The 53,871-nt window shown below is 65.6% G+C and carries 49 protein-coding genes; 3 read left to right on the top strand and 46 right to left on the bottom strand.

Annotated elements, in window-relative coordinates; genetic code table 11:
• Positions 1-130 precede the first annotated feature (130 nt).
• Positions 131-1,717, bottom strand: coding sequence for a malate synthase A (aceB, locus tag AC3WVS_RS19710; RefSeq protein WP_492319989.1), 1,587 nt, complete (start codon positions 1,715-1,717; stop codon positions 131-133).
• A gap of 50 nt (positions 1,718-1,767) precedes the next feature.
• Complete coding sequence (locus AC3WVS_RS19705) at positions 1,768-2,469, bottom strand: haloacid dehalogenase type II (protein ID WP_035821522.1); 702 nt, start codon at positions 2,467-2,469, stop codon at positions 1,768-1,770.
• Between the two features lie 281 nt (positions 2,470-2,750).
• On the opposite strand from AC3WVS_RS19705, the gene AC3WVS_RS19700 reads away from it, so the two are divergent.
• Positions 2,751-3,701, top strand: a complete 951-nt coding sequence (locus AC3WVS_RS19700; protein WP_492319988.1) for a LysR family transcriptional regulator — start codon at positions 2,751-2,753, stop codon at positions 3,699-3,701.
• 176 nt (positions 3,702-3,877) lie between these two features.
• The gene (locus AC3WVS_RS19695) at positions 3,878-4,312 is read left to right on the top strand and encodes a universal stress protein (protein WP_010810522.1); all 435 of its coding nucleotides are present in this window, start codon (positions 3,878-3,880) and stop codon (positions 4,310-4,312) included.
• 80 nt (positions 4,313-4,392) lie between these two features.
• Here AC3WVS_RS19695 and loiP read toward each other — a convergent pair whose 3' ends face one another.
• The 44 genes from loiP to AC3WVS_RS19475 all read right to left on the bottom strand — a co-directional run bounded on the left by loiP (position 4,393) and on the right by AC3WVS_RS19475 (position 52,817).
• On the bottom strand, positions 4,393-5,154 hold the full coding sequence (gene loiP, locus AC3WVS_RS19690; protein ID WP_492319987.1) for a metalloprotease LoiP: 762 nt from the start codon (positions 5,152-5,154) through the stop codon (positions 4,393-4,395).
• Positions 5,155-5,353: 199 nt separating this feature from the next.
• Entirely contained in the window at positions 5,354-6,358 is a 1,005-nt protein-coding gene (gene icmH / locus AC3WVS_RS19685) for a type IVB secretion system protein IcmH/DotU (protein WP_492319986.1), read from the bottom strand.
• 45 nt (positions 6,359-6,403) lie between these two features.
• The gene (locus tag AC3WVS_RS19680; protein WP_492319985.1) at positions 6,404-8,647 is read right to left on the bottom strand and encodes a T6SS phospholipase effector Tle1-like catalytic domain-containing protein; all 2,244 of its coding nucleotides are present in this window, start codon (positions 8,645-8,647) and stop codon (positions 6,404-6,406) included.
• Positions 8,647-9,267, bottom strand: coding sequence for a DUF3304 domain-containing protein (locus AC3WVS_RS19675; RefSeq protein WP_492319984.1), 621 nt, complete (start codon positions 9,265-9,267; stop codon positions 8,647-8,649). Before AC3WVS_RS19675 ends, AC3WVS_RS19680 begins: the two co-directional genes overlap by 1 nt.
• A gap of 130 nt (positions 9,268-9,397) precedes the next feature.
• Positions 9,398-9,619 carry a hypothetical protein gene (locus tag AC3WVS_RS19670; protein WP_492319983.1) on the bottom strand — a complete coding sequence of 74 codons (222 nt, stop codon included), beginning with the start codon at positions 9,617-9,619 and terminating at the stop codon, positions 9,398-9,400.
• Positions 9,620-9,667: 48 nt separating this feature from the next.
• Entirely contained in the window at positions 9,668-9,916 is a 249-nt protein-coding gene (locus AC3WVS_RS19665; protein WP_492319994.1) for a DUF3304 domain-containing protein, read from the bottom strand.
• A gap of 95 nt (positions 9,917-10,011) precedes the next feature.
• A complete protein-coding gene (locus tag AC3WVS_RS19660) occupies positions 10,012-10,872 on the bottom strand; it encodes a DUF4123 domain-containing protein (RefSeq protein ID WP_492319982.1) in 861 nt (286 codons plus the stop codon).
• Positions 10,873-10,893: 21 nt separating this feature from the next.
• Positions 10,894-13,344, bottom strand: a complete 2,451-nt coding sequence (locus AC3WVS_RS19655) for a type VI secretion system Vgr family protein (protein WP_492319981.1) — start codon at positions 13,342-13,344, stop codon at positions 10,894-10,896.
• Between the two features lie 599 nt (positions 13,345-13,943).
• Positions 13,944-15,239: an isocitrate lyase gene (aceA, locus tag AC3WVS_RS19650; RefSeq protein WP_010810514.1), complete on the bottom strand. Its 1,296-nt coding sequence runs from the start codon at positions 15,237-15,239 to the stop codon at positions 13,944-13,946.
• A gap of 336 nt (positions 15,240-15,575) precedes the next feature.
• Positions 15,576-16,544, bottom strand: coding sequence for an alpha/beta fold hydrolase (locus tag AC3WVS_RS19645; protein ID WP_492319980.1), 969 nt, complete (start codon positions 16,542-16,544; stop codon positions 15,576-15,578).
• Positions 16,545-16,626: 82 nt separating this feature from the next.
• Positions 16,627-17,043 (bottom strand): gamma-glutamylcyclotransferase family protein, encoded by a 417-nt coding sequence (locus AC3WVS_RS19640; protein WP_492319979.1) that lies wholly within the window; start codon positions 17,041-17,043, stop codon positions 16,627-16,629.
• A gap of 2 nt (positions 17,044-17,045) precedes the next feature.
• Complete coding sequence (gene rraA, locus AC3WVS_RS19635) at positions 17,046-17,543, bottom strand: ribonuclease E activity regulator RraA (protein WP_011615564.1); 498 nt, start codon at positions 17,541-17,543, stop codon at positions 17,046-17,048.
• A gap of 48 nt (positions 17,544-17,591) precedes the next feature.
• Positions 17,592-19,331 (bottom strand): thiamine pyrophosphate-binding protein, encoded by a 1,740-nt coding sequence (locus AC3WVS_RS19630; RefSeq protein ID WP_492319978.1) that lies wholly within the window; start codon positions 19,329-19,331, stop codon positions 17,592-17,594.
• Between the two features lie 57 nt (positions 19,332-19,388).
• Positions 19,389-20,666: an MFS transporter gene (locus AC3WVS_RS19625; RefSeq protein ID WP_492319977.1), complete on the bottom strand. Its 1,278-nt coding sequence runs from the start codon at positions 20,664-20,666 to the stop codon at positions 19,389-19,391.
• A gap of 132 nt (positions 20,667-20,798) precedes the next feature.
• Entirely contained in the window at positions 20,799-21,623 is an 825-nt protein-coding gene (locus AC3WVS_RS19620) for a LytR/AlgR family response regulator transcription factor (protein ID WP_010810508.1), read from the bottom strand.
• Positions 21,624-21,725: 102 nt separating this feature from the next.
• Positions 21,726-22,901: a sensor histidine kinase gene (locus AC3WVS_RS19615; protein WP_492319976.1), complete on the bottom strand. Its 1,176-nt coding sequence runs from the start codon at positions 22,899-22,901 to the stop codon at positions 21,726-21,728.
• A 62-nt stretch (positions 22,902-22,963) separates the two neighbouring features.
• Entirely contained in the window at positions 22,964-23,332 is a 369-nt protein-coding gene (locus AC3WVS_RS19610; protein ID WP_010810506.1) for a DUF962 domain-containing protein, read from the bottom strand.
• A 268-nt stretch (positions 23,333-23,600) separates the two neighbouring features.
• Positions 23,601-24,545, bottom strand: a complete 945-nt coding sequence (locus AC3WVS_RS19605) for a CysB family HTH-type transcriptional regulator (protein ID WP_010810505.1) — start codon at positions 24,543-24,545, stop codon at positions 23,601-23,603.
• On the bottom strand, positions 24,542-25,651 hold the full coding sequence (locus tag AC3WVS_RS19600) for a sulfate/molybdate ABC transporter ATP-binding protein (RefSeq protein ID WP_492319975.1): 1,110 nt from the start codon (positions 25,649-25,651) through the stop codon (positions 24,542-24,544). The genes AC3WVS_RS19605 and AC3WVS_RS19600 overlap by 4 nt, the downstream gene beginning before the upstream one ends.
• Complete coding sequence (cysW, locus tag AC3WVS_RS19595; RefSeq protein WP_492319974.1) at positions 25,648-26,577, bottom strand: sulfate ABC transporter permease subunit CysW; 930 nt, start codon at positions 26,575-26,577, stop codon at positions 25,648-25,650. Before cysW ends, AC3WVS_RS19600 begins: the two co-directional genes overlap by 4 nt.
• Before the next feature lies 1 nt (position 26,578).
• Entirely contained in the window at positions 26,579-27,538 is a 960-nt protein-coding gene (gene cysT, locus AC3WVS_RS19590; RefSeq protein WP_058697938.1) for a sulfate ABC transporter permease subunit CysT, read from the bottom strand.
• Positions 27,539-27,697: 159 nt separating this feature from the next.
• A complete protein-coding gene (locus AC3WVS_RS19585; RefSeq protein ID WP_492319973.1) occupies positions 27,698-28,369 on the bottom strand; it encodes an RBBP9/YdeN family alpha/beta hydrolase in 672 nt (223 codons plus the stop codon).
• Entirely contained in the window at positions 28,366-29,217 is an 852-nt protein-coding gene (locus tag AC3WVS_RS19580) for an EAL domain-containing protein (RefSeq protein ID WP_492319972.1), read from the bottom strand. Before AC3WVS_RS19580 ends, AC3WVS_RS19585 begins: the two co-directional genes overlap by 4 nt.
• A gap of 187 nt (positions 29,218-29,404) precedes the next feature.
• The gene (locus AC3WVS_RS19575; protein WP_492319971.1) at positions 29,405-30,316 is read right to left on the bottom strand and encodes an ATP-binding cassette domain-containing protein; all 912 of its coding nucleotides are present in this window, start codon (positions 30,314-30,316) and stop codon (positions 29,405-29,407) included.
• 35 nt (positions 30,317-30,351) lie between these two features.
• Complete coding sequence (ssuC, locus tag AC3WVS_RS19570) at positions 30,352-31,155, bottom strand: aliphatic sulfonate ABC transporter permease SsuC (protein ID WP_492319970.1); 804 nt, start codon at positions 31,153-31,155, stop codon at positions 30,352-30,354.
• A 13-nt stretch (positions 31,156-31,168) separates the two neighbouring features.
• Complete coding sequence (ssuD, locus tag AC3WVS_RS19565) at positions 31,169-32,332, bottom strand: FMNH2-dependent alkanesulfonate monooxygenase (RefSeq protein WP_492319969.1); 1,164 nt, start codon at positions 32,330-32,332, stop codon at positions 31,169-31,171.
• 34 nt (positions 32,333-32,366) lie between these two features.
• Positions 32,367-33,395, bottom strand: a complete 1,029-nt coding sequence (locus AC3WVS_RS19560; RefSeq protein WP_492319968.1) for a sulfonate ABC transporter substrate-binding protein — start codon at positions 33,393-33,395, stop codon at positions 32,367-32,369.
• Between the two features lie 157 nt (positions 33,396-33,552).
• On the bottom strand, positions 33,553-34,176 hold the full coding sequence (ssuE, locus tag AC3WVS_RS19555) for an NADPH-dependent FMN reductase (RefSeq protein ID WP_492319967.1): 624 nt from the start codon (positions 34,174-34,176) through the stop codon (positions 33,553-33,555).
• 73 nt (positions 34,177-34,249) lie between these two features.
• Positions 34,250-35,254 (bottom strand): sulfate ABC transporter substrate-binding protein, encoded by a 1,005-nt coding sequence (locus AC3WVS_RS19550; protein ID WP_492319966.1) that lies wholly within the window; start codon positions 35,252-35,254, stop codon positions 34,250-34,252.
• A 405-nt stretch (positions 35,255-35,659) separates the two neighbouring features.
• Positions 35,660-35,965: a hypothetical protein gene (locus AC3WVS_RS19545; protein ID WP_492319965.1), complete on the bottom strand. Its 306-nt coding sequence runs from the start codon at positions 35,963-35,965 to the stop codon at positions 35,660-35,662.
• On the bottom strand, positions 35,950-36,696 hold the full coding sequence (locus AC3WVS_RS19540; RefSeq protein ID WP_492319964.1) for a T6SS phospholipase effector Tle1-like catalytic domain-containing protein: 747 nt from the start codon (positions 36,694-36,696) through the stop codon (positions 35,950-35,952). Before AC3WVS_RS19540 ends, AC3WVS_RS19545 begins: the two co-directional genes overlap by 16 nt.
• Before the next feature lie 484 nt (positions 36,697-37,180).
• Positions 37,181-37,777 carry a DUF3304 domain-containing protein gene (locus AC3WVS_RS19535; RefSeq protein ID WP_492319963.1) on the bottom strand — a complete coding sequence of 199 codons (597 nt, stop codon included), beginning with the start codon at positions 37,775-37,777 and terminating at the stop codon, positions 37,181-37,183.
• 263 nt (positions 37,778-38,040) lie between these two features.
• Positions 38,041-38,580 (bottom strand): ferritin-like domain-containing protein, encoded by a 540-nt coding sequence (locus AC3WVS_RS19530; protein WP_492319962.1) that lies wholly within the window; start codon positions 38,578-38,580, stop codon positions 38,041-38,043.
• Between the two features lie 279 nt (positions 38,581-38,859).
• Positions 38,860-41,448 carry an ATP-dependent chaperone ClpB gene (clpB, locus tag AC3WVS_RS19525; RefSeq protein ID WP_492319961.1) on the bottom strand — a complete coding sequence of 863 codons (2,589 nt, stop codon included), beginning with the start codon at positions 41,446-41,448 and terminating at the stop codon, positions 38,860-38,862.
• Positions 41,449-41,672: 224 nt separating this feature from the next.
• Entirely contained in the window at positions 41,673-42,554 is an 882-nt protein-coding gene (locus AC3WVS_RS19520) for a MaoC/PaaZ C-terminal domain-containing protein (RefSeq protein ID WP_492319960.1), read from the bottom strand.
• Positions 42,554-44,704 carry a D-(-)-3-hydroxybutyrate oligomer hydrolase gene (phaZ2, locus tag AC3WVS_RS19515; RefSeq protein WP_492319959.1) on the bottom strand — a complete coding sequence of 717 codons (2,151 nt, stop codon included), beginning with the start codon at positions 44,702-44,704 and terminating at the stop codon, positions 42,554-42,556. The genes AC3WVS_RS19520 and phaZ2 overlap by 1 nt, the downstream gene beginning before the upstream one ends.
• A gap of 122 nt (positions 44,705-44,826) precedes the next feature.
• Positions 44,827-46,371 (bottom strand): acyl-CoA synthetase, encoded by a 1,545-nt coding sequence (locus AC3WVS_RS19510; protein WP_492319958.1) that lies wholly within the window; start codon positions 46,369-46,371, stop codon positions 44,827-44,829.
• Between the two features lie 14 nt (positions 46,372-46,385).
• Positions 46,386-47,462 carry a branched-chain amino acid ABC transporter permease gene (locus AC3WVS_RS19505; RefSeq protein WP_492319957.1) on the bottom strand — a complete coding sequence of 359 codons (1,077 nt, stop codon included), beginning with the start codon at positions 47,460-47,462 and terminating at the stop codon, positions 46,386-46,388.
• An 11-nt stretch (positions 47,463-47,473) separates the two neighbouring features.
• The gene (locus AC3WVS_RS19500) at positions 47,474-48,499 is read right to left on the bottom strand and encodes a branched-chain amino acid ABC transporter permease (protein ID WP_492319956.1); all 1,026 of its coding nucleotides are present in this window, start codon (positions 48,497-48,499) and stop codon (positions 47,474-47,476) included.
• Between the two features lie 15 nt (positions 48,500-48,514).
• On the bottom strand, positions 48,515-49,255 hold the full coding sequence (locus AC3WVS_RS19495) for an ABC transporter ATP-binding protein (protein WP_492319955.1): 741 nt from the start codon (positions 49,253-49,255) through the stop codon (positions 48,515-48,517).
• Positions 49,248-50,009: an ABC transporter ATP-binding protein gene (locus AC3WVS_RS19490; protein ID WP_041227982.1), complete on the bottom strand. Its 762-nt coding sequence runs from the start codon at positions 50,007-50,009 to the stop codon at positions 49,248-49,250. Before AC3WVS_RS19490 ends, AC3WVS_RS19495 begins: the two co-directional genes overlap by 8 nt.
• A gap of 92 nt (positions 50,010-50,101) precedes the next feature.
• Positions 50,102-51,289: a substrate-binding domain-containing protein gene (locus tag AC3WVS_RS19485; RefSeq protein WP_492319954.1), complete on the bottom strand. Its 1,188-nt coding sequence runs from the start codon at positions 51,287-51,289 to the stop codon at positions 50,102-50,104.
• A 77-nt stretch (positions 51,290-51,366) separates the two neighbouring features.
• Positions 51,367-52,149, bottom strand: a complete 783-nt coding sequence (locus AC3WVS_RS19480) for an enoyl-CoA hydratase/isomerase family protein (protein WP_492319953.1) — start codon at positions 52,147-52,149, stop codon at positions 51,367-51,369.
• On the bottom strand, positions 52,146-52,817 hold the full coding sequence (locus AC3WVS_RS19475; RefSeq protein ID WP_492319952.1) for a TetR/AcrR family transcriptional regulator: 672 nt from the start codon (positions 52,815-52,817) through the stop codon (positions 52,146-52,148). The genes AC3WVS_RS19480 and AC3WVS_RS19475 overlap by 4 nt, the downstream gene beginning before the upstream one ends.
• Before the next feature lie 240 nt (positions 52,818-53,057).
• On the opposite strand from AC3WVS_RS19475, the gene AC3WVS_RS19470 reads away from it, so the two are divergent.
• On the top strand, positions 53,058-53,871 hold an 814-nt coding region (locus AC3WVS_RS19470), incomplete at its 3' end, for an alpha/beta fold hydrolase (RefSeq protein ID WP_492319951.1).

The following is a 53,871-nucleotide window of genomic DNA, read 5'->3' as shown; positions in this document are numbered from 1 at the left end:
TGGCTAACACTTCCCCTTGCCGGGTGTGTAGGGGACTTCCACCCCCAAGTAGGTGCGCCCTGCCGGGCGCACCAAAAGAAAAAACCGCAGCCAAAGCTGCGGTTTTTCATCCTACAAGCACCCTACCCGCTCAAACTTCCTCATACAGCGGCAGCGTCAGGAACTCAGCAAAATCCTCCGACGTAGCCATCTGCTCAAAAATCTCAGCAGCCCGGTCATACGTCTTGGTATCGCCACCCACCAGTTCCTTCACCTTGGCCAGCTCTTCCGGAATCAGCTTGCGCACCAGCTCGGCCGTCACCTTGGTGCCGTCTTCCAGCTTGCCCTTCGGCGAGCGGATCCACTGCCATACCTGCGAGCGCGAGATCTCGGCGGTAGCAGCATCTTCCATCAGGTTGTGGATCGGCACGCAGCCGTTACCGTCCAGCCAGGCGCCCAGGTAGTGAATGCCGACGTTGATGTTCATGCGCAGGCCATGCTCGGTGATCGGCGTTTCCGGCTTGAAGTCGAGCAGGTCGGCGCCCTTCACTTGCACGTCGGGGCGTTGCTTGCCGAACTGGTTCGGCTTGTCGCCCAGCACTGCCACGAACTCCTTCATGGCCGGCTCGACCAGGCCCGGGTGGGCCACCCAGCCGCCGTCGTAGCCGTCGGTGGCGTCGCGGCGCTTGTCGCTGATGATGCCTTCCATGGCGATGGCGTTCTTCTCCGGATCGTTCTTGATCGGGATCAGCGCGCTCATGCCGCCCATGGCGGGCGCGCCGCGGTGGTGGCAGGTCTTGAGCAGCAGCAGCGCGTAGGCACGCATGAACGGCGCGGTCATGGTGACCTTGGCGCGGTCGGCCAGGCAGAAATCCTTGTCGTTCTTGAACTTCTTGATGCACGAGAAGATGTAGTCCCAGCGGCCGGCGTTCAGGCCAGCGCTGTGCTCGCGCAGTTCATACAGGATTTCGTCCATCTCGAACGCCGCCAGGATCGTTTCGATCAGCACGGTGGCCTTGATGGTGCCTTGCGGCAGGCCGATTTCGTTCTGCGCCATCACGAAGATGTCGTTCCACAGGCGCGCTTCCAGATGGCTTTCCATCTTGGGCAGGTAGAAGAACGGGCCGGCGCCGCGGGCGATCTGCTCGCGGGCGTTGTGGAACAGGAACAGCGCGAAGTCGAAGATGCCGCCCGAGATGCGCTTGCCGTCGATGGTGACGTGCTTTTCATCCAGGTGCCAGCCGCGCGGACGCACTTGCAGGGTGGCGATCTTGTCGTTCAGCTTGTATTGCTTGCCCTTGGATTCCAGGGTCAGCGTGCGGCGCACGGCGGCCTTCAGGTTGACCTGGCCCTGCAGCTGGTTGTGCCAGTTGGGGGTGTTGGAATCCTCGAAGTCGGTCATGTAGCTGTCAGCGCCCGAGTTGAAGGCGTTGATGACCATCTTGGCCTCGACCGGGCCGGTGATTTCCACGCGGCGGCATTCCAGGGCCTGGGGGATCGGGGCAACTTTCCAGTCGCCTTCGCGGATGCTCTTGGTTTCCGGCAGGAAATCGGGGATCTCACCGGCGTCCAGGCGCTTGGCGCGTTCCACGCGCGCGGCCAGCAGTTCCTGACGGCGCGGTTCAAAGGCGCGGTGCAGCTTGTCTACCAGGGCCAGGGCTTCCGGCGTGAGGATATCTTCGTAGGCCGGCAGGATCTCGCCGGTAATCTTCATGCCCGCGGGCAGCGTGATAGCCATCAGTCTTCTCCTGTGATCGATAGCGGTAAGGCTTGGTTGAAGGGACCCTGCTACACCGCCACGCCACGGGCGCGGACGAATTCAAGCAGGTCGTTCATGTCGTGCCCGGTGCCGGAGGGGGCTACGTCGAGCCGCTCCGCCGGATGGCCGGCACGGTTGATCCAGAATGTGGTGTAGCCGAACCACGTGGCGCCGCAGGCGTCCCAGCCGTTGGACGAGACAAAGAGCATCTCTTCCGCGGGCAGGCTGAAGGCTTGCGGCCCCAGCGCGTAGGCGGCCGGCGCGGTCTTGTACTGGCGCACGGCGTCCACCGACAGCACGTGGTCGAACAGGCCATGCATGCCGGAGCTCTTGACCGAGATGTCCAGCATCTCGGCATTGCCGTTGGACAGGATGCCCAGCGGCAGCCCGGCGCGGCGCAGGCGCTTGAGCGCTCCCAGGTTCTCCGGGAACGCGGACAAACACGCGTATTCCTTGAGCAGCTGCGCTTCGGCGGCTTCGTCCAGTGTCAGGTTCAGGCGCTCGGCGGCGTAGCGCAGCGCGTCCACGGTGATCGCCCAGAACGGCTTGTAGCGCGAGCCATCGGGCGCGGCCATGGTGCGGATGCGCGTGTAGTCGATCTGCCGGTCCCGCCACAGCAGCGCCAGCGCCTCGCCGCGGCCCGGGAACAGTTGTTCCGCGCGCGCGGTGACGGAATACACGTCGAACAGCGTGCCATAGGCATCGAAGACGACTGCGCGGATCTTGTTCATGAGGGCCTGGGCAACCTGCAACGGTACGGGCGACTGGGTGGATGGACGAGCAGACCACAGCTGCGTGGCTCTGTACACCATTGAATGCATCGAATTGTAGGGAGACGCTGCAGTGCGGCAAAGTGGTCGCGGGTCACTTGATCTTTTACTTTTAGGCAACTAATCTTGGCTGACTAAAACAAAACTCCGCACCAAATCCTCCTCACTGCCGGCCATATGGACGCAACGCCACCGATTGCGTGACCGTGCCGGCACACCGCAGGCACATCAGGCAAACATTTGTGGACCATTTCAAACAACTGGAGACCTTTGTATCCGTCGCGTCGCGCGGCAGCCTTTCCGCAGCGGCGGCGGCTGAAGGCGTGGCGCCGGCCATCATCGGGCGGCGCATCGACGCGCTGGAGGAGCGCCTGGGCGTCAAGCTGCTGGTACGGACCACGCGCAAGATCAGCCTGACCTTTGAAGGCTCTGCCTTCCTGGAAGACTGCCAGCGCATCCTGAACGACCTGCACAACGCCGAGGCCAGTGTCTCTGCCGGCGGGGTCAAGGCCAGCGGGCACCTGCGCGTGACCGCGCCGGCGGGCTATGGCCGCAAGCACGTGGCGCCGCTGGTGCCGCTGTTTATTGAGTCGCACCCGGACGTTTCGATCACGCTGGACCTGTCTGACCGCGTGGTCGACCTGGTCAATGAAGGCTTCGACTGCGCCATCCGCCTGGGCGACCTGCCCGACTCCAGCCTGGTATCGATCCGGCTGGCGGAAACACGCCGCGTGGTGGTGGCCTCGCCCGAGTACCTGGCGCGCGCCGGGCGCCCTATGGCGCCGGAAGACCTGCAACGCCACAACTGCCTTGCCTTTGGCGCCAGCGCCAATGTGCAGCGTGGCTGGGTGTTCCAGGAGGAAGGCCGCGCGGTCACGGTCAAGGTCGGCGGCACCATGGAATGCAGCGACGGCGCGGTGCTGCATGAGTGGTGCCTGCAAGGCAACGGGCTGGCGTGGCGCTCCTGGTGGGAGGTCGGCAGCGAGATCGCCAGCGGGCGGCTGGTGACGGTGCTGGATGAGTTCCAGGCGCCGCCGATCGGCATCCATGCGGTGTTTCCGCAGCGCAAGCACCTGCCGCTGCGGGTGCGGCTGTTTATCGATCACCTGAAGAACACCTACGGCAACCCGTCCTACTGGCGCCGGGCCGAACGGGCCGCGGCCATGCCGGTTGCCGAGGTCCTGGCGGACTGAAGCATGGGGCCCCTGCCGGTATGCAGAGACGCTTTCATTGCAATTGATTCCGCGCAATGCCCTTCTCGGCACACTGACTACAATGGATTCGTGACAGGCGCGTCCCGGCGCCCCGGCATCCGCCGATGCCAGCTGGCTGCCCTGCCCCGATCCCCTAGTCAGAAAAGGAGCCCCGCATGTTCCAACATATCCTGCTACCCACCGACGGCTCGGAACTCTCCAAGAAAGCCATCAACGGCGGGCTGGAGCTCGCCAAGGCCATCGGCGCGCGCATCACGGCCTATGTCTGCCTGGAGGAGTACCCCTACACGCCGTTCAGCGAAATCGTGGTCGAAGCCCCGCAGGCCTTCAAGGACCGCATCGAGAACCAGGCCAAACTGTATCTGAAAGAGGTCGAGAACCTGGCCACGGCGGCGGGCGTGACCTTCGACGCCGATATGTCGACCTTTGCGGTGCCCTACCTGGGCATCATCGACGCGGCCGAGCGCCATGGCTGCGACGTGATCTTCATGGCGTCGCACGGCCGGCGCGGGTTGTCCGGCCTGCTGCTGGGCAGCGAGACGCAGAAGGTGCTGACGCATACCGACATCCCGGTGATCGTCTACCGCTGACCCCCGGCGCAGCGCCAACCAAGCAAAACCGCCCGCACCGGCATGACCGGTGCGGGCGGTTTTTTGCTTGCGCAGGCCGCTTACGAAGCCTTGCTGATGCGCTGCTCGATATGCTTGGCGCGGTCTTCCGAGCCCGGGTGCGACGAGAACATGCTGGACTTGCCGCCGTCCAGCTTGGCCAGTTTCTGGAACGCCGTCACCAGGCCACGCGTGTTGGCCTTGTTCTTGGTCAGCAGGTCGAAGGAATAGTCATCCGCCGCGCTTTCCTGCGACTGCGAGAACTGCGCGTTGATCAGCTTCTCGCCCAGTTCGCCCAGTTGCGACTGCGACAGCGCCGCCACTGCGCCATTGCCGGCAGCTGCCGCCGCGCCGCGTGCGGCCGTTGCGGTGTACGCGACTTGCATGGCCTTCTTGGTGTGGCCCAGCGCCACGTGGCCCAGCTCATGGCCCAGCACGCCGCGCACTTCATCGTCGGTCATCATGTCCATCAGGCCGCTGTAGACGCGCACGCAGCCGTTGGCCATGGCCCAGGCGTTGACGTCCTTGGTCATGTAGACCTTGGCGTTGACGTTGGGCACATCGCTGTTCTTCAGCCCGCTCATGATCTTGACCAGGCGCTTGTTGTAGGTGGTGTTGGCAGCGGCGATCTTGTTGGTCTTGTCCGATTCAGCGCAGGCCTGGTCGGACAGGCTCTTGACGTCGGCGTCGGACAGCGTGGCAGCCTTGGCCAGGGAAGTGCCGGCGCTCATCACGCCATCGAGATTGGTGGGCATGCCGCCGGAACAGCCGGCCAGCAGTGCCGCCGCGATGGCGCAGGAAGCGAGCGAGAGAGATGCTTTCATGATGTTGTTCTTGGTGGGTAGCTCGGAAGTGCCGATAAAGGCCCCGGCACTTTAAGCCATATTGCTTACGGCGGGAATCACCCAAATGCTGCAAGTTGCCAAAAATGACAATTTATTGAGTTCCGGCAAATTCGCGCCCGCCGCGGGCCCAGTGATGTCGGCTCAAGCGGGGCCGCCTCCCCAACGTGTTCGCGGGCAATCACTGTTTGCGACTGCCATCTCCCGATTCATTGCCGCCAACCTTGACATCTGGTGGGGGTAGCGCCCGAGGCAGCGCTGACGCCGCGGCGTCCCCAATCGCCTCGATCTCCCGCGCGACTTCGTGCGCGCGGGTCGATAGTTGATATTTGAAATATCCAAAGGCAACAAGCGCTGCAAGCGCGTATGCGGTGACTGCCATCCATACTGGAATACCCCGCAGCGGCCGGAAGTTCCGTTCTTTGGAGACCTCCAGATCGCCGGATAGTGCATCCCGCACCGGCGGACGTTGTGACTTCAATAGTTCGTAGAGCTTCTGCCGGATATGCTCATGCTGCCGGTCTCCTCCGGCTTCCACCCGATAGCGGCCCATGAACCCAAGGCTCATGACGAGATAAAACAACTCGATCAGGTCGTATTTGCCGTGCGGGACCTCAATGGCGCGGGCCAGCAGTTGGTAGACCTTGATGCCGCCTTCGCGGTCTCCGTGGAACTGGCTGGATAACGCCATCTGTGCCCAGACGCCGGTGCCGTCTTTTCCGCCGCCCCATTTCGAATGCTGTGCCGCCTCGTCCAGTGCCGAACAAAGCGTGTAGCTTGCAATGGTGATATGGTCGGCCTCGATGTTCGCCTGATGGCAAAGCGTCTTGAATGCGTGAACTTCGCGCTCCAGCAAGGCGCGCAACTGCTCCACCTGCCTGCGCTGAAGCTTCATCTTCGGCTTCAGGTCACACATCGCCCGCAGTAGTGGTCGAGCTGCCTCATGGAGCGGATTGGGAGCGGCCTGAATGGCCTTAAGTCGCTTCGCAAGCGCCGCTTCATCGTAGGGGGCGACCGTGACCGGTTCCGCATCCTTGCCCTGGATAGCTGCATCGATGTCCTGGGCGAATTTCCGCTTTGCCTTCGGCTTCGGCCTGGGGCTCGGTGATGACTTGCCGCCCGCTTGGCCGCCCTGTTTCGGCAACCAGGATGGGGCTTTGCGAGGGGTGGGATCAGTCTCCAACATGTGCCGTTACCGATGTCATGATCAACTTAGCCAATCGCTGTATTGTTAATCATGCATCGCCATTTCCGCAGGCGTAGGCTTTGGACCCGTATTGACACTCTTGACCAGCGCATCCGTGCCAAATCCCAGATGCCGCACGCAGTTGTCATGGCCGATGAAGAACACGCGCGCCCATCCATAACCACCGGGCGCATATTCATGGAAGTCGGGCACGCGGAACCAGGCCCGGCTGTCGTGGACATAGTTGTCGAACAGGGCAATGGCTGCCCGCTCCTGGCGGGCGAATTGATCGACCACCGCTGGCGCCGTCCAGGCGCGCAATTGATCGAGCATGTCTCTGGCTGGCAGCACCAGGACATCGAATTTCTCCGCGTCGAATTTTGAAAATACCGCGGTCTGGACGTAGAAGTCCTTGGGGATCAATAGCACGCGCTTGCTGTCGGGGTTGCTCTCGCGCGGCACGCAGAGGTATTGACCGGTAGGGTTGGTATATGCCGCCAGCGGAACGCGTAACGGGCAAAGCATGTGAGCGCCCACCGCTGGCGGTCGCGGCGTCATGGGCGATAGCTCCACGCCGAGGCTTGCCCGCTGCTCGGGATGGAGATAGCCCAGCAGCAGCCGGAATTCCTCGGCAGCTTCGCGGAGATCGTGCTGGTCGTTGGTCACCGTCTCAGCGGCCCCCTCTCCGGGCCGGGTCTTATCCTTCGCTCGTGCAACTTCCTGGTACTTCTGCTCTCGACGCCGCTGGAGCGCATCCCAGGCCTGCCTTGCCTGCTTGTCCAGCTTCTCGCCCTCCTTCATCTGGTCTGCGCTGATGTATCCTTCCTGCGCGATCCCGGCCAATCCAAGCGTCGTGCGGGCAGCGGCCAACTCATCGATGCGCTTGCGAATCTTGATCGCCTCGGTATCGGTTTTCATGGCCTTGTCAACCTGCTGCTCCAACTGATGCGGCGTCATGCCGTCCTCATGCGCTGCCAGGAAGAACGGCTGGTTGGTCACATAGTCGCCCTTGTTCCATCGGGCACGCAGGGTGCGCCACGCAAGGCTCTGGCGCATGCCGAATCGCAAGGCATCTTCCACGCGCGAAATTTCGACGGTCCTGTCTAGCCAACGGTTGAAGGCATCGATCAAGGTTTTTCCCAACACAAAGTCATGCTGCTTACCCTGTAGGTAAACGATCTCCTCCTCTAGTTGCAAGGGCACCCCGGCCCGCAACGCTTCGATATACATCTGGTGCAGCGGAATCTGGCTAAGCTTGCTCGCATCCCCTTCCCGTGCCTTGCCCTGATCATTGGGCGGGTAGCCGCCCCCGACATCCGAGTGAACCCCAGGAAAGGCAACCTCCAAGCGCTTGCCCGGACCACCCGGATAAACACTGCCCTTACGGATGGTGTCCAGTGGGAAACTCATGCGCTGCTCATGGATGGAGAAGAAATGCGCGCAGCGCTGCACGTCCTCAGGGATGTTCATCAACCCGTCATTCGACCAGGCGAAATGGCCGTCAAACACGCTGATATCGAGGGAGGCCTTCACCGAGTCGGGCAGCCCCACCGAAGCCACGGTATCGAACAGCCCCATGAAGTTCACCTTGTAGGGAATCTCACCCGCGATCTTGCCGCCCGGCGCCCAGTCGCGGGTCAGCTTGCCGATGAATGAGCGGGCACCGGCAGCCCCGCGCGAAAAGCCGAAGACGTTAATCCATACCTGCTTGACCACCCAGTTGCGCTGGCTGTCCCGCTTGCGATCCCGTTGCATGCCGGCCAGTTTCCTGTGCTTCACGTCGAAGACGCTAGAGAATGCGCGGTAGCTGTCAGCCGCAGCCAGGCAAAGGGCCTTTGCTTCCTCATCGGGAATCAAGCGATTTTCCTCGCCGCCCGCAATAGCCTTATAAACGGCATTCAAGATGCGGGTGTAGCCCCATACGCAACGGCGTCCGTAGCCTACGGCAAATCCCTTTCCGGAAGAGGAATACTCCATTTCCCCGATCTTCGTGAAGATGGTTCCGACACCCGTGATGTAATAGCGATAGATACCATTTTCCGGCTCATGGCGCGCCGCTCTGGACAGGCGCGCTACGTTCGTGTGGGCGCCCCACTTGGAATCCCGAAATGCTTGATTGTCCTCGTCGTCGTTGTTGTTGGTACCATCGAAGAACAGGCTTATGTGCAGCGTCTGTTCGCATCCCGCACCGGAATCGCGGACTTTCCCCTTGCCCAGATCGTAAGCCTCCTTGCCTTTTGAAAGCAGGCCGCCCTCGGGCACTTTCTCCGGCCAACGCAATACGTTCATTACTTCAACTCTCCGATTGATGGGTCCGCCTTAATTACCTCACCGAATCGCACTAAGCGTGCTGCCTCTTCCTTACGATTCGCTTCGTCGTCCACCTGCCCGACTGCCACGTAAGGATCGTCGTCAGCAGGACGAGCCTTTACCCTGTTGTGGCCGTTTGCATTCCCGTCCATAACCATGACTTTGACGCGATCTCCTGGCAGGAAAATAACCCACATGCCATAAGTGGTGGTGCCATATTCTGGAATTTCCGCCTCAGCCTTGTACCAGGAACCCCATGCGTGCCCATCAAGTTTCTTGTTGGCGATCCAACGCACCGTGACCTTTAACCCCGGGCGCCAGTGGACCGGAAACGTGCCACAGCAGGCGCCACCGCTCTCTGTCGGTATATAGTCGGGTCTTACTGGAACAATGTTTGGCCCGCCGCCTCCGATGCCGTTGTCGTGCCCCACTATATTGAAGGTGTGAACGTAATAAGGGGTGTAGTTCAGGCCCTCAACATCGCCTGACATCATGGCGTCAAGATCGTCGTTTGGGTGAGTTCCAACGACAGAGTTTTCATTGCAGCCTGGCAGAATCGCGAGGCATACCATCAAGGCCCACACCAACAGGGATTTCATGTGCTGATCTCCCGTTCCGCATCTTCTTCCAATTGCTCCCAGACGGATGCATTCAACCAATCCCGCGCAGGGCGATCATATTTTCCCCGAAACGAGCACTCGCTAGCGATTTCAGGCCATCGCAATATGCTCATTGTTTTAAATCTCCAATTGATGGGTCCGCTTTAATTATGCTACCGAAATTTCTGAGGTGTCCTTCCTCTTCCTCGTGATTCGCTTCGTCATCCACCTTTCCAACAGCAACGTAGGGATCATCATCAGCTGGACGAACTGCAAGGCTGTTGTGGCCATTCGCGTTGCCGTCTTGCACCATTACCTTGATCCGGTCGCCGGGTAGAAAAATGACAAACATGTCACCTGATCTTGGGCCATACTCTGCAATCTCAGCATCTGCCTTGTATCAAGAACCCCACGCGTGGCCGTCGAGCTTCTTGTTGGCGATCCAACGGACGCTAGCATTCAGCCCCGGCCGCCATTTCGCCGGGAACGAGATACAGCACATTGTTGCGCCCCCACCCGATGGCATGTCGCCCGGAGTGGCCGGTGAGATATTTGGACCACCACCTGCCAAACCGTTGTCTCCGGTTATGTCAAAGGTAGCTATGCAATAAGGCGTGTAGTTCAATCCACTGACGCCACCCGGTAGCATTTCGTCCGGATCATCGCCTGTCTGAATCGCACGAGGCTCGCATCCTGACACGCATGCAAGGCACACCGCCATCAAGGCCGATACGAACAAGGATTTCATGCGTTGACCTCCCTGTTTGCATTTTTCGCCAACTGCTCCCAGACGGATGGATGCACCCCATCCGCGCACGCGATCATGGTTTGCCCAGAACTGCCACGCTCTTCCAATGCACGTCGTATGTCATCGTGGGCATCGAAGTCAGGGCCGTATCGGTATGAAAGTTCGCAGAAGTACATTCGATCCGCTGGCTCTGTCAGCCCCCACTCGGCGGCACGCTGGTAACGGGGCAGAAAATCCATGAAGCGCGTGAGATAAGGACCTGCCCCATCAACCACGCCGCCCTCCACAAGCGCCGCAAGCAACTGATCCGGCTCGCAGTGTTCGGTCAGTCGGTCCAGTTGCTCCTGGCTGAGCTGGATGGAAGGCGGCGTGTCCTGCGTGCTCTCACCCTCCATCGGCCCATCAATGCACTGCCATTCGTCGCTGTAGCCACGGTGTTTCCATTGCTGAATGGGTCGCATGATCCGTTCCACGATGTCGTCGCCCCAGACTTCCATCGTCACCAGCAGGTTGCGCGGGTCGTAGTAGCGAATCAGGGCGGTCATGCCTTCGCCAATGTCCGCAACGAGAAACTGATGCAAATGACGGGCGAGGCGGTCAATGTCCACCCGGCTCCAGATGAGCGTGATGCATGGCGCCCGCAAATCCATCGCGTCGAATTGCGCTAGCCAGGGCGCTTTGGGATCGTCCACCCGCGCCAGGAACAGGCAGGCGTCGCCAGCATCGGCTTCGGGCAGGCCGGCATACACATTTCGAAAGTCGGCGCCCGATTCGCGCAGCAATGCACCAATGCGAGTCGGGTGCACGGCGCCATCGGCCAGCACGTAGATATGAACTGCGCTTTCTTCTTCTGTCATCGAACTGCTGTTCCTGGTTATTTATCGAGGAACCACGGCGGCATTGCGTGCGGCCGCCTTGAGCAGGCATTCCAGGCAAACTTGTCTGGCCTTTGGTTCCACCGGAAGACTGCTGGGGCCGGTCAGGTTCTTGCTGGCCGCGTGCACGATCCACCCGCCATTGGTGCCGTTCTCAATGCCGCCTTCGGTCAGCTTGATGTAGCTGCCGCCGCCATCCAGCAGCACTTCCTTTGCCTTGAAGGTAATCTTCTCTGCGGTTGCGTTGATCTGGAGTCTTGCCAGCAGATTGATATTGTTCTTCAGGGCTTGCAGGTCGATGTCGCCCATGTTGGCAACCAGCTTCATGCCGGCTTCATATACGAACAGGCGCAGTGCCTTGCGAATGCTGGCAAAAAAGCCCCCGCCCGTGGTCACGGACAGGTGCTCCCCGGTAGTCAACGCGGTATGCGTGCCACTGGCGATGTGCGTGGAACCCGCTGCGGTGGCAACAATGCCGGCGGGGCTGGCTGATACCAGGTGCGGCGCCGTGAACTCCTTCAGCTCGCCACCGCCCTTGATTTGTTCAAGCTGCCTCTCCAGCAATTTTGCAATGTCGGGCTGTTCGCCATCTTGCGCCTGCGCCTCGGTCGCCTTGTCGCCCATGGTGCTGGCGATATCCAGGGCCTGTTGCATCAGCTGAATGACGTCGCTGACATTCAGCATGTTGCCTTCGGCGTTCCGGCGCGAGAAGGTGGTGATAAGCATGCCGAGTGCGGCGCGCAGTGCTCCATGCGCATCGGTTCGAAGCTCAAAGCCTTCGCCGCGCTTGTCCTTGCGCCCCTCCCAGTCGTTGACGCGGACGTTGTGGCCCAGCGCCAGCAGGCTGTTCTGGTGGTCCGAAGCGACCTGCACCTGCTGCTGGCCTTGGGTATCGTCGTAAAGCGTGTGGTTGCGCCCCTCGCCGAACAGTTCCTTGCTCTGGTAGCCGGACAAGGCATGCTGGCTCGGCAGATCCCACGGCGGCAGGTTCAGCCGGTTGTTGACCGGTCCCAAGATGAGGGGCCGGTCCGGGTCGCCACCCTCGTAGATGACAATGACTTCCTGGCCGATGCGAGGCAGGTGCGTGTTGCCGAAGCGGTCGCCGGAGGAAAAGCCGGTGACGCGAATCCAGCAGGAGCTATTCTCGTCGTAGGTGCCATAGCGGTCCCAGACAAATTGACAGCGCACCCTTCCCAGGTCATCACACCAGATTTCCTGATTGGCTGGACCGACGACCCTGGCTTTGTGATGACCGCCGATGTAAGGCTTTTCGACCCGCTCAGGCCGGAAGATTTCGCTAGTGGGCTGCGCCTCGAATTCGACCTCGCAGCGCCAGGACTGGCCGCTGCCAGCGAACTCGCCCACGTCCTCGATCAGCAGGTGCGTGGCAAAAATCAGGTACTCGCAGTTTGCCTTGGTGCGCAGGAATCGCTTGAGGGTGAAGGTGTGTCCCGGCGCCATCGCGCGCACATTGCCCTTGCCGCGCGCCCGTACGCCGTGCTGCCGCAGGCGTTCCATGTTGATGCGCGCCAGCATGTCGCCTTCCTTGCGGGCGTCGTTGCCGCTCTTGGGTTCGGCGTAATCGCCCGGCCAGTGATACAGCTCATAGGTTGCGTGGCTGGTGTCGCGCGGGTCGGTGGCGCAGACATTGAGGTTGGCGCGCGGTTGGTTGTGGTCGTAATCGCCTTGCGCCCAAGCCCCTGAGACGAGCCGGTCGCGCACCTCGAATTCATGAAAGTGTTCCTCATCCACCCGGTCCGAGGACGGATACCAGCTGATGGCATGGTAGGCAGGGCTGGGGATATTCCGGAAAGCGCCATTGCCATCGGTCAGCACCATGCGGTGGTGGCCATCCGAATGCTCCCAGTGGAAATTCACGCCCCATTCCGCGAGCAGGCGGCGCACGAACTGGTAGTCCGTTTCGCCGGCCTGCATCTGAAATCGGCGCTTGGGATACTGGCTATCCAGCAGGCGGCGCTCGACCGGGAAAGTGTATTTGCTGAGCACCGCCTCTACGATTTCCAGCACAGTCATGTTCTGATAAGGCCGGATGGTGCTGGTGAGCGTGGCCAGCCACAGCCACGGGCGCAGGGTCAGGCGGTACAGGATGCGTTCGTGTTCGTAGTAGGGGCCGCGTACGTCCGTGACGAGGCCGGTAATCTCTCTCTTGCCGCTGCCGAAGCCGCCATCCAGATCGGTGCCGGAGCCGTCCAGCTCGATGCTGACGGTCAACTCCTTGCCTTGCATGGCCTCCATATCGAAGTCACCCGCCGGCCCGTATAGCACGTTGCGATCGTCGGGTGTCTTCAGTTCCAGTTCGTATTCGAACAGGGAATTGATACCCTCGGTGCCAAACAGTTTGGAGAACAGCAGCAGTGGCTGTCCCAACAGTTCCGGCAGACCGTCGCCGGAAACGGTGACGGTACGAAAGGAAAACCGCAATCGGCTACCCATGCAATCACGCTCCGTGGAAAGTGGACTGTCGCCGCCGTCAGCAGCCAGTGGCTCGGTCGTCCATCGACCAGCCAATGAGAGTGCAGCAACGCGGCCTCGATAATAGGAGCAGCGAAGTGGGGAATAAATCAGACGATTCCTAATTACGCAGCCCAAAACGCCTGAAAACAGAATTAAGCAAGATTGAAATCGCGCTAAGATCCCTACTCCGTAAAGACGTGCGGACACATGGACTGCGCTGACGCTTCAGAACTTTCCAATTGTGAAGAATTGAAAAGGCGGTAAGGCACGAAGCAAAAGAGGCGGCACACATAACTTGAGAATGCGCGCCGCTCTGGAAGATGCGGGCATTGACCTGTCCCGCGTCAGGCTTCTAAATAGCCGGCGTGAGCCCGGCCAGGCTTGGGCGGTAACTCTGCATGGAGTTTGAGTTTTGAACACCCGTTGAACAGCTACCCGCTAACCCGCCCCAGCATTGGAAAACAAAAAAACGCGCCGTCCCTGAGAGAGAACGGCGCGGCGCCTAAATCAGAAGGCGTGATGGTCGCACGCCTTCCTTAACCGCCGGACCCACGTTCCGGCAGGGGTGACCAGGAGAGTCAGGCCACTTTCTTGTCTTCGAAGAACTGCTCGTCTTCGGTCGAACCCTTCAGTGCGGTCGTCGACGACTGGCCGCCTTCGATGGTCTGGGTCACGGCGTCGAAGTAGCCGGTGCCGACTTCGCGCTGGTGCTTGACCGCGGTGAAACCCTTCTCGGCGGCCTTGAATTCGGCTTCCTGCAGTTCCACGAACGCGCTCATCTGGTTGCGGGCGTAGCCGTAGGCCAGGTTGAACATCGAGTAGTTCAGCGAGTGGAAGCCGGCCAGCGTGATGAACTGGAACTTGTAGCCCATCGCGCCCAGTTCCCTCTGGAACTTGGCGATGGTCGCGTCGTCCAGGTTCTTTTTCCAGTTGAACGACGGCGAGCAGTTGTAGGCCAGCATCTTGCCCGGGAACTTGGCGTGCACGGCTTCGGCAAACTTCTTGGCGAACTCGAGGTCCGGCTTGCCGGTTTCGCACCACACCAGGTCAGCCACTTCAGCGTAGGCCAGGGCGCGCGAGATCGACTGCTCCAGGCCGTTGCGCACGCGGTAGAAACCTTCCACGGTGCGCTCGCCGGTGCAGAACGGCTTGTCGTTGTCGTCCACGTCCGAGGTCAGCAGGTCCGCGGCCTCGGCGTCGGTACGGGCGATCACCAGGGTCGGCACGCCCGAGACGTCGGCGGCCAGGCGGGCAGCGGTCAGCTTGGCAACGGCTTCGCGGGTCGGCACCAGCACCTTGCCACCCATGTGGCCGCACTTCTTCACCGAAGCGAGCTGGTCTTCGAAGTGCACGCCGGCGGCGCCCGCTTCGATCATCGACTTCATCAGTTCGAACGCGTTCAGCACGCCGCCGAAACCGGCTTCAGCATCCGCCACGATCGGGGCGAAGAAGTCGGTGTCGCCCTTGCCTTCGCTCCACTGGATCTGGTCGGCGCGCTGGAAGGTGTTGTTGATGCGCTTGACGACTTGCGGCACCGAGTTGGCCGGGTACAGCGACTGGTCGGGGTACATTTCACCGGCCAGGTTGGCGTCGCCTGCGACTTGCCACCCCGACAGGTAAATAGCCTTCAGGCCGGCCTTCACTTGCTGCATGGCCTGGTTGCCGGTCAGCGCGCCGAGCGAGTTGACGAACGGCTCCGTGTGCAGCAGGTTCCACAGCTTCTCGGAACCGCGGCGGGCCAGGGTGTGCTCGACCTGGACCGAACCACGCAGGCGCACCACGTCTTCGGCGGTGAAATTGCGCTTGATCCCTTTCCAGCGGGGATTGGTATCCCAGTCTTTCTGCAGGGCCTGGATCTGTTCTTGGCGGGTCATGGTCACTCTCCTGATGATGCGGGGATGGCTGAGAATCTGTTGATCACCTGAGCTGGGCTGCGTCGTGGGGCTGCTGCGTCCGCTGCCGTTTCTCGCGTCTCAGGTCATGAGTCTTATATAAGAGTGTAGAGAACCCTCCCGCGTTGCAACAACCTGGATCCGCAATTTCCCTTTAGTTTTTTCTTTCAATAATTCAATGACTTATCTATTTTATTTCACGATGCGGGACATAATCTTCCATCATGAGAAATGGTGTTGTGCTACGCAAACCATGTATTTTTGCGGTCCAAAACATCTTTCCACATCGTGAAAAATGCGCAGGATGCGCCGCCTCCGCTAGCGCAGGCGCGCGGCGAGCAGCGCCGGTGAGGCCGGCTCCCCTTCCATATGCTCGACAAATTCCCGCACCATGATGGCAAACCCCTGGGCGTCGGCCAGCGGCAGCCAATGGTGCGCGGGCACGGTGCGGCGCCAGAGTTGCGTGGTCCAGCGGTGCACGTCTTCAGTCAGCGCCGGCTTCACATACCGGTCATGCAACGGCACGATCACCTGCACCGGCGCATGGGCATGACAGTGGCGCGGGGCACGCAGTACGGGCAGGAAGTTGGCACGGTACAAGCGCACACCATGGCAACCGTCGGCGGTTTGTGTGAGGCTGGGCCCCGTGCGCAGGCCCTCGGTCAGGCGCAGGTAGCGCGGCCACGCACGGCCGAGCCACAGCCGCCAGGTCAGCTCAGGCAGCCACGGCAGATGGAAGGCGCCGATATACCAGGATGCCGCCAGCTGCCTCAATGTCTTGCCCAAGGCAGCCAGCGACCGCTGCCCGCGCAGTTCGCGCAGGCCGATTGCCGCGTGGTCCAGGCAGGGACCGGAGCATGAGGTGAATGAGGCGATGCGACCTTGCAGCCGAGCGTCGGTCACGAACTCCCAGCTCTGGATCGAACCCCAGTCGTGGCCGACAAGGTGCACCGGGCGCTGCGGCGAGACCGCGCCGATGACTGCGATGAAATCATCGGCAAGCTTCTGCAGCCGGTAAGCGTCAGTCGCGCACGGCGCGGTTGAGCGCCCTGCCCCGCGCACGTCATAGGCCACCACATGGAAGCGCCCCGCCAACTGCGCCGCCACGCCGTGCCAGACCTCGCTGCTGTCGGGATAGCCGTGCACCAGGACGATGGTGGGCCGCCCTGGCCCGGGCTCGCCCCAACTGGTGGCGCACAGCCGCACGTCGCCGGCGTGGATAAAGAACTGCCGGGGGAAGACCTGCGGCGGCAGGGATTGCGGAGCGTTCATGGCCGTCGATTCCATTGTTCGATGTCATCGCCGGCCATGCTACGCAAAAGCAAACGGCGCCGCGAATGGGCGCCGTCTGTTTGAAACGAGCCGGGGCTCAGGCCGCGGCGGTATCGCGTGCGCGGCGATAGGCCACCCAGTCGCCGCTGTCGATGCGCGGCAGCGTGGCCACCGCGGACTCGGCCACCGGGTACAGCAGGCAGGCGACAGGCTGGCCGTTGTGCAACACGGGCCGTTCCTCGCGCACGAACAGCGTGGCCTGGCCGGGATAAACCTCTTCAATCTCGTCGAGCACCGGCAACAGCGCCTCGGCAATCTCATAGAGATCGCCCACGACCGGCCCGCCACTGGCGTCCAGCACCAGGCCGGGATAGGTGCCGAAGTCAAAGAGCCTGCCCGCGATCGTCCCCGTGCCCAGCAGCGTGGGCGCGGCAATGCCGTGGCGCTGCGCGGCGGCGTTCAGGTCGTTGACCTCGCCGGCGCGCAGCGTGCCGTAGACAAAGACGCGCGGCATGCTCAGTTCCCCAGCCTTTCGTCCGAGACCAGCACGCCGTCGGCATCGACGTAGATCCAGTTGCCCGGGCGCACCACCGCGCCGGGCATCTGCACCGCGACGTCGCTTTCGCCGACGTTGCGCTTCTGGCTTTTCTGCGGATGCACGGCGAGCGCGCGGATGCCGATGTCGCACACGTCCAGCTCGGCGGTATCGCGGATGCAGCCGTTGACGACGATGCCGACCCAGCCGTTCTTCTCGGCCAGCAGGCCAAGGTTGCCGCCCACCAGCGCGCAGCGCAGCGAGCCGCCGCCGTCGATCACCAGCACGCGGCCCTGCCCCGGCGCTTCCAGCGCGGTGCGCACCAGCGAGTTGTCTTCGAACACCTTGAGCGTAGCCGCGGGGCCGGCAAAGGCGCCCTGCTTGCCGAAGGCGCGAAACACCGGCGCCATCACGCGCAAGGTGCCGTCGGCAAGGCGGTCTTCATGCGCGTCGCACAGGTCGGTGGTGACAGGCTTCATCGATGGTCTCCTGATAGGTAAGAAAGTATCCGGTCGGGCAGCTCGGCCTCACTGTTGCTGGCTGGCCAGCGCCTGCGCGCGGATGGCGCTCAGCGTGGTGCGCGGCGTGATCACGTCCGGGTCCACCTGGATCTCGATCAGCGTGGAGACCGGCGCGGCCAATGCCTCGCGCAATGCCGGGGCAAAGGCTTCGGTCGTGGTCACGGTGGCGCCGCGCGCGCCATAGGCGCGCGCCAGCGCGGCAAAGTCGGGGTTGTGCAGCTCGGTGCCCGAGACATGGGTCGGGTATTCGCGCTCCTGATGCATCCGGATGGTGCCGTACATGCCGTTGTTGACGACGATGAAGATCACCGGCGCCTGGTACTGCATCGACGTAGCCAGTTCCTGGCCATTCATCAGGAAGCAGCCATCGCCGGCCAGCGCCACCACGGTGCGTTGCGGGAACGCGATCTTGGCGCCGACCGCCGCCGGCACGCCATAACCCATCGCGCCGCTGGTCGGGGCCAGCTGGCCGCGGCGGCCGCTGGTGAACGGGCGGTAGTGGAAATACCGGTGCAGCCAGCCGGCGTAGTTGCCGGCGCCATTGGTCACGACCGCGTCGGCCGGCAGCAGCTGGTCCAGCGTGCGGATGACTTCGGCCATGTCGACGCCCTGTCCAGTAAATGGGGGCGGCTGCAGGTAGCGTTCGTAGTCGGCGTGCGTGGCTTCTGTCCACGCCTGCCAGCGCGGCTCGGCGGGAGGCTGCAGGCCGGCCAGGCGCGCGGCGATGGCCGGCATCGAGGCCTGGATCATCAGGTCGGCCTGGTAGACGCTGCCCAGTTCCTCGGCGCCGGCGTGCACGTGGATCAGCTTTTGCGCGGGACGCGGCGCGGCGATCAGCGCGTAGCCGCCGGTGGTCATCTCACCCAGGCGCGGGCCGACGGCCAGCACCAGGTCGGCGTTGCGGACGCGCTCGGCCAGCGCCGGGTTGATGCCGATGCCGACATCGCCGGCGTAGTTGGGATGGCGGTTGTCGAACAGGTCCTGGCCGCGGAAGGCGCAGCCCACCGGCAGCGCGAAGCGCTCGGCAAAGGCCTGCAGGTCGGCGCAGGCCTGCGGCGTCCAGCCGCTGCCGCCGGCCAGCACGAAGGGACGCTCGGCGGCGTCGAGCATCTCGGCCAGCCGCGCCAGGTCGGCCTCGCCGGGCCAGCTCATGACGCGCTGGTAGGCCTGCAACTGCGGCACGGCGGCAGTCTGCGCCAGCATGTCTTCGGGCAGCGCCAGCACCACCGGGCCCGGACGGCCCGAGGTGGCGGTCTGGTAGGCGCGCGCAATGTATTCGGGGATGCGTTCGACCCGGTCGATCTGCGCCACCCACTTGGCCATCTGGCCGAACATGCGGCGGTAGTCGATTTCCTGGAAGGCCTCCCGGTCCATGAAGTCGGTGCCGACCTGGCCGATGAACAGAATCATCGGCGTCGAGTCCTGGAAGGCGGTGTGCACGCCGATACTGGCATTGGTGGCGCCCGGCCCGCGCGTGCAGAAGGCCAGCCCGGGGCGGCCGGTCAGCTTGCCGTAGGCCTCGGCCATCACCGCGGCCCCGCCCTCCTGGCGGCAGATGATGAAGCGCAACTGGTCGCGGCGGCGGTGGAAGCCGTCGAGCACGGCCAGGTAGCTTTCGCCCGGCACGCCGAAGGCCAGCTCGGCGCCGTGCGCCAGCAGCGCATCGACCAGGATATGGCCGCCCGGCAGCGGCGTGCCGTGTTCGGAATCGTCAGGCTGGGTGGTATTGGCCGGCGTCATTGACATGAAAGCATCCTCAGGCGATCGAATTCGGAAGGCGGTGCTTGGGTGGCCCGGCCCGGGCTAGGCGGCCTCCGCCTGGCCCGCCGCCGCGCCGCGGCGCGAGCGGTTGCCGTTGCCCACTGTCACCGCGGTGAAGATCGACAGCAGCTGGAAACCGCCGATCATGAAGAACACCCAGGCCGGCAGCTTTGCATCCATCAGCGCACCGAAGAACAGCGGGCCGCACGCCAGGCCGATATCCAGGCCCGAGTAGACCACGCCATAGACGCGCCCGGTGGCACCGGCGGGGGCGGCGGCGCGCACCAGCAGGTCACGCGACGGCCCGGCGGTACCGGCGCCAAAGCCGATCACGCCCATCAGCACCGGCACCAGCAGCGCCGGCACCAGGTTCAGCCCGACCAGCACCGCCATCAGCCCCGACACCGTGAAGCTCACCGCGATCAGCCGGTCATGGTTGCTGGTGCGGCCGGCGGCAAAGCCGCCGACGATCATGCCGCCGGCGCTGCACAGCATGTAGATGGTGTAGGACGCGGTCGCCAGCGTGAAGGGCATGCCGTACAGGTAGGTCAGCGCGGTCGGGGCAAAGCTCTGGATGCCGGCTGCGGAGAACGTGGTCAGCAGGAAGAAAGCCCAGCACACCCATACCTGCGGCAGCCGCAGGAAGCCCAGCACGCTGCCGCCGGCTGTGGCCACCCCTGCCGCAGCCTTGGCCGCGGGCCGGCCCACGGCGCCCTGCACTTCGCGCGGGTCCAGCACATGGCGCAGCACTACCAGCACGGCCAGCACGATAAAGGCCACCGCCGAGGCCGCCGCCAGCGCCACGCGCCAGCTGGCCAGGTTGGCGACCGCCACCAGGAACAGCGGCGCCGCGGCCCAGCCCAGGTTGCCGGAAATGCCGTGCACCGAGAACGCATGGCCCAGCCGGGGCTGCGACACATGCTTGTTCAGCAGCGTGAAGTCGGCCGGGTGGAATACACCGTTGCCCAACCCCGCCACGGCCGCGCCGAACAACAGCGCGGCGTAGCCGGAACTGGTCGACAGCAGCAAGGCCGCGGCGCCCAGGAAGGCCAGCCCGGCGAACAGCACCGGCCGCGCGCCGAAGCGGTCGACCACAAAGCCGGACGCGGTCTGCACCACCGCCGAGACCGCGAAGAACACCGTCATCAGCAGGCCCAGCTCGGCATAGCTCAGGCCGAATTCCGCCTTGATCCACGGGAACAGCGGAGCCAGCAACAGGTGGTAGAAGTGGGAGACCCCGTGGGCCAGGCCAACCAGCCCGATCACCTGGGCGTCATGACGAAGGGGATTGCGCGTGGGATCGAGTGCGGCGGTGGACATGGCGCTGGTGGCAGGGGCTATGCGGCAGGACAGGAGGCGGCAGCCCAAAAAATACGGGCCGAAGCCCGCATCATAGAGGAAAAGCCCTGCCCTCTGCAGCCAGGTGGCGGCCACGCCGCCCGCGGGCATGCCTCACATCTGCTTGAACAGGTGCGCGTACTGTCGCGCCACCGGCAGCAGTTCAGGACGGTCGCGCAGCCGCAGCGACAGCCGTCCCAGCGACTGATTGACCGCGCTGGCCACGCAGGTGATGTTGACCACGGTGCCGCGGTGCACCTGCCAGAAGCGCTCCGGGTCCAGCTGCTGCGTCAGCTCGCGCAGGCTGGTGCGGATCAGCGCTTCGCCGGCGCCGGAGACCACGTTGACGTACTTGTCGGTGGCCTCCAGGTAGATGACTTCGTCCACGGGGATGATGCGCACCTCCTGCCCCACCAGTGCCTTGATAAAGCGCAGGTACTGCCGCTGCGGCGCGCCGCCCGGGCCTGGCGTGGCATGCTCCAGCGATTCCAGCCGCGCCAGCAGCTGGCCAAGCCGGTCCGTCTCCGCGATCGAGGCTTCGGCCTCGGTGTCTTCATCGTCGGCGGGGCCGGCCAGGCGGTCCTTCAGGCGCTGCACCGTGGCCTCAAGCCGTTCGCGCTGGACCGGCTTGAGCACATAGTCCACCGCGGCGCGCTCGAACGCCTCCAGCGCGAACTGGTCGTATGCGGTCACGAAGACCACCAGCGGCGGGGTGTCGAATTCGATCAGTTCGCGCGCCACGTCCATGCCGCTCATTCCCGGCATGCGGATATCCAGGAAGGCCACGCGCGGCTGGTGCTCGCGTGCCGCCGCCAGCGCGGCCACGCCGTCGTGGACCACGGAAACGATACGGGCCTCGGGCCACAGCGACATCAGTTCGGATTCCAGCACGCGCGCCAGCAGCGCTTCGTCGTCGGCGATCAGAAGGGTCGGGGTCATGGGGGCGTTGGGGTGGTGGATGGGTCCTGACGTTGTCAGCGGCACCGCCCACGGGCGGTGCCAGCCGTTCGTCTTGTCAGGCGTGCTGGCAGGCGGTGCGCCTCAGAGCCGTTGCATGGCCGGCGTCGATACTGGCATGCCCTCCGGCACGCTGGTGACTGTCTGGGTCAGGGTGGGCGCTTCGGCCGGGCGCTCCAGCGGCAGCGTCAGCCGCACCACCACGCCTCTCGGGGTGTTCTCTTCCATCTGCATGGAGGCCGCCGCGCCAAAGATACGCGCCAGCCGCTCGCGCACGTGCGTAATGCCCAGGCCCGAGCCCTTGCCCGAGGCATGGCCGAAGCCCACGCCGGTATCGGCGATGATGACCTGCACCGCATTGTCGCCGGCCGCGCGCGCCGACAGCCGGATATGGCCGCCGATCATGCAGGGCTCGATGCCGTGCGTGACCGCGTTTTCCACCAGCGGCTGGATCAGCATGGGCGGGATCTCCACCTTCGCCAGTTCGCGCGGCAGGTCGATGTCGAACGAGAGCCGCTGGCCGAAGCGCATGCCCTGGATGTCCAGGTAGCTGCGCAGCAGCTCGAACTCCTGCCGCAGCGTGCATTGCTCGGCGCGGGTATGCGCCAGCGACATGCGCAGGAAACCGATCAGGCGCTGCAGCAACTGGCGCGCGGCGGGCGGGTCGGTGGCGATCAGCCCGTCGAGGTTGGCCAGCGAGTTGAACAGGAAATGCGGCTCGATCTGCGCCTGCAGCGCCATCAGCTGCGCGCGCACCAGCTGCTTTTCGGCTTCCTCGCGCTGCAGGGCGTCCAGCGCGGCCTGGCGCTCGAGCGACGCGAGCTTCTCGCGCGACCAGTAGAAATAGATCATCGAGGCCGCGGCCAGCATGCCCACCACCAGGCACATGCGCAGCATGCCGCCGGCTTCGTCCGCGGATTTGGGCGGCAGGTCCAGTGCCACGCGCGTGGCCCAGCTGCCGAACACCACGCCCGCGGGCACCGCGGCGGCGGCCAGCAGCAGGAACGGCCAGCGGCGCGGCCGGTCGTTCCACCAGATCACCACGCGCGGAATGTCGATCAGCACCCAGATCGACAGGCCGATCAGCTGGCTGTAGACAAAGTTGTGCCACAGGCTGCCGCCGGTCTGGAAGCCGTAGTTCAGGCTGATGGCGATCACCGAGTTCATGCACAGCACGAACAGAAGGTCGCGGCCGAGGATATTGAGCCGGGAGGGGATGGCGGTGGCGACGTTGGAGAAGCAGCGGTCCATGGCGTTCATGTTAGCGCGGACTGAGCCTGGCGCAATGCGGGAATGTGATGAGGCGGGCAGCGCTGGCCACCTCAGCCGCCCTGCCCGGCACGCCGGCCGGCCAGCGCGCGCCACCATTGGCCGGACAGCACATAGCGCGGGAAGGTGATCCACTGCTCGGCCAGGATGCGGCCGGCGATGTCCGCCGGCCCGGCAAACGGTTCCGGCGCGTGGGCTTCCAGCCGGTGCCCCCGGCCCTGCAGGGCCATCGACATGCCCATGCACACCAGCCCCAGCGCCACCGCCGGCAGGCTCAGGCGCAACAGGCCGTAGAGGCCCAGCACGGTGCCAGCCATGAACATCGGCACGGCCACGATATGCAGCAGCAGGTTGCGGGGATGCTGGTGGTTGCGGGCATAGCCGCGCCACTGCCAGCGCAGCAGCGGTTCGTCGTCGCGCATGATCGTCTCTCTCTCCCTTGTCCGGCCCTTGCAGACCGGCGGCCGCGCGCAAGCTTTGTTGCACTGCGGTGCACGTGCGGCGCTCGCCGGACGGCAAGCCGCGGGCACGTGCAAGCAATGTACCCCTCACCCGGGCACGAAGAAAGTCTCTTGCGACGAACGGCGGGCACGGGGCGCGAACGGCACCGTGCCGGGGCGGACGGCGCAGGGCCGGCGGCGCTCGGGTGGCCCCTGCGCCGCCTGGCGGCCGTCCGCAACCAGGCCGGAATCAGGCCGCCAGGGCCTGGCGCTCCTGCTCGGACAGCGCGCTGCTGACGGTGTCGGGCGACAGGTGCGGCGCAAACATGTTGATAAAGGCGTGCGCATAGCCGCGCAGGTAGGCACCCCGCCGCACCGCCACGCTGGTGGTGTTGGGCGCGAACAGGTGGTCGGCCGAGATCCGCACCAGGCCGGAATCCTTGCGCTCGTCATAGGCCATCGAGGCAATGATGCCCACGCCCAGGTCCAGTTCGGCGTAGGTCTTGATCACGTCGGCGTCCAGCGCGGTCAGCACGATCTCCGGCTGCAGGCCGGCCTCGGCAAAGGCGCTGTCGATCTTGCGGCGGCCGGTGAAGCCGGCGTCGTAGGTGATGAGCTGGAAGCCGGCCACGTCTTCGAGCGTGGGCTCGGGCAGGCGCGTGAGCGGATGGCCGGGCGAGACCACCAGCACGTGCTGCCAGCTGTAGGCCTCGAACGAGGTCAGCCCGGCCTCGGTGGCCAGGGCCTCGGTGGCGATGCCGATATCGGCCTGCCCCGTCAGCAGCAGCTCAACGATATGCGTGGGCGACGCCTCCTGCAGTGCCAGCGTCACATGCGGGTATTCGCGGCGGAATGCCTGCACCACGCGCGGCAGTGCATAGCGTGCCTGGGTGTGGGTGGTGGCAACGGTCAGGCGGCCGGTATGGCGGCCGGCGTATTCGTCGCCGGCCTGGCGCAGGTTCTCGGCCTCCAGCAGCAGGCGTTCGACGATGCGCACGATCTCGCGCCCGGGCTCGGTCAGGCCGGTCAGGCGCTTGCCGTAGCGCTCGAAGATCTCCACCCCCAGTTCTTCTTCCAGCTCGCGGATCTGGCGCGACACGCCGGGCTGCGAGGTGTAGAGCGCGTTGGCGACTTCGGTCAGGTTGAACTGGCGGCGCACCGCCTCGCGGATCGATCGGAGTTGCTGGAAGTTCATGACGTCGCCTTTTCTTGTTGGGTGGACGTGGTACGCGGTTGCGTGAACACACGCAGCTGGCGCGGGCGCACCGCGAGCAGTTCGCCTTCGCGGAAGCCCGCATGGCGGAAGCGCTCCAGCGGCAGCGCGACTTCGATCACGTCCTGGTTGTCTTCACGTTCGAGTTCAAGCTGCGCCACCGGGCCCAGCGTCAGCGCGCGGCGCAGCGTCACGGCGATGCCGTCGGCGCCGGGCGAATAGCGTTCCAGGTCGAGGTCATGGGGGCGCACATAGGCCACCGCGTCGCCGGCGGTCTCATGGCCGCTGCCGACCACCGGCAGCACCGCTTCGCCGGTATGCAGCAAGCCGCCGCTCTCGCCCACTTCCAGGCGGCCGTGGAACAGGTTCACGTTGCCGAGGAAGCCGAACACGAAGGGCGTGGCCGGATGGTTGTAGACGGCCTCGGGCGAGCCATACTGCTCCACGTGGCCGCGGTTCATCAGCACCACCTGGTCGGCCACTTCCAGCGCTTCTTCCTGGTCATGGGTGACGAACACGCTGGTCACGTGCAGTTCATCGTGCAGGCGGCGCAGCCAGCGGCGCAGCTCCTTGCGCACCTTGGCATCGAGCGCGCCGAACGGTTCGTCCAGCAGCAGCACGCGCGGCTCCACCGCCAGCGCGCGCGCCAGCGCGATACGCTGGCGCTGGCCGCCGGAGAGCTGCGACGGGTAGCGGTCGGCGAGCCAGTCGAGCTGCACCAGCTCCAGCAGCGAACGCACCTTGTCGCGGATCTGCGCTTCGCCCGGGCGCTCGGCGCGCGGCTTGACGCGCAGGCCGAAGGCCACGTTCTCGAACACGCTCATATGCTTGAACAGCGCATAGTGCTGGAACACGAAACCCACCTGGCGCTGGCGCACATGCTGGTCCGAGGCATCGCGCCCGGCCAGCACGATCTGGCCCGCATCGGCGCGCTCCAGGCCGGCGATGATGCGCAGCAGCGTGGTCTTGCCGCAGCCGGACGGCCCCAGCAGCGCGGTCAGCTCGCCTTCGTCGAAATCGAGCGAGACGTTGTCCAGCGCGACAAAGTCGCCAAAGCGCTTCTCTACGTTCTTGACCTGGATGCTCATGATGCTTGTCCTTGCAAACTTGCCAGCGGCCGCTCTGGTGCAGCCTCTTCGATTTCCTTGCGGGCGCGCAATTCCACCAGCGTCTTGATGCCGAGCGTGACCAGCGCCAGCAGCGTCAGCAGCGAAGCCACCGCAAAGGCCGCCGCGAAGTTGTACTCGTTGTAGAGGATCTCAACATGCAGCGGCATGGTGTTGGTCAGTCCGCGGATATGGCCCGATACCACCGAGACCGCGCCGAACTCGCCCATCGCCCGCGCATTGCACAGGATCACGCCATACAGCAGGCCCCAGCGGATATTGGGCAGCGTGATATGGCGGAAGGTCTGCCAGCCCGAGGCGCCCAGCACGATCGCGGCCTCTTCCTCTTCACTGCCCTGCGCCTGCATCAGCGGGATCAGCTCGCGCGCAACAAAGGGGAAGGTCACGAAGATGGTGGCCAGCACGATGCCCGGCACCGCGAACATGATCTTGATGTCGTGCGCTTCCAGCCACGGCCCCAGCCAGCCCTGCGCACCGAACAGCAGCACGTAGACCAGGCCGGAGATCACCGGCGACACCGAGAACGGCAGGTCGATCAGCGTGATCAGCAGGTTCTTGCCGCGGAAGTCGAACTTGGCGATGGCCCAGGCCGCCGCCACGCCGAACACCACGTTCAGCGGCACCGCGATCGCCGCCACTGTCAGCGTGAGCTGGATCGCGGCGAGTGCGTCGGGCTCGATCAACGCTTCCCAGTAGGTCTGCACGCCCTTGCGCAAGGCTTCATAGAACACCGAAGCCAGCGGCACGAACAGGAACAGCGTGAGGAACAGCACCGCCACCGTGATCAGCGTGTAGCGCACCCACGGCGCTTCGCCGGTGGCGTCAAACCTGTGATGGGCCGGGGCGTTGCCTTGCCCGCCCAGGCGTCCCGCAACTGCGCCGGCCATGTCAGAACTCCTTGCCCGTGGCGGGCGCTTCAGGTGCCAGCGCGGCGCGCACACCGGATTGATGGCGGCGCGTCCAGGCCTGCAGCAGGTTGATCAGCAGCAGCAGCCCGAAGGAAATCACCAGCATCACCACCGCCACCGCGGTGGCGCCGGCGTAGTCGTATTGCTCCAGCTTGGAATAGATCATCAGCGGTGCGATCTCCGACACCATCGGCATGTTGCCGGAGATAAAGACCACCGAGCCGTACTCGCCGGTGGCGCGCGCGAACGATAGCGCAAACCCCGTCAGCAGCGCCGGCAGGATGGCGGGCAGGATCACGCGCTGGAAAGTCTGCAGGCGGTTGGCGCCGAGGCTGGCAGCGGCCTCCTCCAGCTCCTGCTCAACATCCTCCAGCACCGGCTGCACCGTGCGCACCACGAACGGCAGGCCGATAAAGGTCAGCGCCACCACCACCCCCAGCGGCGTGAACGCGACCTTGATGCCAAGCGGCTCGAGATAGCGGCCGATCCAGCCATTGCCGGCAAACAGCGCCGTCAGCGCGATACCGGCCACCGCCGTGGGCAGCGCGAACGGCAGGTCCACCAGCGCGTCGATCAGGCGCTTGCCCGGGAAGCGGTAGCGCACCAGCACCCAGGCCACCACCAGCCCGAACACCGTATTGACGATGGCCGCCACCAGCGACGCGCCAAAGCTCAGCTGCAGCGACGCCACCACGCGCGGCGCCGTGACCGAAGTCCAGAACGCGTCCCACGTCATCGTGAAGGTCTTCAGGAACGTGGCCGACAGCGGGATCAGGACGATCAGCGTCAGGTAGAACAGCGTGAAGCCCAGCGACAGGCCGAAGCCGGGGAGCACCGTAAAGCGCTGCCTGGACGGGCTGCGCGGCGCGCGCGCGGCGCCGGAATCAGGGGCGCGAGGGGCGGCTGGCGGCGTGTCCGCCAGGGAAATGGATGGAGGCATGTCGTCTCGTCTGTGAGCGGTGCGCCGCCGGACCCTGATGGCTGGCACCCGGCGGGCCGTTCTTTATGACGCCAGCGCATATTGCGCCGGCTTACGAGACAGATTCTGCAGAGTCGTCCTTATAAACAGAACGAATCTTTATGAATTTTCTTAGACGGTTTAGATATAAGGGACGGTAGACACCACCTCGATGCCCGTCTCCCAGGCGCCGGATGACTCACTTACGGAGCCGGCATCGCCTGCCTGCGCGATGCGCTGGACCAGGGTATCGAGCAGCGCGAGGCCTTCAGGCCACTCGCCCAGTGCGGAATCGGCATTGATGTGGCCCAGGCTGCCCGCATCGACCAGTTCGCTGCCCCACAGCGTGCCCCAGCTGAAAGCGGTGCGCTGCGGCATCCAGGGGTCGTTGCGGCTGGCGACCAGGATGGTCGGGAACGGCAGCCGGTAGGTCGGCAGCAGCGCCGCCACGCCAAATTTGTCCGGATCGGCCGGCGCCACCAGCAATGCGCCGGCAATGCCGACCGGATCCAGCGCCGCCTGGCGCAACGACGCCAGGCAGCCGAAGCTGTGCGCCACCAGCACCGCGCCGCGCGCGGCCACGCGCTGGGCGCGCATCACGCCTTCGGAGACGCGCTCGGCCCACAGCGGCAGGCTGGGGCGCGACCAGTCGTGCTGCTCCACCCGCTGCCAGTCGGGGAAGCGCTGCTCCCAGCGGCTCTGCCAGTGTCCCGGGCCGCTGCCGTGCAGCCCCGGCACGGTCAGCACCTGCAGGTGCCGCGGAATGTCCAGGCGCGTGCCATGGCCGCCGGATAGCCGGTTCGCTTGGGTCATACCACCTCCTTGTCCAATGCATGCGCGGCGCTCGCCAGGCCTGTGCGCAGCCCTGCCGCACTGACCGGCGCGCCGGCGAAGGCGCCCTGCCCCAGGCCGATGCCCGCGGCCTGCAGGCGCTCGATGCTTTCGGCGCTCTGCAGGCGCCGCCCGATCAGCGTTACGCCAGCGTTGGCCGCGCTGGCACGCAGGCCCGACAGCTGACGGTCGGTCCAGGTGCGGCGCATGTCCAGCTTGAGCCAGTCCGGCAACGCGTGCGCCATCAGCGCACCGGCTTCCGCCGGATCCGACGCCTGCAGGCTTACCGCGAAACCGTTGCGCCGATAGTTGCCAACGACATGCAACAGCAATGCCAGGTCGTCATTGGCGCTGGCCGGCACCTGGATCACAAAGCGCTCCAGCGGCAGGCCCAGCGACTGCAATGCGCGCCGGAAGGCAGCGCCGTGGTCGTCGGTGACCGCGGCCAGCAGCCGGTTATGCACGTTCAGCACCAGCTTGTGCTCGCCTTCGGCGGCAAAGTAGTTGATGGCATGCAGCAGGCGCGAAAGCCGGTCCAGCGACACCAGGGTGTTGTCGTCGGCCGCCATCGCAAACAGCTTCCATGCCGCCAGGCCCACGCCGTCCTCTGCGTAGGTGTGGATCGAACCTTCATGCGCCACCAGCTGCCGGTCTGCCAGCGTCACCAGCGGCTCGAACGCGCTGGTCAGCGAGCAGTTGAAGAACTGGCCCTGCACCTGCCCGCGCGCGTCGCGCCACAATTGCCGGTCAGCCAGCGGCTGGCGCGGCAGCGATTCCAGATAACGTTGGAGCGCAGGCACTGCGCCCGCGGGTTCATGCACGCCTGGCATGGCATTCCTTGGGTTGACCGGGCCCCTCGGCCCCTTGGTCGGATTAGTGATGACGGGCGCTTCATGCGCCCTCTGTGCGGTCGCACTGCATCGGCCTGCCTGCTCATGATAGGAGGTCAGCGCGCGCGAGCGAATGAAGATTACGGCCTGTCGATATGCGCGGCGCACATTGCCGCGGGTGGCACGGTCACGCTGCCCAGCTCACCTTCAGCGGCGCGGTCGTGGCGGCCGGGTCGGCATGCGCACCTGCATGCGACGGTACCTGCGCCTGCGGCACTTGCCGCATCACCCGCTGCAGCACCGCGGCCTCCAGCTGCGCAAAGCCCGCCGCGCCGCGTTCGCGCGGGCGCGCCAGCGCCACGCGCTCATCCATGGCAATGCGGCCGTCCTCGATCAGCACGATGCGGTCGGCCAGCGCCACAGCTTCCGACACATCGTGCGTGACCAGCAGCGCCGTGAAGCCAAGGCGGCGCCACAGCGATTCGATCAGCCCCTGCATCTCGATGCGCGTGAGCGCATCCAGCGCGCCCAGCGGTTCATCCAGCAGCAACAGCTGTGGATGGTGGACCAGCGCGCGCGCGAGGGCCACGCGCTGGCGCTGGCCGCCGGACAGGCGTGCGGGCCACTCCCTGGCGCGGTCGGCCAGGCCCACCTGCGCCAGCACATCGGCGGCTTCACCGCGGCGTGCGCGCGGCAGGCCCAGCGCGACGTTGTCCAGCACGCGCTTCCACGGCAGCAGCCTTGCGTCCTGGAACATCACGCGCACGTCGGCGTGCCGCGCGCGGCCCTTCGCCGCGGATTCACCGTCGACGGTGATGCTGCCGCCATCGGCTGCTTCCAGTCCCGCCACCAGCCGCAGCAGCGTGCTCTTGCCGCAGCCGCTGCGCCCGACGATCGCCAGGAACTCGCCCGGCGCCACGTCCAGCGCCACGTTGTGCAGCACTTCGCGGCCGTCATAGCGCTTGACCACCTGGCGCACGTGCAGCGCCACGCCGCCTGCCTTGCGCGGCGCCTCCGCCGCCGGCTGTGCCGCCTCGCGGCGCGCGAGGCCCGCTTCCAGTTCCACCAGCGCAGCCTGTTCTACCGGATACATCTGCATCTCGATCTCCTTGCTTGATTGGGGCGACGGGCCGGTCAGGCCGCGGCGTAGCCCGGATGCCAGCGCAGCCAGTAGCGCTCCAGCCCGCGCGACAGCCAGTCGGCCAGCTTGCCCAGCAGCGCATAGAGCAGGATGCCCACCAGCACCACGTCGGTTTGCAGGAACTCACGCGCGTTCATGGTCATGTAGCCAATGCCCGATTGCGCGGAGATGGTCTCCGCCACGATCAGCACCACCCACATCAACCCGAGCGCGAAACGCACGCCCACCAGGATGCCCGGCAGCGCGCCGGGCAGGATGACCTCGCGGTACAGCTGCCAGCCGGACAGGCCGTAGCTGCGCGCCATCTCCACCAGCCCCGTATCGACCGAGCGGATGCCGTGATACGTGTTCAGGTAGACCGGGAAGAACACGCCCAGCGACACCAGGAACAGCTTGGCGGTCTCGTCGATGCCGAACCACAGGATCACCAGCGGGATCAAGGCCAGCGCCGGGATATTGCGCACCATCTGCAGCGTGCTGTCGAGCAGCGTGGCCGCGGTGCGGAAGGTGCCGGTCAGCAGCCCCAGCAGCAGCCCCAGCCCGCCGCCGATGGCAAACCCCACCAGCGCGCGCCAGGTGCTGACCCCGACGTGCTTCCACAGCTCGCCCGAGCGCGCCAGCTCCCAGGCGGCCTGCACCACCGCCAGCGGGGCCGGCAACACGCGGCTGGAGAGCCAGCCGTTCCGCGAGGCCAGTTGCCAGACCACGATCAGCAGCACCGGCACGATCCACGGAGCCAGCGCGCGCGCCAGCGCCCGAGGTCCCTGGCGCAGCGGCTGCAATAGAGGAGCGTTCATGATTGCCCTCCCCTCAGCTCTGCGCGGCGCGCGGCACGATGCCAGTCGCCATGACTTCACCGAACGGGCCCGACAGCACCTTGCCCGGCAGCTTGTCGCGCACCGAGCGCGGCAGCAGCGGGAACACCAGTTCGGCAAAGCGGTAGGCCTCTTCCAGGTGCGGGTAGCCGGACAGCACGAAGGTGTCGATGCCCAGCTCGGCGTATTCGCGCATGCGCTCGGCCACGGTGTGCGGATCGCCCACCAGCGCGGTGCCGGCACCGCCGCGCACCAGGCCAACGCCGGCCCACAGGTTTGGGCTGATCTCCAGCGCCTCGCGCGTGCGGCGCGCGCCGCCCGCGTGCAGCGCGGCCATGCGGCGCTGCCCTTCAGAATCCATCTTGGCGAACACGGCTTGCGCACGCGCCACGGTCTCGTCATCGAGCCGGCTGATCAGGTCGTCCGCCGCAACCCAGGCGGCGGCTTCGGTCTCGCGCACGATCACATGCAGGCGGATACCGAACTTCACCGTGCGGCCATGGCGCGCGGCCTGCCGGCGCACCTCGTCGAGCTTCTGCGCCACGTCAGCGGGCGGCTCGCCCCAGGTCAGGTAGGTATCGACCTGCTCGCCGGCCAGCGCATGCGCCGGCGCCGACGACCCGCCGAAGTACACCGGCGGATGCGGCTGCTGCAGCGGCGGATAGAGGACGGTGGCACCCTTCACGGACAGGTGCTTGCCCTCGAAATCCACCTTGTCGCCGTCATGGCTGGCGGCCAGCACCTGGCGCCAGATGCGCAGGAACTCGGCCGAGGCCTCGTAGCGCGCGGCGTGGTCCAGGAACAGGCCGTCGCCTTCCAGCTCGGCGGTATCGCCGCCGGTGACCAGGTTGATCAGCAGCCGGCCGTTGGAAATGCGGTCGAAGGTTGCCGCCATCCGTGCGGCCAGCGTCGGCGCCATCAGGCCGGGGCGCACCGCGACCAGGAATTTCAGGCGCTGCGTGACGGCCGCCAGCGCCGATGCCGCCACCCATGGGTCTTCGCACGAGCGCCCGGTCGGGATCAGCACGCCTTCGTAGCCCAGCGTATCGGCGGCCACGGCAACCTGCTTCAGGTAATCGAAGCTGACCTCGCGCGCGCCTTCCGAAGTGCCGAGGTAGCGGCTGTCGCCGTGGGTGGGGATGAACCAGAATACTTGCATGTCGTTGTCCTATTGTTCCTGCCGATGGAGGTGGCTATCGCTTCGCCTGCTGCTGCGGCACGTCCCAGCGCGCATCGGCCACCTTGACTGGCCTGGGGATCAGCTTGAGCGAGTGGAAGGCGTCGGCGATGCGCTGCTGCTCGGCCAGCACCCCGGCGCTGACCGGGCGTGCGCCGTACGAGAAGCGCGAGACGGCGAGCTCAAGCACATCGGCCGGCAGCCCGGTTTCGCCGGTCAGCACCGTGGTGGCCTCCTTGGGGTTGTTTTGCGCCCAGGTGCCCAGCGTGGCCAGTTCGTCCAGGATCAGGCTGACGATCTCCGGCTTGGCTTGTGCATAGGGGCGCGAGGCCAGGTAGAACTGGTGGTTGCTGACCACGTTCTTGCCGTCCGCGCCGCGGCCATCGGCGAGCACGCGCGCAACCAGCTGCTTCTCGGCAGCCGCGAGGAACGGGTCCCAGATCACCCAGGCATCGACCGCGCCGCGCTCGAAGGCGGCACGCGCATCGGCCGGCGGCAGGTAGACCGGCTGGATCTCGCTGTAAGGGATGCCGGCTTTCTCCAGCTGGCGCACCAGCAGGTAATGCACGTTCGAGCCCTTGTTCAGCGCCACGCGCTTGCCGCGCAGTTCCGCCACCGAGCGGATCGCCGAACCCTTGGGCACGACGATGGCCTCGGCCACCGGCGCCGGCGGCTCATTGCCGACGTAGACCAGTTGCGCCCCCGCGGCCTGCGCAAAGATCGGCGGCGCCTCGCCGACGGTGCCGAAATCGACGGCACCGACGTTCAGCCCCTCAAGCAGTTGCGGGCCGGCGGGGAACTCGGTCCATTTGACGGTGATGCCTTGCGGCGCCAGGCGCTTTTCCAGCGTGCCGCGCGCCTTCAGCAGCGTCAGCGTGCCGTACTTCTGGTAGCCGATGCGCAGCACCTTGGGATCGATGTTCTTCGACTGCGCTTCGGCGCGGCCGGGCAGTAGCCCATAGGCCAGGCCGGTGGCAAGCACCAGCGCGGCGGTAATCAGGCGGCGGCGCTGGCTGGCCGTGCGCAACGGGTTGGTCAGTGTCATGCGATGTCCTCCATGGCCCGGGGCAATGCCCTGCTGGCCGGATTGATTCCAGGATGGTTGCGGCAGCACGCATCCCTGCCGGCCCCGCGTGGCGGGTGGCATGGCGTCGCTGCCGTGGCGCCGGGCAGGCCGGCGCCACTTCCGTCAATCAGTCAGTTCAGGCGGAACATCGCTCGGCCACCGCGATCGCGGCAGCGCGCTGGACCAGGGCGCCGGGCACCACATCGAGCGGCACCTCGATGCGCGAATGCGCCAGCGCATCGCGCACGCGCAGCACGCCCTCGTCCAGGCGTGCCGACAGCGCGGCATCGAAGCGCGCCTGGCGCACGCCGGCGGCTTCAAAGGATTCGATCTGCTGGTCCACGGCAAAGATGCCGGGCAGGATCTGGCGCGAGCCCAGCGCGGACAGCACCGGGCGCAGCGCGTAGTCGATCGCCAGCGCATGGGCCAGGCTGCCGCCGGTGGCGATCGGCAGCACGATCTTGTCGCGCAGGCCAGTCTGCGGCAGCAGGTCCAGGAAGGCCTTGAGCAGGCCGCTGTAGGCGGCCTTGTAGACCGGCGTGGCCAGTACCACCACCTGCGCCTCGGACACGGCATGCGTGGCCGCGGCGATGACGGGGTCGTCCACGCGTGCCGCCAGCAGCGGGCCTGCGGGCAGTTCGCGCAGGTCGAGGTGGCGGGTGCGTTCGCCGGCAGCCTCGAGCGCGGCACGCAGGTGCGCCAGCACCAGGCCGGAGCGGGACTGGACCGACGGGCTGCCGGAGAGCGTCAGGATGGACATCGGGCTTCCTTCTTCTGATGGACCGGTCGGCGCCGCGGCCGCCCCACGCGGCCCGGCGCGCCGGTCTCGTGGTTTATTTCTTGCCGGGCTGGTAGATCTGGTCGAACGTGCCGCCATCGGCAAAGTGGGTCTTCTGGGCTTTCTGCCAGCCGCCGAAGGCTTCATCGATGGTGAACAGCTTCACCTTGGGAAAGTTGGCCGCGTACTTGGCCGCCACCTTCTGCGAGATCGGGCGGTAGTAGTTCTTGGCCGCGATCTCCTGGCCCTCGTCGGTGTACAGGAACTGCAGGTAGGCCTCGGCCGCCTTGCGCGTGCCCTTCTTGTCGACCACCTTGTCGACCACCGCCACCGGCGGCTCGGCCAGGATCGACACCGACGGCGCGACAATGTCGAACTTGTCCGGGCCCAGCTCCTTGATCGCCAGGATGGCTTCGTTCTCCCACGCGATCAGCACATCGCCCAGGCCGCGCTCGACAAAGGTGGTGGTGGCGCCGCGCGCGCCCGAATCCAGCACCGGCACATGCTTGAGCAGCTCGCCCACGAACTCGCGCGCCTTGACGTCATTGCCGCCCGGCTGGCGCAGCGCATAGCCCCACGCCGCCAGGTAGTTCCAGCGTGCGCCGCCCGAGGTCTTGGGATTGGGCGTGATCACCTGCACGCCCGGCTTGACCAGGTCGCCCCAGTCCTTGATGCCCTTGGGGTTGCCCTTGCGCACCAGGAACACGATGGTCGAGGTGTACGGCGAGGCGTTGTGCGGCAGGCGCTTCTGCCAGTCCGGCTTGATCAGCCCTTTCTCCGCGATGGCATCAATGTCATAGCCCAGCGCCAGCGTGACTACGTCAGCGTCCAGCCCGTCTATCACCGAGCGCGCCTGCTTGCCCGAGCCGCCGTGCGACTGGCGCACGGTCACGGCATCGCCGCCCTGGGCCTTCCAGGCCTTGGCAAAGGCGGCATTGACATCGACATACAGCTCGCGCGTCGGATCGTAGGAAACGTTCAGCAGGTTGGCAGCCGCCGCGGTCTGCGCCGCGCTCAGGGCGCCAAGTACGGCCAGGCTGATAGCCAGTTTGCGGATCATCTTGTGTTGCTCCCGTCAGTGTCGTGAATGGGCGCCAGGCGCCTCTTGCCTTGTCCGCCTTGGGTAGCGGACTTGTGTCAGGAGCAAGACTACCGAGGGGGCTATCTGAACGGAACGAATGGTTTCGCCGATCCTTTGCTGTTTTTTGCATAAGATCGGACGGAAATATGGACATGCCGGCACAGGGGGACATCAAGTGTGGACGGCGTGATGGCAGTGGTCGGTGGCGCATTCGCCACGCTGAAACCGGCAAAGGCGGTTTTGCTCCCATCCCGAAGCTATGCCACCGCAAGCCCCTCGTTTGCGGCCGGCAGATTCGTTGCCGGTGCAAGTGCCAGATAGGGCCTACGCTGGTCTCTGCCGGTGAATATCACCCGTGGCCAGCCATAGCCGCCCGGCGCATATTCATTGAAGAACGGGATGCGGAACCAGATCCGGCTGTCGTGCACGTAATCGTCGTAGAGGGCGATCGCGACCTTCTCCAGGCGCGCCACAGCCTCGGCCGACGTATGCTGCTTGCTCCAACCGGGCAATCTCGGCCTTCTGGCGCTGGCATTCCGGGTCGTCGCGTTCGGCCTCCTGTACACCCAGCATGATCTTGCGTGGCGTCTTGGCATCCTCGGGCGCTGCCTGGAAGAAGGTGCGCTCGGTGACATACTGGCCGGTGCCAATCTGTGCGCGCAAGGTACGCCAGCTCAGCAGCTGACCCATGCCAAAGCGCAAGGCCTCTTCCACGTCTCGATACGTTGAAAAGAGTGCGGCCAGTCGTTGAACGCTGCCACCGTCGCCGGGTGGATCGCAAAATCTTCGGACAGGGCAGTGGAATTCCGAATCTCTTCCTCGAGCATCAGCGGTACGCCGCTCTTGAGCGCAGCGATGTACATGTCATGCAGGGGAATCTGGCTGAGCTTGCTGCTGTCGCCGTCACGCGCCTTGCCCTGTTCATTGAGAGCATCGCCCACGTCGGAGTGCACGCCGGGATAACCCACCTCCCAGCGGCCCCGCGTCTGGGGGTAGCTTTCATCGATCCGGATAGTGTCGAGCGGAAAACTCATGCGCTGCTCGTGAATCGAGTAGAAGTGGGCGCACCTGCGAACTTCTTTGGGTATATTCAGCGCACCATCGCGGGCAAAGCGGAAATGCCCGTCAAACATATCCAGGTCGACCGTGGCGCGAGTCGAATCTGGCAGGCCCACCGAGGCGACCGTGTCAAAGAGCCCGAGGAAGTTGACCTCATAGGGTAGCGCGCGCCGCCCCGTCTGGTCGCTGATCCGCCCGCCAGGCGCCCATTCCTTGATCAGCTTGCTGACAAAGACACGGGCGGACGCGGCCCCGCGCGAAAAGCCGAAGACGTTGATCCAGATCTTCTTGATCATCCGGCTCTGCGGACCGTCGTCGAAGCGGTTGCTATGGGTGATACCCAATATGCGAATCTTGTCCATGAGCTTGCCCACTCGACCATCGGCGACCGCATTACAGAGCTCTTTGGCCTCGCTGTCGCGAACTAGGGGAAAATCGCTCCGCCGAGTGATTGCATATTGCACGGAATTGAGCACCCGAATCATTCCCCAGACGCAACGCTGATCGAAGCCTTTGGCCAGAGCTTTGCCGTTCGAGGAATAGTCGAGTTCCCCTAGCTCTGGGACGGGGTACCCACTCCCGGGATGTAGAACGAAAAAATGCCTCTATCCGGCTTGTCCCTTGCAACGCTATGCAAACGTGCCACATTGGTGTGAGTCTTGAAGAGTGAGTCTCGCCACATCTTATTGTTCTTGTCGTCGTTGTTGTTGGTGCCGTCGAAGAACAGATTGATATGAATGGTCTGGGGACATTCACACAATGGGTCTCTCACGGTCCCCTCGCCCCATGCCCAGGCGTCCTTACTTTGCGCCAGTCGACCGCCTTCAGGCATCATGTCTGGCCATTTCACCACCGCCATTTCAGACCTCCCCGTCGGTATTTAAGATTCCATTCGTCGTCACGCACGCCTTGGGCAACGTCCGGCTCGTCGGCAGTGTGCTTGCGATCGACGCTGTTATTACCATTGGCATTGCCGTCGGCAATCATTAGCTTGACGCGATCACCAGGCAGGAAGATGGCCCAGGCACCGCCAGTCTTGGAGCCATCGTACTGAGGGATGCGAACGTTTTCGGCCTTGTACCAATAGCCTGGGGTCTTGCCGTCCCTCACCTTCTCAACCAGCCAACGCACGGTAACGCGCAGATCGGGCTGCCACTGGCGCGGGAAAGTCATGCAGCAGCTTTCTTTTCCTCCCCCCGATGGGTGTCCATCGGATTCGGCTGGCATGATGTTCGGGCCACCACCACCGACCTCGCCGGGACCTTCAACTTCGAAGGAATGAATGTAGTAAGGGGTGTAGTTCAGCGCCTTCATGCCGCCGCTGATGTATTTCGATGTCGAGACTCGGCTTTCGGGCTGCCAGGACGGCTCCCCGCCGGCACAGCCAGTGAATATCAACGCCAGGCCAGCCATAGCGCAGACGCAGGCGACACTTCGATTCATGACTTGGCTCCCGCTGCGACAGTTGGCAGCACGTCGTTCTGCATATCGGTCCCTTTGGGCTTGTCCCTTACGCGGCCCATGTCGGGCGCATAAGAAAACGCCCGCACCGGCAAGCCGGTGCGGGCGAAGTTTCCATTCTGGAAACGGGTAGACAAGTCATGAAGAGCGCCCCCGCATCTCCATGACAGGACGAATGTTATCGGCTTGCCTGCGACCTGGGGTTGATCAAGGTCAAGTGCGGGGCAGCCTGCCGCGCCTGCGCCTCAGCCGCCCTGGCGGGCGAGCAGGTCAGCCATTTCGTCGGCATGCTCCTCTTCCACCGCCAGGATGCCCTCCATCATCCGGCGTGAGGTCGGATCGCGTTCTCCCAGGAACTGGATGATCTCGCGATAGCTGTCGATGGCGATGCGCTCGGCCACCAGGTCTTCCTTGATCATTTCCGTCAGCGAAGTACCCGCCACATATTCAGCATGGGAGCGGCTGGTCAGGCCGTCGGGTGCGAAGTCTGGCTCGCCGCCAAGCTGGACGATGCGCTCGGCGATCTGGTCGGCATGGCCTTGCTCTTCATTGGAATGGGCCAGGAATTCATCGGCCACGCTCTTCGAGTTGGGCCCCTTGGCCATGTAGTAGTGTCGGCGATAGCGCAGTACGCAGACGATTTCGGTGGCCAGCGCAGCGTTGAGCAGCTTCAGCACGGTATCGCGATCCGCGGCATAGCCCGCGGTCACGGCGCCATCATCGATGTGCTTGCGGGCACGCTCGCGCAATGTCTTGACGTCTGAGAGGAAAGGCTTGTCGGTCATTGAAGGGCTCCTTGGGGATGGGGCTGCGTCAGCGCAGCGCCTTGTAGGGAAATTCAACCCTTCTGCAACGCGAGAAGTGTGCCACTCGGCGGATGGCGCGGAACGGCGCGGCTGGCGACGACCCCTGGCATCGTGGCGTGAAAAAATTGCACGCGGCGGGACCGCCTTACACGCAACGCGCGATGGCAAGACGAAAAAAAGCCCCTGCGCTGTATCGCAGGGGCCTGACCATGATCGACCGCCTGTGTGCTCCGGCAGTCGATCGAGCCATGGGCAGCCTTAGTCCAGCTTCCGCCCGAACGTGAACTCCCCGTCGACATAATCCACCGGCACCACATCCTTGGCGGCGAACTTGCCTTCCAGGATCGCCCGCGCCACCGGGTTCTCGATCTGCTGCTGGATCGCCCGCTTGAGCGGACGCGCGCCAAACACCGGGTCGTAGCCTGCGCTGGCGATCTTCTCCAGCGCCGTCTCGCTCACCTCCAGCGTCATGTCCATGCGGGCCAGGCGGCCTTGCAGGCGTTGCAGCTGGATGCGCGCGATCGACTCGATATGCTTCTGGTCGAGCGCGTGGAACACCACCACTTCATCGATCCGGTTCAGGAACTCCGGCCGGAAATGCGTGCGCACTTCCTGCCAGACCGCACCCTTGATCGCTTCCTGCGGCTCGCCGGTCATCGACTGGATGATCTGCGAACCCAGGTTGGACGTCATCACGATCACCGTGTTCTTGAAGTCCACGGTGCGGCCCTGGCCATCGGTCAGGCGGCCGTCGTCCAGCACTTGCAGCAGCACGTTGAAGACGTCCGGGTGGGCCTTCTCGACTTCATCCAGCAGCACCACGCTGTACGGCTTGCGGCGCACGGCCTCGGTCAGGTAGCCGCCTTCCTCGTAGCCCACGTATCCCGGCGGCGCGCCGATCAGGCGGCTGACGCTGTGCTTCTCCATGAATTCGCTCATGTCGATGCGGATCAGGTGCTCTTCCGAATCGAACATGAACTCGGCCAGGGCCTTGCACAGCTCGGTCTTGCCGACGCCGGTAGGGCCCAGGAACAGGAACGAGCCATAAGGCCGGTTCTCGTCCGCAAGCCCGGCACGCGAACGGCGGATGGCATCGGACACCAGCCGCACGGCTTCGTCCTGGCCGACCACGCGCCCATGCAGCCGGTCTTCCATCTTCAGCAGCTTCTCGCGCTCGCCCTGCATCATCTTCGATACCGGGATGCCGGTGGCACGGCTCACCACTTCGGCGATTTCCTCGGCGCCCACCTGCGTGCGCAGCAGCTTGTTGGGCTGCTTCTGCTCGCTGGCCTCGGCGTCGGTGGCGGCCTTGAGCTTGCCTTCCAGGCCCGGCAGCTTGCCGTATTGCAGCTCGGCCACCTTGTCCAGCTTGCCTTCGCGCTGCAGCTTGGCGATCTCCAGCTTGACCTTCTCGATCTCTTCCTTGAGCGCGGCCGTGCCCTGCGCGGCGCCCTTCTCGGCCTTCCAGATCTCGTCCAGGTCGGCGTACTCCTTCTCCAGGCGCGCGATTTCCTGCTCGATCAGCTCCAGGCGCTTCATCGACGCCTCATCGGTCTCTTTCTTGACCGCCTCGCGCTCGATCTTCAGCTGGATGGTGCGGCGCTCGAGCTTGTCCATCGACTCCGGCTTGGAATCGATTTCCATCTTGATGCGGGCGGCCGCCTCGTCGATCAGGTCGATCGCCTTGTCGGGCAGGAAGCGGTCGGTGATATAGCGATGCGACAGCTCCGCCGCGGCGACGATGGCCGGGTCGGTGATTTCCACGCCGTGGTGCAGCTCATACTTTTCCTGCAGCCCGCGCAGGATGGCAATGGTGGCTTCAACGCTCGGCTCATCGACCAGCACCTTCTGGAAGCGGCGCTCCAGCGCGGCGTCCTTCTCGATGTACTTGCGGTACTCGTCCAGCGTGGTCGCGCCGATGCAATGCAGCTCGCCGCGCGCGAGCGCCGGCTTGAGCATGTTGCCCGCGTCGATCGCGCCCTCGGCCTTGCCGGCCCCGACCATGGTGTGGATCTCGTCGATGAAGACGATGGTCTGGCCCTCGTCCTTGGCGACGTCGTTCAGCACCGCCTTCAGGCGTTCCTCGAACTCGCCGCGGTACTTGGCGCCGGCCAGCAGGCCGGCCATGTCCAGCACCAGCACGCGCTTGTTCTTCAGGCTCTCGGGCACTTCGCCGTTGACGATGCGCTGCGCCAGCCCCTCGACGATGGCGGTCTTGCCCACGCCCGGCTCGCCGATCAGCACCGGGTTGTTCTTGGTGCGGCGCTGCAGGATCTGGATCGCGCGGCGGATCTCGTCGTCGCGGCCGATCACGGGATCGAGCTTGCCGATGCGGGCGCGCTCGGTCAGGTCGATGGTGTACTTCTTGAGGGCCTCGCGCTGGCCCTCGGCCTCGGCGCTGTTGACCGAATCGCCGCCGCGCACGGCCTGGATCGCCGACTCGAGCGACTTGCGGTTCAGGCCGTTTTCACGCGCGATGCGGCCGGCGTCGCCCTTGTCGTCGGCGACGGCCAGCAGGAACAGCTCGCTGGCGATGAACTGGTCGCCGCGCTTGATGGCTTCCTTCTCGGTGGCGTTGAGCAGGTTCACCAGGTCGCGGCCGATCTGGACCTCGCTGGTGCCCTGCACTTGCGGCAGGCGCTTGATGGCGGCATCGAGCGCCGTCTGCAGGCCCTGCACGTTGACGCCGGCGCGCGCCAGCAGCGCCTTGGCGGCGCCGTCGTCCTGCGCCAGCAGCGCGCGCAGCAGGTGCTGCGGTTCGATGTATTGGTTGTCGTTGCCCAGTGCCAGGCTTTGCGCATCAGCCAGCGCTTCCTGGAACCGGGTGGTCAGCTTGTCAAGACGCATAAGGATTCCCTCTCTCGGATAAGGTCGTGTCCTGATGCGGGGGCGTCGGCGCCGGTCTTCGCTGCCGGAGCGCCCGTATGCCCTGCCGGACACTGGATGTCTTTCCGAAAGATAAGGCTTTGTCGCGACATTTCAAGGCCGCGCCGGTACGCAATCACCCCGTTCAGCACGCCATGCCGATACCCCAGGCTCCGACGCTCTCAAGTGCCGCAAGCGATACGTGGCTAGGCGGCACGGCAGGCTCCCTTGTCCGCCAGGTTGCGCACCAGCACCAGTGATTCGCCCTGCACCACCACGCGCCCGTCCGCGCCCGTGACGACGCTGGCCAGGTTGACCAGGTCCTTGCCCGCGCGCACCCGCACGATGCGCACGCATGCCGTCAGCGGCTCATCCAGCCGCGCGGCTGAAGCGAGGCGCAACGACTGCTTCATCCACCCCGTGCCCCGTCCGGGCAGTTGCGTGCCGAGCAGGTCCGAGAACATGCCGGCCAGCAGCGGCAGCGGCACCACCGGCCCGCCAAAGCCGCGCGCGCGGGCAAAGGCCGGATCGGCGTGGTAGGGGTTGGCGTCGCCGGTCAGGTTGATGTATTCGTCCAGGTCCGCCTGGGTGAAGGCGCGTGTTGCACGGGCTTCGTGACCGGGGCGCAGGCCGTACAGTGAGGCGTCGCCCGCCTCTGGCGCCGGTGCCGTGTCGCCGGGTAGCCGGGCCAGTCCCTCCGGCCCGGCACCCGGCAGCCAGAGCGACTCGCCCACGGCCGTGACGCGCTGCGCATCGCCCGGCCCGCCCGCGCTGCCAACGGTGGTGCCGTAGCCCGCCAGTCCGGCGGGCGCGTGCTGCGGCGCCAGCGCGATCCGCACCGTATCGCCAACGAAGGCCGGTGTCGGGAACATCAGCGTCTGCCCGACCGGCAACGCCGGCCCGGGCAGCTGCCGCCAGGTGTGGGCGCACAGCAGCGAGAACAGGAACATGCCGTGCGCCACGGTGGCACCGAAATGCGTGCCACGGGCAAAGCACGGATCGCAGTGGATCGGGTTGTCGTCGTGCGACAAGGCGGCGAAGCGGTCAAAATCGCGCTGCGACAGCACGCGCGGCAGGGCATCGTTCATCAGTCAGGCACCTGTACGGTATTAGCGTTGACGGTAATCGCGTTGCCGGCAGCAGGCGATGCGGCAAACGGCGGCACGTTGGACGGCAGCAGCGTCGGCGCCGGCGTGTTGAGGGTGCCCCCGCGCGGCGTGGTGCGCACCACCTGCGACGGCGGCAGCGCCTTGCCGGCGGTGAGGTTGTCGTAGACCGCGTCCAGGGCCCGGTTCAGGTAGACGTGCAGCGGCACATAGCGGTTGCTGTAGCCCGGCACCAGCCCGATGAAGGCATCGAGGTGCTGGGCGTTCTCGACCTCCACGTACGACAGCTTGCTGGTCACGCCCTCCTGCTGCCGGTTCAGCCCGAGATACGGGCGCGAGGTATGGTTCACCGGCAGCAGCCCGTCGCTGCGCCCGTGCACGATCACCGCAGGCTTGCCGCGCAGGTTGCCGTTGCGCAGCGTCAGCGCCTGGCCGGCCTGCAACGCACGCGCCGCGGCGTCGGAGCCGGACAGCAGGCTGCGCAGGCAGTTGGCGCCGTCGTAGTTCAGGTCTGCCCGCAACGTCGACGGTGAAACGGACGCCAGGTTCAGGTACGGGCCATGCTGCGGATCGAGGTCATTGATCAGCTGGACCGGCGGCTGCGGCGGCACGCCGTTGCCGATGGCGAACATCGACGCCAGCGCCGCGGGTGCGATTGCCGCGGGCTTCAGGTCGGTCAGCGTGCTGGCAAAGCTGTAGCCGCACAGCCGGTCGGTGACGCTGGCCTGCGCATAGGCGTTGGCATAGTTGACCGAGATCGCGGCGGCTACATCAAGCACGGCCAGCGACGGGTGCAGATCGTCCGTTTCCGCTTCCCAGCCGGCGGCACGCAGCGCCTGCAGGGCGCTGGCGCTTTGCTCGTCCGTGTTCGCACCGCTGACCAGGCCCTTTTCCGCCAGCGTCTGGCAGCGGTTGGCAAAGAAGGTCGCCGTGGCCGGGTTGGTGTAGAGCGGCGCCTGGGCCAGCGCGGTGGCCCGCGCGGCGCAGTGCTGCAGCAGGTTGGCCGTGGTGCTGTAGTCGTACAGCGTGCGGCCCGAAGCCGCCACCGGCGTCGCGCCGCGTTGCACCACGACGCCGGTATCGGGCGGCATGTTCAGGTTGGGCTCGCCCACCGCAACGCCGTCGATCAGCCCGCCGGCATCCTGCTCGGCCGCCGCCACCGCGGCACCGCCGCCGTTCGATACGCTGGAGGCGATCACCACGATCCTGTCCTTGTCCAGGGTGCGCTGGCGGGTGCCGTTGGCGGATACGGCGCCGAAGCGGTCATTGATCGCCCAGATCGCAAATTCCACCGCCTGCAGCGTGAACTTGCCCCAGTCCTTCTCCGGGTTGCGCTGCGAATGCGCGTGCTTGAATGCCAGCCGGTGCGGGTTGGCAGCGGTGAAGTCCGCCAGCGAGGTGGCCCCCGCCGGCGCGGCGAACTGCGCGTTCTTGCCGGCCGCAGCGCGCGTGGCGCGGGTGCCGTCGATCAGCGGCACGGTGTCGGTATCCAGGTCATGCGGCGCGGCGCCGGTGCCCTTGTCGGTATAGGCCACCGCGCAGCCGCGCTTCAGGCCCCACTCGCCGGTGGCGATGGCGCCATAGACGCCGCGCGAGCCGGACGAGGTGGCGGTGATCACGCATGGCTTCGAAGTGTTGAACGACGCAGGGATCTGCACCAGCATGGTCACGTTCTGCTGGCCCGAGCCATCGTCCGAAAAGGCCAGGTACTCCACGCCGGCCACTTTGCCTTCGGAGCCGGTGGCATTGCCCTGAGCGTCGACATTGGGGCCGTAGAGCGAGCCGTAGCCGCCGCTGGCGGTGGTGTCGACGAGGGCACGATAGTTGGTATGGATCACATAGCGCCGCAACTCCGCCGCGGTCGGCGCGGTGGGATTGGCCGGCAGTGGCGCGGTGGCGCTGGCGAGGCCGTCCTTGCCCAGGCCGGCAGTGAGCAGGTCGTCGGTGGTGCCGTTGTAGCTGTTGATCGTGACCGTGCCGATATTCGCCGGCTTGGTATTGGGGTTGCTGCCGTTGCCGTTGTTGTTGTCATCGCCCGAGCCGCAGGCGGCGGCCAGCATCGATGCGGCGGCCGCCAGCACCGTGAGCCTGAGGCGGCGTTTCTGCTGCAGCGGGATCTGCGTGGAATGCATGTCAACCTCCTCCTGTCGCACCCGGATGGCCGGGGCTGTCGAGTTGTCTTCAGATCGAGGACTGCGGAGACTGCGAACTGCGGAAATCGGAAACACGGCAACCGCTGGCGCGGCCATGCGCCTCAGCCAGAGAACTGTGCGCGCAGCTTGTGCTTTTCCACCTTGCCTGACGGCGTGCGCGGCAGCGCGTCGAGAAAGCGCACATGGCGCGGCACCTTGTAGCCGGCCAGCTGCGCCTTGCAGTGGGCGATCACGGCATCGGCCTCCAGCACAGCGCCCGGGCGCAGCACCACCAGCGCCATGCCGACCTCGCCCCAGCGCGCATCCGGCGTGCCGATCACGGCGGCCTCGGCCACGCCCGGCAGCTGGAACAGCACGTTCTCGACTTCGGCCGGATAGACGTTCTCGCCGCCCGAGATAAACATGTCCTTGGCCCGGTCGACGATGTAGTAGTCGCCGTCCTCGTCACGATAGGCGATATCGCCGGAATGCAGCCAGCCGCCGCGGATCGCGGCCGCGGTGGCCTCGGGCAGGTTCCAGTAGCCTGGCGTCACGCCGGGGCCCTTGATCAGCAGTTCGCCACGCTCGCCCGGGCCCACGTCCACTCCAGCCGCATCGACGATGCGCGTCAGCATCGACCCCACTGGCTTGCCGATGGTGCCGATCTTGCGGCGCGCGGTGCCTTCGTCGCAGACAAAGACCGTGGGACCGGTCTCGGTCATGCCGAAGCCGAAGCAGATGGTCACGCCCTTGGCCAGGTAGGCCTCCAGCAGCGGCCTGGGCACCGGCGAGCCCCCCGCCGACATATTGCGCACGCCGGCGAAGTCTGCCTGCGCGAAGCGCGGGTGCTGGCTCAGGAACAGGTAGACCGCCGGCACCGCGAAGAACATGGTGATGCCCTCGCCGCTGGCGCGGTCGAGCTTGCCCAGCACCACCTGCGGCTCGAACTGCCGCATGATGTGCACCGTACCGCCCGCGTGCAGCACCGGGTTGGCATACAGGTTGAGGCCGCCGGTGTGGAAGAACGGCAGCACGCTGAGGAACACGTCGTCGCGCGTGATCTTGTTTGCCAGCATCGCGTTGACGGCATTGAAGAAGACCATGCCATAGGTCTGGATCACGCCCTTGGGCCTGCCGGTGGTGCCGGAGGTATAGAGCAGGTGCCAGACCTCGGACTCATCGCGGCACGGCATCTCGATGATGCGGCCGGAGGCGGCGTCGAGCACCGCCTCGTACTCGGTCCAGCCGCCGGGAACGTCGGCGGCCTCATCGTCGGCCAGGTGCAGCACCGCGCGCAGCGGCATGGCGCGCGCCAGATCCGCGGCCACGGCGAGGAAGCCGTCGCCGGCCACCAGCACCTCGGGCGTGCAGTCCTGCAGGATCGGCAGCAGCTCCGCCGCCGGCAGGCGCCAGTTCAGGCACACCATCACCATGCCGGCCTTGGCGCAACCATACAGCATCTCGAAATAGTCCGAGCTGTTGTGCGCCAGCACCGCCACGCGCGTGCCCGGCGCCAGTTGCAGGTGGTCACGCAGGTATTCCGCGAAGCGGCTGGCGCGTTCGTCGAAATGGCGATAGGTCACCTGGCGGCCGGTCTCCACGTCCACCAGCGCGACCTTGTCGGGGAAATGCTGCGCATTCTTGTGCAGCCAGTCGATGACGTACATGCGCTAGCCTCCGCTCAGCTTGCCACGTCCTGCACGGGCCCGGTGCCGCGCAGCCGCCCCACCACGCCCTGCGGGAAATAATAGACGCTCAGGATAAACAGCAAACCCAGCCACAGCAGCCACCGGTCCGGATGCAGCAGCGACGACAGCAGCGGCAGCGCGGCGGTGGCGTCGCTGGCCAGTTTCATCACGTCCTGCAGGTAGGTTTGCGCCACCAGGAACAGCACCGTGCCGATCACCGCGCCATAGAGCGTGCCCATGCCGCCGATCACCACGATCAGCAGGATGTCGACCATGATCTCGAACGACAGCGAGGTATCGGGCCCGTTGTAGCGCAGCCAGATCGCCATCAGCACGCCCGCCAGCGTGGCGAACATCGCCGACAGCACCGTCGACACGGTGCGGTACACCACGGTGCGGTAGCCAATCGCCTCGGCGCGGAAGTCGTTCTCGCGGATCGCCTGCAGCACCCGGCCAAAGGGCGAGTTGACGATCCGCAGCAGCACCAGGAACAGCACCACCGCGCCGGCGAACACCAGGTAGTAGCTCAGCAGCTTGCCGCTCAGCGGCACGCCCAGCCATTCAGTGTCGCCCAGCGTAAAGCCGGGGCGCAGCACCTCCGGCACCTTGAAAGTCAGCCCGTCTTCGCCGCCGGTCCATTCCGACAGCTGCGACACCAGCGTGGCAAAGGCGGTCGCCACCGCCAGCGTGATCATGGCAAAGAAGATCGCGCGCACCCGCAGCGAGAACAACCCGATCAGGAACGCCAGCAGCGCTGACACCGCGAGCGCACCCACGGTGCCGGCCAGCAGCGCGCCCCAGCCCGGCTCCATGCGCGACATGGCGATGGCCACGCCATAGCCGCCGATGCCGAAGAACATGGTGTGAGCAAAGGAAACGATGCCGGTATAGCCCAGCAGCAGGTCATAGCTGGCCACCAGCACCAGGAAGATGCAGATCTTGGCCGCCATGTTGAGCGCGCGCGCGCCGGGGAAGGCAAAGGGCGCGCACGCCAGGGCCACCAGGATCACCAGCAGGATCACGGTCAGCACGCGGCTGCGCGGCAGGTCGCCGGAGAGAAGTCGGATCATGGTCGTTGCCCTCAGCGCCGCGCCACCGGGAACAGCCCCTGTGGGCGCCACAGCAGCACCAGCATCATCAGCAGGATGTTGGAGAACAGAGCCACCTTGGGGAACAGGAAACCGGTGTAGTTGGCCATCAGCCCCACCAGCAGCGCACCGACAAAGCAGCCCGTGGTCGATCCCAGCCCGCCGATGATGATGACGATAAAGATCAGCACATTCACCTGCGCACCGATCGCCGCGGTGATGTTCTGCTGGTACAGCCCCCACAGCACCCCGCCCAGCCCCGCCAGCGCCGCGCCCGCGACGAACACGCCGATAAACAGGCGCCGCACGCGGTAGCCAAGCGCTTCGACCATCTCGCGGTTCTCCACGCCGGCGCGGATCAGCAGGCCGATGCGGGTGCGATTCAGCAGCAACAGCATGGCGATAAAGATCACCAGCCCCAGCGCCATCGCGATCAGCCGGTATTTCTCGATCGCGGCATCGCCCAGCAGCACCGCGCCGCGGAAGGTGGTGGGCACCTGCAGCGCGATGGTCTCTGGGCCCCAGATCGCCTTGATCAGCTGCTCGGCCACGATCATGCCGCCCATCGTGATCAGGATCTGCTTCAGGTGCTGGCCGTAGACCGGGCGCACCACCACGCGCTCGAAGAACAGCCCGACCGCGCCGGCTGCGACCATTGCGGCTACGATCGCCAGTGCAAACACCGACAGGTTCAACGCCAGGCTGTCGGCTTCGACCCAGCCTGCCAGTGGCAGCAGGACCGAGGCGGCCACATAAGCGCCCAGCGCGATGAAGGCGCCGTGGCCGAAGTTGAGCACATCCATCAGGCCGAACACCAGCGTCAGGCCCGACGAGACGACGAAGATGATCATTCCCATCGCGAGCCCGGCAATGGTCAGCGTGAGCCAGGTCGACGGGCTGCCGACCAGCGGATAGGCCAGCAGCATCAGCAGCGGCGCCAGCGCCAGCGGGGTCCAGTCGAGCCGTACCTTGGGCAGGTCCGACGGTGCGGCGGCCGGCAATGTCGTTGAAGTGGTCATGTGTGTTGTCCCGCGTTACTGGTGCGCCGCCAGCGACAGCCCCAGCAACTTCTGCTGCAGCCCGTCGTCTTCAGCCAGCGCCGCCATCGTGCCCGTGTGCACCGTCCGCCCATCGTCCATCACCGCCACCGTATCCCCCACCGACTTCGCCATATGGAAGTTCTGCTCCACCAGCAGGATCGACACCTCGGTCTGCTTGAGCTCGCGGAACACATGGATCATGTTCTGGATGATGGCCGGCGCCAGGCCCTTGGTGGGCTCGTCGACGATCAGCAGCTGGCGCGGCTCGATGATGGCGCGCGCTACCGACAGCATCTGCTTCTGCCCGCCCGACAGCACGCCGGCGCGCTGCTGCCAGAAGGTCCTAAGCGCCGGAAACATGCGGAACACCCAGTCCAGCCGGCGCTCGTCGATGGCGCCGGTGCGCGCTGCCAGGCGCATGTTTTCGGCCACGGTCAGGTCGGAGAACACGCTCATGTTTTCCGGCACGTAGGCAATGCCGGCCTGCGCGATCGCGGGCGTGCTGTGGCGCGTGATGTCGGTGCCGTCAAAGGTCACCGTGCCGGTGCTGGCCTGCCACAGGCCCATGATGGTGCGCAGCGTGGTGGTCTTGCCGGCGCCGTTGCGCCCCAGCAGCATGGTCACGCCGCCGCGCGGCACCTCGAAGCTGACGCCGTGCAGGATGTGGTACGGGCCGATATGGGTCTGCACGCCCTGTAAACGCAGGATCGGCCCGGTTGCTTGTGCGTCAGCCATGGCTGCCCTCCTCTTCCGGCATGCCCAGGTAAGCCTGCTGCACCACCGGCGAGGCGATCACCTCGGCCGGGTCGCCGTCGGCCACCAGGGTGCCGTTGTGCAGCACGATGATGCGGTCGGCCAGCGAGCGCACCACGTCCATCTTGTGTTCGACCAGCAGCACGGTCTTGCTGCGGTCCTGGCGGATCTCGCGGATCAGGTCAAGGATCACCGGCACTTCATCCACGCTCATGCCCGCGGTGGGCTCGTCGAACATGAACACGCGCGGCTGCAGCGCGAGCAGGATGCCGACCTCCAGCTTGCGCTGGTCGCCGTGCGGCAGCGAGGCCACCGTCAGCTGGCGCTTGCCGGCCAGCGCCACGCGCTCCAGGATCGCCATGGCCTGCGCCTGCACGTCGCGGTGGCTGGTCCACATCGAGAACAGGTCGATGCCGCGCTGCTGGCGCGCCTGCACCGCCAGGCGCACGTTCTCCAGCACCGACAGCTGCGGGAACAGGCTGGTCAGCTGGAAAGCGCGGCCGATGCCACGGCGCGTCTTCTGCGACACCGGCAGGCGCGTCACGTCCTCGCCATCCAGCAGGATCTGCCCGGCCGTGGGCGGCAACTGGCCCGAGACCAGGTTGAAGTACGTGGTCTTGCCGGCGCCGTTGGGGCCGACGATGCAGGTCAGCTCGCCGGGCCGGAACGCGCACGACACCGCATTGACGGCCACATGGCCGCCAAAGCGGATGGTCAGGCCGCGCGTCTCCAGCAGCGGCTGCGCCGCGGCGGCAGTCGCGCCGGCGTGCCCGGCGGCCGGCTGCGACGGCGCCGGCGCGGACCGGGTGAAGGATGCTGGCGCGTTCATCATCGGTGGTTGCGCACGGGCACGGCCATTTCTTCGGGCTTGATCTCGCGCACGAGCTCAGGCACGCCCCAGGCGAAGGCCGGATCCACCTTGATCTTGAAGTGGTACATCGACTGCATGGCCTGGTGGTCTTCCTTGCGGAAAGTCATCTTGCCCTTGGGGGTGTCGAATGACATGCCTTCCATCGCCGTGATCAGCTTCTCGGTGCCGGTCTCGCCGCTGGTCTTCTTCAGCGCCTCCACCAGCGCGATGCCCGCGGTCATGCCGCCGGCCGTGAAGAAATCGGGCGGCGCCTTGAACTTGCTGTAGTGGTTGGACACCAGCCACTCATTGGCCTTGTTCTTGGGAATGCCGAAGTAGTAGTACGTAGCCCCTTCCATGCCCGGGAAGTTCTTGTAGCTGGCCATCGCCGGCAGGATGTTGCCGCCCGTGGCAATCTCGATGCCGTAGCGCTTGGGATCCAGATCCGCGATCTTGAACGGGTTGCCGGCACCGGCCCAGATAATGAAGATCACCTTGCGACCCGGCTTGTCCTTGAGCGAATCAAACAGCCGCTGCGCGCCTGCGGTGAAGTCCGTGGTGCTGGTCGGCAGGTATTCCTCATGCACGACCCTGGCGTTCTTCAGCGCGCCCTTGAAGGCCTTGACGCCGTCGCGGCCAAAAGCGTAGTCCTGCGCCAGCGTGGCGATCTGCACGCCCGGCTTGTCCAGCGCCACGGCGTTGGAGATTGCGTCCTGCGACGAGTTGCGGCCGGTGCGGAAGATATAGCGGTTCCACTTGTCGCCGGTGATCGAGTCGGCCACCGCGGGTTCGACCAGCAGTACCTTCTTGTATTCCTCTGCCACCGGCAGCATCGCCAGCGCGGTGCCGGAAGAGGTGGGGCCGACCGCGATATCGGCGCGGTCGTCGCTGTAGGCGGCGGCCAGCTGGGCCTTGGCCACGTCCGGCTTGCCCTGGGTGTCTTTCTCGATCACCACCAGCTTGTTGCCGTTGACGGTCATGGTGCCGTTGGTGGCGTACTCCAGACCCATCATCAAGCCGGTCTGGGTCTGCTTGGCGTAGGCCTCGAGCGCGCCGGTCTTGTCATAGACGTGCGCTATGCGGATGTCCTTGGCCAGCGCGGTGCCGGCGGCAAGCAGGCCGGCGGCCATGACCAGGGCACGTACGGCGAGTGGGTTGCGTTGCATTGCTGTCTCCTGTGTTCGGTCTCGTTTGTCTTTGTCTGGATGAAACCTGCTGCAACTGCCTGGGAAAGCTCTACAAACTATTCGCGCGCGCGCCCTGCCAGGAAGCACCGCATGCCGTCGGCAGTCTCGGCGCTGGCGATCTGTGCGACAAAGGCCGCGCGCTCGCGCTCAAGGCCGGCCGCCAGGGTGTCGGCGTCCCAGCGCAACAGCGCGCGCGTGCGGGCCACGCTGCCCGGCACCTTGCGCATGACGCCACGCGCCAGCGTCGCGGCATCGGCCTCGGCCGAACCCGGTGCGGCCAGCGCAGTCGCCAGCCCGAGCGCCGCCGCCTCCGGCGCGGCGACGATCGTATTGTTCAGCTGCCAGGCGCGCGCCCGCGGCGTGCCGACCAGCTGCGGCAGCATCGCGGTCCAGCCGCCGTCCGGGCTGAAGCCAACCACCGTGTAGTACGGCGCGATGCGCGCATCCCGCGCCAGCACCGCCATGTCGCACGCCAGCACCAAACCCAGCGAGCCGCCCGTCAGCCAGCCCTCCACCGCCGCCACCACCGGGCAGCGCAGCGCTGCCAGGCGCAGGATCGAACGGTTCAGCAGTGCCAGCAGCCGGTCGGCGTAGCTGGCTATCGCGTCGCCCTGCGCAGCGAATGCCGCGACATCGCCGCCGGTGGAGAAATTTTTCCCGGCATGCGTCAGCACCACGGCATGAATCGCCGGGTCGGCTTCAATCTCGTCCAGCGCGGCGAGCAGCGCTTCCAGCAACTCGGGCACCAGGCTGTTGTGCCGCTGCGGCCGGTTCAGGCGCAGCAGCGCCACGCCATCGGCGCGCGCCCACTGCACCAGGGGTTCTGCGTGGGCGTTCATCGCGGCTGCAGGCCGTGCGAGATCAGGTCGAAAGCGGTGTCGACCACCTTCTCCATCGAAGGCGGGCGCTTCCAGCGCGCATAGCGCATGCCCAGGAAGTTGCTGATGCCGATCAGGCACCAGGCGCGCACCTCGGCATCGCCGGGCACGATCTCGCCCTGCTCTTCGGCGCGCGTCAGGCGCCGGCTGTAGAGCTCGGCAAACACCTGGAAATAGCTGCTGTAGATGGTCTCATCGACCGAGTACGAATCAAGCACGATCCGGTACAGGTTCTTGTGGCGCGAAACGAAAGAGAGAAATGCCTTCAGCCCCAGGCGCTCGGCTTCCATCTGGGTGGCCGCGGCGGCAACGTGCTTGCGCAGGTGGGCGCGCACCAGTTCCAGCATGTGCGCGACCAGCGCGCGGAAGATGTCTTCCTTGTCCTTGAAATACAGGTAGAAGGTGCCCATCGCGACCTTGGCTTCCTGCGTGATCTCGGAGATCGACGCGGCGTAATAGCCTTTCTCACCGAACACCTTCTCGGCCGCGCGCAGCAGCGCCTCGCGCGTCTTCTGCCCGCGCGCGGTCTTGGGCGGGCAGATGCCGCCGGCATGACCGGGTTCGCGGGTTGCGCCGGGTTCGCGGGTTGCGCCGGTTTCGGGCGGTGCGCCCGTGTCGGTCTGGGACATCTTGTCTCCGGTGGCGCTGCGCGCCTTGTCATTGGAATGCCAGCCGCTTCATGTCTGCCGGCGCAGGCAGGTGCCTCCTCCGCGCCTGCCTGCGCCGGGAATCGCCACTCAGGCAAAACCTGATAGCTGATTCATGTTTCATCGTATAAATTGCCCACCGTGGATGTCAATAGAGAGGCACCCTCACCCGGTGGCATCCAGGCCGCTGCCCTTTACCCTCCTGCCAGGAGAGAACCGTCGTTGGACGCTTCCGATTCGGCACCTGCCGGCCCCGCTTCGCCGCCGTTCGCCAGCCACCCGGCACGCGGCGCCTTGCCAGGCTGGCGCGAAACCGGCCAGGGACGGCCGCTGCTGTTGCTGCACGGCTGGTCCGTCACCGGCGAGGCCTTCGACGGCCAGCGGGCGCTCGCACTGGCGGGATTCCGCGTGATCGCGCCCGACCATGCCGGCCACGGCCTGTCGCGCGAGCGCGACGGCACCACGATCACGGCGCTGGCGCGCGACGTCGCCGGACTGGTTGCGCACCTCGGGCTGACAGACGTGGTGGTCGCTGGCTGGTCGATGGGGGCGATGGTGGCATGGGCGCTGCTGCGGGACCATTCGGGTCTTCCGCTGGCAGCGGTCGGCAGCATCGACATGACACCGAGGCTGGTGACCGATGCGGCCTGGCCGCATGGCCTGCACGGCCACTATGAGATTGCGCACGCCGCGCAGATGGCGGCCCGCATCCGGGCCGACTGGCCCCGGCTGGCGCCGTCGGTCGCGCTGGGAATGTGGTCGGCGGGAAGGCGCCCGGAAGGCGCCGCAATGCAACGCATCGCGCACATGGCGGGCCAGTGCGATGCGTTGGCGCTTGCCGCTTTATGGGAAGACATGGCGCGCCAGGATTTCCGGGAGACATTGCGAGCCACCGGGCTGCCGCTGTTCCATTTGTACGGGGAAGCCAGCCGGCTCTATGCGCCCGCGGTGGGCGCCGCCACGCTCGCACTGCGGCCCGGGGCGGGATTCAGCGTGGTGGGGGGCGCCAGCCCCCACCCCCCCCCCGAGCAACCAC

This window comes from Cupriavidus sp. CPT47-8839-RL05A, from assembly GCF_058792255.1.
The sequence above is the reverse complement of the archived record's forward strand: the minus strand, read 5'-3'. Positions and strand labels throughout refer to the sequence as shown.

Coding starts and splice junctions, on each gene's coding strand:
- AC3WVS_RS19480 (WP_492319953.1), bottom strand. CDS start 52,149: ATGAACGCCCACGCAGAACCCCTGGTGCAGTGGGCGCGCGCCGATGGC.
- AC3WVS_RS19680 (WP_492319985.1), bottom strand. CDS start 8,647: ATGAACGTATTGCGTTGGCCGGAGAAAGTGCCCGAGGGCGGCCTGCTT.
- AC3WVS_RS19540 (WP_492319964.1), bottom strand. CDS start 36,696: ATGGACAAGATTCGCATATTGGGTATCACCCATAGCAACCGCTTCGAC.
- rraA (WP_011615564.1), bottom strand. CDS start 17,543: ATGAAGCCTGTCACCACCGACCTGTGCGACGCGCATGAAGACCGCCTT.
- AC3WVS_RS19610 (WP_010810506.1), bottom strand. CDS start 23,332: ATGCGCGACGACGAACCGCTGCTGCGCTGGCAGTGGCGCGGCTATGCC.
- cysW (WP_492319974.1), bottom strand. CDS start 26,577: ATGGCCGGCGCAGTTGCGGGACGCCTGGGCGGGCAAGGCAACGCCCCG.
- AC3WVS_RS19625 (WP_492319977.1), bottom strand. CDS start 20,666: ATGTCCACCGCCGCACTCGATCCCACGCGCAATCCCCTTCGTCATGAC.
- AC3WVS_RS19695 (WP_010810522.1), top strand. CDS start 3,878: ATGTTCCAACATATCCTGCTACCCACCGACGGCTCGGAACTCTCCAAG.
- ssuC (WP_492319970.1), bottom strand. CDS start 31,155: ATGAACGCTCCTCTATTGCAGCCGCTGCGCCAGGGACCTCGGGCGCTG.
- AC3WVS_RS19605 (WP_010810505.1), bottom strand. CDS start 24,545: ATGAACTTCCAGCAACTCCGATCGATCCGCGAGGCGGTGCGCCGCCAG.
- AC3WVS_RS19510 (WP_492319958.1), bottom strand. CDS start 46,371: ATGTACGTCATCGACTGGCTGCACAAGAATGCGCAGCATTTCCCCGAC.
- AC3WVS_RS19500 (WP_492319956.1), bottom strand. CDS start 48,499: ATGACCACTTCAACGACATTGCCGGCCGCCGCACCGTCGGACCTGCCC.
- AC3WVS_RS19495 (WP_492319955.1), bottom strand. CDS start 49,255: ATGGCTGACGCACAAGCAACCGGGCCGATCCTGCGTTTACAGGGCGTG.
- icmH (WP_492319986.1), bottom strand. CDS start 6,358: ATGTTGGAGACTGATCCCACCCCTCGCAAAGCCCCATCCTGGTTGCCG.
- AC3WVS_RS19645 (WP_492319980.1), bottom strand. CDS start 16,544: ATGGAATCGACGGCCATGAACGCTCCGCAATCCCTGCCGCCGCAGGTC.
- ssuD (WP_492319969.1), bottom strand. CDS start 32,332: ATGCAAGTATTCTGGTTCATCCCCACCCACGGCGACAGCCGCTACCTC.
- AC3WVS_RS19545 (WP_492319965.1), bottom strand. CDS start 35,965: ATGGGTCAGCTGCTGAGCTGGCGTACCTTGCGCGCACAGATTGGCACC.
- clpB (WP_492319961.1), bottom strand. CDS start 41,448: ATGCGTCTTGACAAGCTGACCACCCGGTTCCAGGAAGCGCTGGCTGAT.
- AC3WVS_RS19530 (WP_492319962.1), bottom strand. CDS start 38,580: ATGACCGACAAGCCTTTCCTCTCAGACGTCAAGACATTGCGCGAGCGT.
- loiP (WP_492319987.1), bottom strand. CDS start 5,154: ATGAAAGCATCTCTCTCGCTCGCTTCCTGCGCCATCGCGGCGGCACTG.
- AC3WVS_RS19475 (WP_492319952.1), bottom strand. CDS start 52,817: ATGTCCCAGACCGACACGGGCGCACCGCCCGAAACCGGCGCAACCCGC.
- AC3WVS_RS19670 (WP_492319983.1), bottom strand. CDS start 9,619: ATGTTTGTCATTTTTCTACCCGGCGACCGGATCAAGGTAATGGTGCAA.
- phaZ2 (WP_492319959.1), bottom strand. CDS start 44,704: ATGCATTCCACGCAGATCCCGCTGCAGCAGAAACGCCGCCTCAGGCTC.
- AC3WVS_RS19550 (WP_492319966.1), bottom strand. CDS start 35,254: ATGATCCGCAAACTGGCTATCAGCCTGGCCGTACTTGGCGCCCTGAGC.
- AC3WVS_RS19585 (WP_492319973.1), bottom strand. CDS start 28,369: ATGACCCAAGCGAACCGGCTATCCGGCGGCCATGGCACGCGCCTGGAC.
- aceB (WP_492319989.1), bottom strand. CDS start 1,717: ATGGCTATCACGCTGCCCGCGGGCATGAAGATTACCGGCGAGATCCTG.
- AC3WVS_RS19560 (WP_492319968.1), bottom strand. CDS start 33,395: ATGACACTGACCAACCCGTTGCGCACGGCCAGCCAGCGCCGCCGCCTG.
- AC3WVS_RS19520 (WP_492319960.1), bottom strand. CDS start 42,554: ATGAACGATGCCCTGCCGCGCGTGCTGTCGCAGCGCGATTTTGACCGC.
- AC3WVS_RS19615 (WP_492319976.1), bottom strand. CDS start 22,901: ATGAACGCCATGGACCGCTGCTTCTCCAACGTCGCCACCGCCATCCCC.
- ssuE (WP_492319967.1), bottom strand. CDS start 34,176: ATGTCCATCCTGACGCTCTCCGGCAGCCCGTCGGTCCAGTCCCGCTCC.
- AC3WVS_RS19665 (WP_492319994.1), bottom strand. CDS start 9,916: ATGCTACCGGGTGGCGTCAGTGGATTGAACTACACGCCTTATTGCATA.
- AC3WVS_RS19535 (WP_492319963.1), bottom strand. CDS start 37,777: ATGAATCGAAGTGTCGCCTGCGTCTGCGCTATGGCTGGCCTGGCGTTG.
- AC3WVS_RS19675 (WP_492319984.1), bottom strand. CDS start 9,267: ATGAAATCCCTGTTGGTGTGGGCCTTGATGGTATGCCTCGCGATTCTG.
- cysT (WP_058697938.1), bottom strand. CDS start 27,538: ATGCCTCCATCCATTTCCCTGGCGGACACGCCGCCAGCCGCCCCTCGC.
- AC3WVS_RS19660 (WP_492319982.1), bottom strand. CDS start 10,872: ATGACAGAAGAAGAAAGCGCAGTTCATATCTACGTGCTGGCCGATGGC.
- AC3WVS_RS19485 (WP_492319954.1), bottom strand. CDS start 51,289: ATGCAACGCAACCCACTCGCCGTACGTGCCCTGGTCATGGCCGCCGGC.
- AC3WVS_RS19575 (WP_492319971.1), bottom strand. CDS start 30,316: ATGCAGATGTATCCGGTAGAACAGGCTGCGCTGGTGGAACTGGAAGCG.
- AC3WVS_RS19655 (WP_492319981.1), bottom strand. CDS start 13,344: ATGGGTAGCCGATTGCGGTTTTCCTTTCGTACCGTCACCGTTTCCGGC.
- AC3WVS_RS19705 (WP_035821522.1), bottom strand. CDS start 2,469: ATGAACAAGATCCGCGCAGTCGTCTTCGATGCCTATGGCACGCTGTTC.
- aceA (WP_010810514.1), bottom strand. CDS start 15,239: ATGACCCGCCAAGAACAGATCCAGGCCCTGCAGAAAGACTGGGATACC.
- AC3WVS_RS19600 (WP_492319975.1), bottom strand. CDS start 25,651: ATGAGCATCCAGGTCAAGAACGTAGAGAAGCGCTTTGGCGACTTTGTC.
- AC3WVS_RS19505 (WP_492319957.1), bottom strand. CDS start 47,462: ATGATCCGACTTCTCTCCGGCGACCTGCCGCGCAGCCGCGTGCTGACC.
- AC3WVS_RS19620 (WP_010810508.1), bottom strand. CDS start 21,623: ATGACCCCGACCCTTCTGATCGCCGACGACGAAGCGCTGCTGGCGCGC.
- AC3WVS_RS19630 (WP_492319978.1), bottom strand. CDS start 19,331: ATGTCAATGACGCCGGCCAATACCACCCAGCCTGACGATTCCGAACAC.
- AC3WVS_RS19580 (WP_492319972.1), bottom strand. CDS start 29,217: ATGCCAGGCGTGCATGAACCCGCGGGCGCAGTGCCTGCGCTCCAACGT.
- AC3WVS_RS19640 (WP_492319979.1), bottom strand. CDS start 17,043: ATGCCGCGCGTCTTTGTCTACGGCACGCTGCGCGCCGGCGAGGTCAAC.